Source organism: uncultured Draconibacterium sp., from assembly GCF_913060805.1.
Classification (GTDB): Bacteria; Bacteroidota; Bacteroidia; order Bacteroidales; family Prolixibacteraceae; genus Draconibacterium.
In genome coordinates, this window is the sequence record NZ_CAJXTC010000022.1 from 1 (window position 1) to 57,671 (window position 57,671).

Consider the following 57,671-nt stretch of genomic DNA (forward strand, 5'->3'; position numbering starts at 1 on the left):
TTCTTTTTAATATCTTGGTTTATACTCAAAATTAATCCTTTCCATTCCATCAAAAAATATCTTCGCAAATCTAAGGTTCATGAAGAGAGGGACGATTGTGTCGAAGGCACAATCAGGGTGAGTCCATAAATTTTGAAGTAGATTTTCGCTATTTATTTTATTGGACTTTCAAAAAAAAGCCGGCTAAGAAACTCTTAGCCGGCTTTTCAATATTTAATCGTTGATTATTTTCTTTTTGGTGCTTGCACCCCGCGTTGTTTAGCCATTTCTTCCAAACGCTTCTGGAAGTTCGACTGCTTTTTCGCTGGTTTCTTTTTATTGGCTTGCAGCTGTGCTCTAATCTTTTCGTCGTCAACAAACGAGCGGATCAGGTAAGTCTGGCCAATAGTAATCAAGTTGGCAAGGAAATAGTAGTAACTCAAACCTGATGGATAGCTGTTCAACAGGAAGAAGAACATTAATGGCATAATATACATCATGGTTTTCATTCCCGGCATTCCCTGGCTGGTAGTAGCCGACTGGCTTAGCTTCGTAGAAATGATCGTTGTAATGGTCATTAATATCGTAAATAAGCTCAGGTGGTTACCCATAAAGTTTCCGATCAGCGGAATGGTAAAATCCCAGCTCAGAATCGAATCATAGGTTGATAAATCGTGTGCCCACAAGAAACTCTGCCCTCTTAACTCGATTGATGTTGGGAAGAAAAAGAACATTGCAAACAGGATTGGCATCTGTAATACCATCGGCAAACAACCTCCCATCGGATTCACGCCGGCCTTTCGGTACAGCGCCATTGTTGCCTGTTGTTTTTCCATGGCTTTCTCCTGCCCCGGAAATTTGGCATTTATCTCATCAACCTCAGGCTTTAATGCACGCATTTTGGCCTGCGACATGTATGATTTGTAAGTAAACGGGAACAGTACCACTTTAATCATCAGCGTAAGCAGCAGGATGATGATACCAAAGTTGTCGATAGAACGACGTAACCAGTTAAATACCGGAATAATGACGTAACGGTTAACCGGACGTACAATGGCGTATCCCAGATCAATCTGGCGCTCCATATCAAGACCGTATTGTTTTAGGGTTTGATAGTGGTTAGGGCCAAAATAAAACTGCAAACCAATCTTTTCATTTTGTGTTCCGTTGAAAGGAATGGCAATATCAGCTCTGAAATTTCCTAAATAATTATGGTTGTCTTCGTAATCGTACTTTTCCTGACGTACCATCGCATTCGGGAATGCTTCGTCGCCAATTATAGTAGAGTTAAAGAATAACTGCTTAAAACCGATCCATTTAACGCTTGTTGAAAGGTTTTCTTCGTCCGATTTGTTTTTATCCAGGTTATCAACCTCGTCTTCAAAAAACTTATAGGTCATATAAGTATAGCGGTCTTCACCAAAACGAGAATAGTGTTCCTGACGCGGAACATCGAAAGCCCAGCTAAAATTGAGGTACGATTGATTTCGCGAAATATAGCTGTCCATACCCTGCATGTTCACGTCAAAGTCAACCATAAACGAGTTATAAGCTAAGGTATAAGTGTACGCTATAAATTTACCCGGTGCTACTTCTAAACGGAAAGTTACCGATTCTGCTCCACCCGGATTTTCATTATTAAACTTAATCTTTCCTTCGTCGCCTTTTGGAACTTGTGGTCCGCTGATGCTTACATTTTTAGCACCACCAACTTGCTCAAAGTACAGGTTATCAGTGCTGATACTTCTGTTTTGTGCAAAGAAATTCAGACCAAACAGAGTTTCAGGACCATCAAAAAGAACTAATTGTGTTGAATCGTATCTTTTATAGTCTTTCAGCTCAACCGAGTAAATACGTCCCCCTTTGTTCGAGAAGGTAATTTTTATCTGGTTATTTTCGAGGGTGGTAAACTCTTCGGTACCAACTGATGCGGCACCAAAAACACCAAGTTCCTCTGCTTTTTGTTGCATTATTTGATTTTGAACAGCAGTGTCGGCTTCCATAGCCGCATTTTGCTGTTCTTGCTGTTGCTGCATTTTCTGCAGCTCCAGCGCTTGCTGTGCTTCAACTTGTGCTATGGAATCGCGTCGTTGCTTCGCAGCTTCAACTTCTTCTTTCGATGGCTGGTTGATCAATGAAAATACAACCAGGATCACAAAGATTAAAACGATTCCAATAATCGATTTTTTATCCATTTTCTATTATTCAGGTAATGAGTTCTTAATAAAATCAATAAACAACGGATGGGGATTTAATACCGTACTTCTGTATTCCGGGTGGAATTGAACACCCACAAACCACTTATGTTCAGGAATTTCTACAATCTCCACCAAATCAGTATCCGGGTTGATTCCGGTTGGAACCATTCCTGCATCGATATATTGCTGACGGTATGTTTCGTTAAATTCGTAACGATGACGGTGTCTTTCGTGAACCGTTAATTTATTGTATGCCTTGCTGACGTTTGAGCTCTCGTCGATAATACGACATTCGTAGGCTCCCAAACGCATTGTTCCACCATAATTGGTAATGCCTTTTTGTTGTTCCATAAGGTCGATTACCGGATGTGGAGTTTTTGGATTCATTTCTGATGAGTCTGCATTTTCCAGATTAATTACATTTCGTGCAAACTCGATAACTGCAACCTGCATACCTAAACAAATACCAAGGAAAGTGATGTTGTTTTCGCGGGCATATTGTGCTGCCAGAATTTTTCCTTTCATTCCACGATGACCAAATCCCGGAGCAACGATAATTCCGTTCATGTCTTTCAGTTGCTCATCAATATTCTCAGGGCTCAGTTCTTCTGAGTGAATCCAGTTAATATTTACTTTGCATCTGTTTTCAGCTCCGGCGTGTACCAGCGCTTCAGCAATTGATTTGTAAGCGTCGTGTAATTCCACATATTTTCCAACCAAACCAATTTCAACGGTTTGCGTTGGGTTTTTATGACGTGCAAGGAAATCGTTCCATGCCGAAAGATCAATTTCTTCGTTAATAGTTAAGCCAAGCTTTTTCAATACAGTGATATCCAGCTTTTCTTCCAACATTTTTAACGGAACATCGTAAATTGTTGGCACGTTAACCGATTGAATTACAGATTCTAATCCAACGTTACAGAACAATGCAACTTTTTGGCGAACCGATAATTCAATATCGTGCTCGGTACGAAGTACCAGAATATCGGGTTGAACTCCGGTTTCGAGCAACATTTTTACCGAGTGCTGTGTAGGCTTGGTTTTTAACTCGCCTGTTGCCGACAGGTAAGGAACCAGCGTTAAGTGAATAACCATAGCGCGGCTTCCCAATTCCCATTTCAACTGACGAACTGCCTCAATATAAGGTAACGATTCAATGTCGCCTACCGTACCGCCAATCTCAGTGATCACGATATCGTATTTACCTTTTGATCCGAGAATTTTAATTCTCCGTTTAATTTCGTCGGTAATATGAGGAATAATCTGAACGGTTTTTCCGAGGTAATCACCCCGGCGTTCTTTATCGATAACCGATTGGTAAATTCTTCCGGTTGTTACGTTGTTCGCCTGCGATGTTGCAGTATTTAAGAAACGCTCGTAATGTCCCAGATCGAGGTCGGTTTCGGCTCCGTCTTCGGTAACAAAACACTCTCCGTGTTCATACGGATTTAGCGTTCCGGGATCAACGTTAATATACGGATCCAATTTTTGAATGGTAACATTATAACCACGAGATTGTAGCAACTTGGCTAGCGACGAGGCTAAAATACCTTTTCCCAACGACGAAGTAACTCCACCGGTAACAAATATGTATCTAGTTTCAGGCACGGTAAATTTATTTATAATTCGAAGCCACAAAATTAATCAATTAATACGAACCGTAAACTAATGAACCGGCAATTTAACCGATATAGCAAATAGTTAATAACAATGAGCTTTTAAAAACCCTATCCTGTTTAACAATAATTAAATCGATTTCCTGAGTCTATTTAAAATTAACTGATCAGTAACTCAAAATATCAAAAAACTTTTAGTAGCGCTAAATGGTAATTACTTAGTTTACAAAAGTGAATACATTTGTAAATCATTGTGTAGCACATTTGTAATTTACAAAAATATCAATCACTGCAACTATTCATAAACTCGCATTGTTACAGGCTTTTCGCATATTACACATTTGTATACTTAACGCAAAAAAGGCCATTGGTCAACACCAACGGCCTTTATGCAAATAGAAAAACCTTATATAGCAAGAGTTTTTCTCTAATCGATTTTCATCTATTTAAACTCTTTTTTGAGTTGTTCTACCCAGTCTTCTACCCGTTGTTTTGTTTTACGAGCCTGGTTTTCCTGGTCAATCGGCAATCCGATAAAATTATCGCCTCGTTGAGCACGCGATGCTTCGAAGGTATAACCTTCAACCGAAGTCTGTCCAACGATAGTTGCTCCACACTCTTCAAGTATTTCGGCCAATAAACCAATTGCATCACAGAAATTCTCTGTATATCCTTTCTGGTCGCCTAATCCGAAGATTGCAAACTTCTTCTTTTTAAGGTCCATTTCTTCCAGATCAGGTACAAACTCATCCCAGTAGTTGGGTAATTCGCCGTCGAACCAGGTTGGTGCGCTAAGAATAAAATTGTTGTATTTATTCAACACATCTTTGCTAAGCTCTTCAGCATTAACTGCTTCAATCTCTTTCTCACCAAAAGCAGCAATCACTTTCTCTGCTACCTTTTTCGATTTTTGAGTATTGTAACTGTATATAATTGCGGTTTTACTCATTTTTCCGATTTTTAGTATTCAATTAATTCTTTTGCTGCTGTGTAAATACGCTCTGTATTTGGTAAGATCGCTTTCTCCAAAATACGGTTGAAACCAACCGGCGTAAATGGCGAACCTACACGTTTAATAGGTGCATCAAGGTATTCAAAACCTTTTTCGTTGATAAGCGCGCTTAACTCGCCACCAAAACCACCAAACACTTTGTCTTCGTGAACAACCAATACTTTGTTGGTTTTCTTGATCGAGTTCAAAATGGTTTCTTCATCCAGCGGAATCAGTGAACGCAAATCGATAACTTCAACATTAGCCACACCTTCTTCTGCCAGTTTATTAGCAGCGTCAAGACTTAAGTGAGTTGTGTTTCCATAAGTAATAATGGTAAGATCACTACCCTCACGGCGAACACGAGCTTTTCCGAACGGCACCTCAAAATCATCAGGTACTACAGTTGCAGCTTTCGGATCCTGGTAAAGTGCTTTTGGCTCCATAAACATGGTTAAACCTTCCGAGCGTAATGATGTACGCAACAATCCGGCTGCATCATCAGCAAACGACGGATAAACAATACGTACTCCCGGAATGGCAGCCAGCGAACCTTCAATGTTTTGCGAGTGGTACATTCCACCGCCGATATAACCACCTGACGCCAGGCGAATGGTTACATTTGGCGAAAATTTACCGTTCGATCGCCACAGATCGTGACTGGTATCAACGTACTGTTCCATTGCCGGCCAGAAATAATCGGCAAACTCAGCACCTTCAACAACTACACGAATTTTCTCGTGGTAGCGCGACATTCCGTTAGCCGTTCCAAGGATAAAATCCTCAGCAATCGGACCGTTAAATACACGCTTATCGCCAAACTCGGCCTGCATACCTTTCGATACGTTGAAAATACCGCCTTTATCTTTGTTGGCCATATCCTGCCCCCAGATAAAAGTATCAGGGTTATGACGGAATTCTGCCTTTAAAGTCTCGTTAAGTGCTGTGATAAATTTTGTCTTATCACCTTCTTTCTGGTTATGTAATCCTTCCGGATATTTCTCCGATACAAACGGATCAGAAAATACATGATCGTAAATCGAAGCAGGATCCGGATCCGGAGCAGCCATAGCGGCTTTGTGAGAAGCTTTAATTTCAGCTTTTACTTCAGCATCAATCTTATCCAGCTCTTCTTCAGTGAATCGCTCGTAACGCAATAACAACCTTCTGTATTTTGCCAGCGGATCGTATTCCACTACATAATTTCTTTCCGCATCTGAACGATAAAGCAAATGATCATCAGAGTTGGAGTGCGATCCCATACGTACACAGTTGGCCTGCAGCAATACAGGTTTGCTCTCCTCGATGGCATAACGTTTGGCTTCTGCCATGGCGTTCATCGAATCGAAAACATCTTTACCGTTACAATGAATGATGCGCAGGTTTTTAAATCCTGTGAAGTTATTGGCCACTTTTCGTTGTGCTGTCTGGTCTTTTTTAGGTACCGAAATACCATAACCATTATCCTGAACCACAAAAATTACAGGCAATTCTTCTTTATCGGCACCGGTAATGGCCTCGTAAACGTAACCTTCACTAACCGACGATTCGCCCTGGCTACTGATAGAAACCGCTTTCTCGCCATAGTATTTAATAGCGCGTCCGGTTCCAACAGCGTGCAAAGTGTGGTTTCCGGTTGCCGACGACACACTGTGCATGTTCCACTCAGGTTTTGCCAGGTGATTCGACATGTGGCGACCACCACTCGATGGATCGGTTGCCTTTGAAATACCGTTTAATATGATCTCTTCCGATGTCATTCCGCCCGCAAGAGCAGTCAACATATCGCGATAATACATATATAAATGGTCTTTCTTTTGCTCAAAATTCTGTCCGATAGCCAGCTGAATTCCATCATGACCGGCATAAGGAGCATGGTAAGACCAGCCAATGGCTTGTTTCAGGTAGTTGGGCGCTTTTTCGTCGAGTGCACGGCCAACTTTCATTAACCGGTACCAACTCTCTAAAGTCTCCTTCGGAGTTTTCTTAATTGTATATTGCTTTGGTACTTTTAAATCCTTCATAATAAATTATATTGCGCGGTTTATATCAAATTGTTCCAGATGATCAGCAATGCGACGCAGGAAAGCTCCTCCCAGTGCACCATCGATAATACGGTGATCGTAGGATAACGACAGGTACATTTTGTAACGAATTGCAATTACATCGCCGCTTGGAGTTTCCAGAACGGCTGGTTTTTTCTCGATAATTCCTGTTGCCAGAATAGCAACTTGCGGTTGGTTGATAATTGGTGTTCCGATAATATTTCCGAACGACCCGAAATTGGTTATAGTAAATGTTCCACCCTGAATTTCTGATGGATCAAGTTTATTGTTACGTGCTGCATCAGCCAGTCGGTTCAACTCTTTTGTTAAACCAACCAGGTTACGTTGTTCTGCATTTCTAATTACAGGAACGATCAGGTTTCCATCGGGTTTAGCAACAGCGATTCCCACGTTTACATCTTTTTTCATAACGATCTGATCACCGTTTACAGATGAGTTCACCATTGGAAATTCAGCTAAAGCAGCAGCAACTGCCTCCGTGAAAATTGGCATGAACGTAATTTTGTCGCCATATTTTTTCTGGAAAGCATCTTTGTTTTTGTTTCTCCAGATTACAAGATCGGTAACATCGGCTTCAACCACTGAAGTAACGTGTGGCGAAACTTGTTTCGACATCACCATGTGATCTGCAATCAGTTTACGAACACGATCCATTTCAACAACAGTATCGTTGGCTCCCACTGAAACCGGAGGTGCGGCTTTCTTCTCAACAGCCGGTGCGGCTGGAGCTGCTGGTTTGCTTTCTTTCTGGGCTGCAGAACTGTCTCTGCTTTCCAGGTAGGCCATAATATCTTTCTTCTGAACGCGGCCTCCAACGCCCGATCCTTCAATGCTTTCCAACTCGTCAAACGAAACATTTTCTTCTTTGGCAATGGTTTTTACCAAAGGAGAATAGAAACGGTTTGAAAGTTTTCTACTGTCATCAACCGAAGCATCGGTTGTTTCTGCTTTTGCAGGTGCCTCGTCTGTTTTTGCAGTTTCCTCTTTGCTATCAGTCGCTTCCGGTTCAGTTTCTTCAACCTCACCATCAAGACTTACAACAGCCAGAACTTCGCCAACTGCAACCAGACTATCTTCCTCATAATTAATTTTTGTGATTACGCCATCTACTGGCGACGGGATCTCTGAATCTACTTTGTCAGTAGCAACTTCGAAGAGCATGTCATCCTCTTCAATAGTATCTCCCTCTTTTACGAACCATTTAGTAATGGTGCCTTCCTGGATACTTTCGCCCAGTTTAGGCATAACGATATTAAAACTTGCCATAATAAATACTTTAAATCTATGTTTTGCTATTTGCACTTATAACAACAGAACTAAAATTGAAATGTTCAGATTGCAATTTTAATTTTGTGCAAAAATAGAGTTAAATGTATTTTAACAGCTAAAATCGGGGAAAATCGTACTAAATAGTATTTATCTCAGATAGATTTTATCGAATGACAAAAGTTATATACAGAAGTGTAATGTGACAAATGTATACTACACTTGTAAACCACCAATTAATTCATTGACAGACTGCATATTGTGGCGTTTCAGATAATCTTCGATGCCTTCAACAATCTTCACCGGAATCATCGGATCTTTAAATATTGCCGTACCAACCTGTACAACCGAAGCTCCTGCCAGCATAAACTCTATGGCATCGGCAGCATTCATTATACCACCAATTCCTACAACCGGAATTTTTACGGCATTGGCAACCTGCCAAACCATACGTAATGCAATTGGTTTTATAGCCGGACCTGATAATCCGCCGGTTATTGTAGATAAAAGCGGCGTTCTTTTTTCGGCGTCAATGGCCATTCCCAGGAAAGTGTTTACTAACGACACAGCATCAGCCCCCTGTCCTTCTACGGCCTTGGCTATTTCTGTAATGTCGGTAACATTTGGCGATAGTTTTACTATCATTGTTTTATCGTAAACTTTGCGCACTTCGCGGGTAACCATCTCTGCTCCCGGACAGCTAACACCAAAGGCCATTCCGCCTTCTTTAACGTTAGGGCAAGAGATATTCAACTCAATGGCATTAATTTTATCCAGCTCGTTAACTTTCTCGGTTAAAGCAATGTAATCTTCAACGGTAGATCCGTTTACATTTATAATCAATTGTGTATCATAGTCAACAATATCAGGATAAATGTTTTCAATAAAGTAATCGATGCCTTTATTTTGTAAACCCACCGCATTTAACATGCCCGATGGCGTTTCGGCCATTCGCGGATAGTTATTACCATCGCGGTTTTTAAGCGTTGTTCCTTTCAGAAAATAACCTCCAAGCAAGCCTGGTTCAAAGAATTCAGCTGTTTCGCGTGCAAATCCGCAGGTTCCCGATGCCAGTGTTACCGGATTTTTAAATTCTATATCGTGTAATTTTACTTTTAAATCTACCATTTCAAATCATTAATGTTAAACACCGGACCATCAGTACACACACATTGATTTCCTTTGTTTGTGGGCTCAATGCAGCACAAACACACCCCAAAACCGCAAGCCATAAGGTTCTCGAGCGATACTTCGCAAAATACATTGGCAGCTTTTGCCTCTTTTGCAATGGCTCGCATCATTCCATCCGGGCCACAAGCATATATTTTAGTGTATGAATTTAAGTTATCGGTAAATACCGAATGCTGCGTTACAAATCCCTTTTCACCAAGCGAACCGTCTTCTGATGCATAATGTAAACTCGCATACTTTTTATAGTCATCTACATTTATATGGTCTTCTTTTGAGCGAGCTCCCAATAAAATGTCGACATTTTCTACCGGCAAACCCGATTCTTTGGCTAAGAAAAGCATTGGCGCAACTCCGCTACCACCACCAATCAGCAAGATTTTATCGTCTGCTGACGGATACGTAAACGTTTTTCCCAGTGGATAAACCATACTAAGCTTACTTCCCGCTTTAATCTCCGTTAATTTACGCGATCCTCTCCCCAGTATTTTAACAATCATCGAGATTACATCATTCTCGTAATCCACTTCAAATACTGAGAAAGGCCGGCGAAGAAAGATCTCTTCCGCTTCCTTAATTTCAATATTTACAAATTGTCCTGGTTTTATCTCCGGAAGTTCGGTATCCGACTGTACTTTGATAAGAAAGTTTGTAGCGTTTAGCGCACTATTTTCAATTACGTTGAATTCTTTAACAAACTTTTTTGGCATGTATTCTGATTTTGCCGCAAAGATAATAGAATAATCGTTGAATTTCGCGCTTAGAATTGATACAAAAAGAAAAGACCGTTGAATAACGGCCTTCTATGTAATATTTAAATTAGGTAAAAAATAAGGGTCTTTGTTTATATGTGTACAAATGTATTAATAAAATTTACATTTCCAAAACAATATTTTACTTTTTTACTATTAAATCCATTTCGCAATAACATACTTCTACAAACCAGAAATGGCCACTATTACTAGTGGCCAAGCGACTTCTGGATTTATCAACTTAAATTGGGTTTGTAAATTGAATCTATATTGTTTTAATCATCCTGTCGTATTGTTGTTTACTTTTGTTGTTACAAATATGAAGACAATAATTCACATATGCAAACGTTTTTGAAATTATTTTTGTAAAAAGTTTACTTTTGTTTCTAATCGCATTAAATATTAACGATTTAGGCATGTTACATTTGTAAGCACCAACTATACTAAATTGTGAATTTACATATAAACAAAAGAGGACCGTAATACTACAGCCCTCTTTGTTACTCTGGTTTAATCACCGTTTGGAGATCAAATACCTTTTAGTAAAAACGATTACAATTCTCTACAACATATAATATACAAATGTTTTTATTCTATTTATTATTAAAACCACCGGGTCTAATTCTTTCGATTATCACTGTGGTTATGCAAAACTTCATTGTAGGTAAGTTATATTATATAGTAATATGTTACTACTTGCTTTATACATTACCTGTCTAATTTCCTAGCGTTGTTTATATATATTAAATGTACCATCACGGTATATAATAACCATTTTGTCTATTTCGCTATCTGAAGCCGTCATTGATGCTTTACTATTCTCCTCCGTAATAATGTTCTTCGCCACTGGCTTTTCAGCTAAAGGCTGCTGTTTTCTTACTTCCTCAACTATAGGAAGCTTTTGTTGCGGACTATTATCTGTTGATACTTGTCCACTAAACATGTCTCCCTCACCGGTAAGCAGCCAGCGAGCGTTTAAATCAGGGAATTCCAGTAATAACTTCTCAATGAATGAAGCACCTGGTTTATTCCTGCCATTAAGAATATGTGAGATATTAGATCGTTGCACGTCAAGAACTGCAGCCAGTTCGCCGGCGGAGATTCCTTTTGCATCGATAAAATTTTTAATTCGGTCTTTCATTTTTTAAGGTGTGTTGTGAAGATACATTTGTCATGCGTCCAACAGACTTCGTGTATACTTCAACAACAAATGTAAATATTCTTTTCGAATTTAACAACTACTTTTTACTAAATGTAAATGCCACACAAACTTGAAAACCTCTAACAATACTACATATACAACTTCATATGAATACTATAATACATTAGAATACAATACTTAAAAGTGTATTTATAGCAGAAAAAGACATTATTTGGGCAAACAATGGGGTGTGTCACTAATTGTACTTTACTTAAACATTGCAAACACTTAATATAGAGCTACATAAACCTATTTACAATACTTGTATATTTATACATAGTGAATAATGACCGTAATTTTCTACTTTGTATAATTTTGCTTTATTTATTTAAACACTACCCTCTTTAACTGTTACATATATATAAATTGATGCCCGTTACAATTTAAAAAGTTGAACTTTTATCTGATGCAGCATTTTTACACCTAATACATTTGTGACATATTTCGAATCGTAGGTTGACAACATATGTGTACGATTCATATTGACATGATTCGTTATCCCTTTATACTTTTGTAAATACATATGTGAATTTTACAAGTGTACTTGAAAGTGCTGTTACATTAACATGCCGATTTATGTCGCATTTGTTGAGAAGTATTTTTTCAAACGTTCGCCCGGATAAAATCTAATTTTCTATCCTGATCAATTGAAAAGACTCCTGTCCTTTCATCTTTTATGATTTTATTTAAAATGCTGAAAATATTAACGCGCAATTACACGTAAAAAGAAATCTGTCGAATTCTCAATGGCTTAAAAAATGACATTTTATGACATAAACCACACTATTTCATCTACTTACCGTAAAAATGCATGAATTAGACAATTTTGTCAATTAGAGAAAATAGCGCTGAATTCCGAATTTTGAGCACAATTTGCTTAAAAGGCTAATCTTTGGATGATTGTTTTTTTTGAATTTGCCTACAACGAATTAAAATCAACAGAAAGCAAGAAATCGAAACCAACGTCTTCCAGTTCTTTAAGGTACGAAGCTCTGACTCCTATTTTTACCGGAGCATAAAACCGAAAGAAATTAACATCTCCCAACAACTCGACACCATAAGAAGAAATGTCGACGTTATATTTAGTTGGGACTTCACCGCCATGGTAGCTTCCCTGCAAATTTGCGTAATCAGCAAACAAGGTTGCACTTATCCTGCGTATATAGGTAAGTCCGCCAATGCTTAGATCAGGATTAATAAGTGGCAGCGCATAATTAAGCGATAAAGATTGCAATTGTTCAGTTTCCACTTTTGTCCATCCCCGCGGGAAACGGATCGCATCAGAAAATCCAAAGAGATTTCCGGAACTCTTATCTTGCAAACCTCCATATAAACGAATGCCGTGATTTTTCAAAAGGCCGGGAAGATATATTGTTGCTGCACCCGCTGCCAATTGCCCCATTTCGTATGATTGCCAGGGCGAGTGTCGAAAATTACCTTCCAAAGCAAATCCAAAATTCGGATATATATCCTGGCGACTTCTGCGGAGAATCTGGTAATAGTACAAACGGTATGACAACGATTGATAATTACCGGCGCTAAAATCATCCGGTGTCGACTGCTCTTTTCCGTAATGTGCCAACTGGTAATCCACTTCGGGTTGCAAAAGGCGTGAAAATGCTCCTCGTGATAAATTCAAAGGAATACGCATATTGGCACTTAAAGTCGTTTCATTCCATTTAAAATCCTGAAGCGTGGTATCTCTGTCAACCACTTGTCCATTCTGATCCTGGTATTCCCGAATTAACCAATATTGCGACGCGCGTTTACCTCCTGTTACTTCAAAATCGAATACCGGAAACCAACCTTTATATGTGTACCGTCCATAAAAATGGCCTGTTTTTTCGCTGGTATCCCATTTATAACCCAGAGTTGTAAATGCGGTTCCCAACTTATTTTGCGACATTAAACTAACGCCGGGCAAAAACTCATAATTATCGGGATCGACAAAAACAGGTGCCCAACTATGAAAGTTCAACAAATGTTTTGCTTTACTATAACCCTCTGATGCAAAAAACTTTGTGCTATCGACACGCGTAAAATCTACAACACCGGGTTCTTGCTGTTGCATTGAATTTGCAAGTGGCCAGCTGCCGGGAGTAAGGTCTGCCAACGGCACATTATTTTCAGGATGAATTTCGATAATCCGAAAACCATCTCCGGTGTAGTCGCTAAGTGCAATTGTTCCGTTATTACTAATGGCCGGATAAGCAACATCAAATCGAGGTTCGTATACTTGCTCAATTTCAGAATTGCTTAAGTCGTACTTATAAAGCGCATTTTTACCCGAATAGCTGCTGATAAAATACAAATTGTTGTCAGAAACCTGCAACTGTTTTATCTCTCCCAGTTCAGTGCCCGGGAGAAATGTCTGCTTATTATTTTGCAGATCAACTTTAGCAATTCGTTTACCTTTCTCATCCAGCAACACAACTATTAATTCGTACTGGTTGAGCCAAACCGGTGAAAAGAAAAAATTGTTATTCGCCGTTTGGTAGCGGTATTTCATTTTTCCGCTCGAGATATCATAAACCGTTAAATAATTAGCACTTGAGAAATCGGTTTCAACAACTGCCACCTCTTTTAAATCGGGTGAAAGAACCGGGGCGAAAGCCTTAAATTCTGGCGCAACAGAATACATCTTTTTTGTATCTGCATTGAATATCCGAATTCGCGAAAGCCCACTGTGCGTCCAACGAACATCGGGGACTTTTTCGGCCCACACAATCCATTCTCCTCTGAAATTAACCGACTCCTCAAAAATTAATCCCGGTGTAATCAATTTTGTTTCGGCTCCGGTTTTTGTGTTGATCTTAACAAATGAAGCAACCACATCCAGACCCGTTTTGTAGGCAATCAGTTCATCATTGTTAAGCCAGTTTTTGTACAAATAATTGGTGTACGTTTTATTTTTTTTCGAGAGTTGAGTTGATGGAATTTCCTCAAATTGTGCGTTGGAATTTTTCCACTCAGTTGCTAAACTATCGAATATAGATTCGTAAAGCTGCACTTTGCCCAAACCGGTCTCCAGCTTTAAAGCTTTATTAAAAGGAGTTACCGAAAAAGGTTTGGTCCCTACTCTTTTTAAGGCCTTTTCCCAGATTTCACTTCCGTATCGTTCTCTTGAATTGGCCACCAAATAATACCCCAATTGATAATGATTGGGAACGTAATCTTTGAATGATCCGAGGTAAGCTTTATCGTACGAAAATGTTTTGTTGTCGACCACCTGCGCCTGATGTTCCACCAGGAATGAGGGGAAACGACCGCGCCCGTAATTGCCTAATGCCGTTTCTGTTACCACAGCATCACCTTCGATAAACCACCACGGAAGATAAGCTCCAAATAACAAAGCAGTTCCTTGTTCGCCCAATATAATTTTGATGATTTTGGGTAATTCGGAATTCAATTTATCGATCTGTACCACATGGCGGAATTCGTGTAAAGCTAGCTGTTCCAGCCAGTCTTGCGGATATATTGATTGATGTGGTGTCGTATAAAACTCCGAACGTTTTGGAGCATAAGCCACCAACCCGTTCGATTGCACCGTTTGTGTATGAAGAATAACCGATATTTTTCCCGGTTTGTATTTTAACGAATAGCTCCCGAAATCGTAAACCATCTCCAGTTTTTGAGCCAAAACCTGCGCCTGGTGTTCGTAATAATCGGGATATATCAATTGGAAATTTGTAGTGTTGATTTGCCGCCATTTCAGCGAAGCCGGATCCTGCCCTGTATCGAAATACTGAGCTTGTGCAACAGAGGTTGCTAGTACAAGAAATAGTAGATATAGTTTCTTCATTTTATCGATGGAAATGAATAGCCAAAATACACAAACGATACCATATAAAAACAAAAAGCCCGGAAAAATCCGGGCTCCTAAACTTGAACATGTTTTGTTTTTTATTCTTCTACTTCGTTAACTCCTAAAATCGGGATTGGATTCTCATCTTCTTTCTCTCCGTCAACCGATGCATAAAGTGTTGCAAATGCAGCACTAATCCACATCGATGAAAAGAAAACTCCTACAATACAAACGATCAATCCGGCAATAATAATAAAGAAAGATAAGATAGCCATTCCGAAAATGGTCCAACCGTAACCGCGTGTCATTTGCCAGCTTTTTTCAACTGCTTTCATGGCGTCCAGTTCTTTGTCCATAACCAGGTAAGGAACAAAAGCTAATCTACATGCCACAATAATACCGGGTATTATCAGCATAAAAAATCCGACAGTTACCAATGCCAATACGATTAAATTCGCTAAAATGATATTTAAATATTGCGTTTTAAAGCCTTCGAACATTACTTTCAAATCAACTTCTTCATCTCTCATGGCATTTAAGAACAGCTTCTTTTTGCCGTATTTAATTACTGGTATAAATAAAAAAGCATATGCGAGTGCAAATAATGCGAGAGGTAAAAGCAGTAAGCCGAAGCCATTAATATCATCGCCGTTCCATTCGCCTCTAAATCCATATCCCGGACCATTTAATAGTCCGACAATTATTACGGCTACAAGAAGTGGCAGGAATGATTTTTCAAACATTTTTCTCCAACCGTAACTAAAACTTCCACCTGCCGATGGTCTCAATTCAAAATACTTTAAGCTTTCCATTGTTTTTGTTTTTAATGTTTTTGTTTTCTGTTTTCCGAGTGGCACCTTTCGGCGCCTGAACATTGTTTTTTGTAATTGTTATTCAAATCTACTGTATATCTCAAAAAAATCCTTCCTACTAAAGTTGGATTTAGTAATTTCACTACTTTCGTAGTTAGCGCTGCACGGGCAAAGTGCGTAAAATTGCAATACACTACTTAAGTAGTCTTTATGTGGATTAAAATTTTAGCATACATTATTACATTTGTTATTTCTGCCGGAATTTCGGCTGTGGGAATACTGCTTGCTTACCAGCAATATCAGCAAAACAAGAAGCCAATTTTCACCACTTTACTGTATCAGCAAATATTTCTTTTCTCCTTTCTTTTTTATGGAGTTTGGGGAAATATAAGTCTGCGGATGGTTATTGCCGATTTAAATATTGGCGATGCTTTAAGTGCCAAGTTAGCCGTTTTTATACCCATAATTGGTATTCCGTTTATGGTGGTAAGTTGGTTTATGCTTTTAAAGTTTGCCAATAATTGCAACGGGCGCCGACTAACAAAAACATTCATTTTTTCCTTCTTTCCTACTTTTGTAGTGTTGGCTTTTGCCCTGGTTTTTCTTATTCAGAAAGAACACATTTATGTTCCCGACAACGCAGATCTTTTTGTGGTACGTATTTTAGTGCTGTTGAATCTGGTGGTTTATTTGTTTTTCATGTTACCCTTTTTCAGAAAAACAAAAGATGCCGGCCTACTAAAAGAAAGCGGACTCGACAAAAATCGGGTACTCATTGTTTTTGCGGGCACGGTACTTTATTCCGCCGTAATGTTCTTTTTCAATCGGTTCGGGTATATTTCAACCTGTATTGCTTTAATTATTTTGTTTGCGTGCAATCTGTTTCTTCCGGCAATTATTCGCTTTAAAAATCAAACAACGCCCGAGAATGAGAACATGGATTTTCAATCGTTTTGTAATTTTTACGAAATATCGAAACGGGAAGCAGAGATTATTCAGGAAATTTGCAGCGGAAAATCAAATAAAGCAATTGCCGATAAATTGTTTATCACCTTACAAACGGTAAAAGATCATAATCACCGGATTTACACCAAAACCGGTGTGAAAAGCAGGGTTCAACTGGCTAATCTGGTTCGCGAAAAAACCGGCGAAAACTAGTTTCTTCTCCCCCGGCTATTCATCAAAAAACAGATCCTCTTTTAACTTTTCAATACGTTCGAGCGCATAAATGGCATTTTTTGCACCTTCACCTGATTCTGTTAAATAAATCCGATAGTAGTTCATCGCCAGCGTTTTGTTCGAGTTATATTCCTCGTAGGTAGTTGCAATTTCAAACAGCACTTCTGTTTTGCCTGGATTCAACTCGTAGGATTTCTCCAGGGCTTCTATCGATTCTTTAAACATTCGTTGCTGACCGTACATTTGCCCGAGGTGATGATACATTTCCGACACATAATCCGGCACCGTTGCATCAATGGCAAAAGTCATCAGTTCAATGGCATCGTCGTAATTTTTGAGTTTCCGGTTACACAAACTTTGGTAGTACATCACCAGCGGATCGTTCGGGCTAAGCAATTTTAAGTCGCCAAAAATGTCCAGTGCCTTTTCTTCCTGCTCGGCAAAATAAGTGCTTATCCCATAATTCATCATGGTTTCGAAAGCCGGTTGTTTTTCCTGTTCCAGGTATTTCTCAAACTGCAACATCGCCGGGCCGTAACGTTTGGTTTTATAAAAAAACATCGCCTTTTCAAACAACAAGTCCTTGTCAGCCGGAAACTGCACCAAACCTGAATCGATGGTAGCCATTATTTCATTGGCTTCCTTTTTCCAGTTGTAACAATGTATCAGATTTATGTAAGTTCCATGATCGCGGGGATTGGCCACCAGCACTTTTTCATACAAATCGCGTGCTTTCTCACGCTGAAAAACACGGTATGAACAATAGGCCAACTGTTTGTTCCAATACACATTGGTGGAGTCCTTTTCATAAATTCCGGAGAAAACTTTGAAGGCTGTTTTATAGTCATCCATATTAATGTGAACCCGACCGAGTTTTCCGGCTAATGGCAGGTTATTCGGCTCAACCTGCAGCGCTCTATCGTAAAAAGCAATGGCATCGCGGTTGTTGCCCAAAATGGAAAAACATTCTGCTGTTTCTTCCAGCATTGTAATATTATTGGCTTCGTATTGAAGTCCGTTCATAAAAGCCTCCAATGCCTGTTGGTAATCCTGCAGGTTTTTGTAAACCACTCCCTTTTTATAAAACAATTCAGCCGAAGGATTGGCAGCCAATTCTTTTTCAATCTCTTGTAAAGCTTTATCGTAGCTCTTTTCAATTAAAAGCAAATCTATTTTGCGCTGTGCCAACGTGGTAGTTGCAACACAGAACATTATCAATAGCAGGGTTAATAATTTTAATCGCATAAATATTTATTTATTCAATCGTGTTATCGTTTGCAGAGGTGTTTCAATTCATTAAATTTTATTGAAGAACAAAATTAATTGGCACGGTGTAACTCACATTAACCGGCTCGCCACGCTGATATCCAGGTTTCCATTTAGGTAAGGAATTAACAACCCGCAGTGCCTCTTTATCAATTGAAGGATCAACTCCACGAGCAATTTTTGCATTGGCAATTTTACCACTACCCGTAACTACAAAAGTTACGTACACTTTTCCCTGAATACCATTCTGAATAGCAATTTCCGGATATTTGATCGAGTTAGCAATGTATTTACGCAAGGCAACATCGCCGCCCGGAAATTCCGGCATTTTTTCTACAATAAAAAATACCTGATCTTTTTCCTCCAACTGGATCGTTTCAGGCTCTTTACTTTTTACGAGAAAAACTTCACCAGTACTATCAGTATCAAATTCGTATTTATTTTTGCCATTAAGCATGGCATGTAAATATTCCAGATCTTCCTGGCTACCTTCTAGTTTCGCGCCGTCATCTGCCAGCCGAATGGTGATTTTCCGTTCGTTACTATCCTCAATTTTAGTTACCTGAAGTGCTTCTTTTTGTTCACATGCAAAAATTACAACCAAAGCCAGTAACGAAACAAATCCTAAAATATATTTCAGGTTCGCCAACTTCGATGACCTGATTTTTGAAATCATATGAATCCGCTTTTTAATCAGCGACGAATTGAAATTATTGGCGATATCCAACTGCATACCAACCGCCTGACTTAAAAGCAACTGTTTATACTGGGCAGAACTTATTCCTGAATTCAGAACAGCATGGTCGGCGAGGTATTCGTGATTTTCTCGAATGGCACGTTTTAGCATCCACATAAACGGATTGAACCACTGAAAAACAGTAAGGATTTCAAGAATCAGCACATCGAAAGTATGTCCTTGTTTGATGTGTTCCATTTCGTGGGTTACCATTTTCTCGTACCCCGAATCCTTTTTCATTTTCGGATTGATAAAAATGTAGCCCAAAAACGAAAATGGACTGAAGTCTTTATCAACCATCACAAATCGATAATTATCGACGTGTTGAACTTCATTTTTTGCAATTATCAGCCAAATCTGAACGATCCTAAAAATCATTCGTCCGAGGAAAAACATCAATCCTAATAAATAGATAAGAATGATGATTTTACTTGAACTGATTGATTGTACCATTGCGCCGGAAAGATCCTGTCCGTAAATGGTAACCGCCTCTAAAACATTACGGTATGGTGTTACGGTAACTTCGGCCAGCATGTTTGTTTGCGGTGCGTAAACCCGGAAATGCAGAAACGGTAGAATGACGGAAAACAAAATGGAAAAAAGCAGGAAAAGCCGGTTTAAACGGAAGAATGTTTCTTTCCGTAAAAACAGTACGTAAATAAGCGACAGCAGCGACAGGCTTATTCCCGATTCAATAATAAAATTCACTAAATTATTCATCGGTATCCCGGTTTTCGTTTTCTATATCGCGTTTCACATCCTCCATCAGTTCATCCAGTTCCGATAAACTCATGTTGTCTTCCTTGGCAAAAAACGAAACCATTTCCTGGAACGAGCCACTAAAATAGTTTCGCATAAAATTCTTCATAAACGAACGGGTGTACTCTTTTCGCGAAATCAGCGGAAAATACTCGTGTGTTTTTCCGTAGGCATTGTGACCCACAAAACCTTTCTTTTCCAAAATGCGGATAATCGTAGAAACCGTATTATAAGCGGGTTTCGGAACAGGCATTTCTTCAATAATGTCTTTTACAAATGCTTTTTCAAGTTTCCAGAGTAATTGCATCACCTGCTCTTCGGCTTTGGTAAGTTCCTTCATTATGTTCGTTTGTTTTTGATTTCTGCTAAACTACAAAAACTGTACCTAAAAATTTAGTTAGAAAACTATTCTTTTAGGTACAGTGTGAGAATATTACGATTAGTTTAAAGCAAAATTAATCGGAACTGTGTACTGAACACGAACAGTTTTGCCTCGCTGTTTACCGGGTTTCCACATCGGAAGTGCTTTTACCACACGAAGTGCCTCTTTGTCTAATGAAGGATCTACGCCTCGTTCTATTTTTGCATCACCAATAGAACCATCTTTTTCTACCACAAACGAAACATACACTTTGCCTTGTATACCATTCTTTTGTGCCACTTCAGGATAATTAAGGGCGTTGGCAATATATTTTCTTAAGGCCTCGTCGCCACCCGGAAATTCCGGCATATCTTCTACAATAAAAAACACCGCGTCAGCTCCTTCTCCACTTTTAATATTTTTCTCTTCGGCCGCTCCTTCATTTAAAGCAAACATTATCGGCACCGTGTAACTCACCTTTACAGGAACACCTTTTTGTTTTCCGGGGGTCCAGGTTTTATCAAGTGCATTAATAACCCGTAGCGCCTCTTTATCGAGCGACGGATCAACACCGCGTGCTATTTTCGCATCTTCAATTTTCCCCTCTTCGTTTAATACAAAAGTCACGTACACTTTACCCTGAATTCCATTCTCTTTGGCTGCAACCGGGTATTTTACCAAAGATGCAATATCATTGCGCAAAGCCTCCTCGCCTCCCGGATATTCCGGCATATCTTCAACAATAACAAATACTTGTTCTTTCTTACTGCTGTCCTGTGCGAATACATTCATTGTCAGGATTACACCCAAAATGATTAATACATAATTCCTCATAATTCTTTTTATTAGTGGTTATTTTAAAATTGTTTACTGCAGCTTAAATGTTATTTGTGCATTGTAGTACACTTTTACCGGTTTGCCACGTTGTTTACCGGGTTTAAACCGTGGAAGGCTGTTTATTACCCGCAGTGCTTCCTTGTCTAACGACGGATCAATGGGTCTTAGCACCTGAGCATCACTTACATCCCCCGTTTCATTAACTACAAATTTCACATATACTCTCCCCTGTATCCCGTTTTCCTGGGCAATTACCGGGTAACGAACATTGGAATTGATGTACTGATACAAAGCCCGTATACCACCCGGGAATTCGGGTACTTCTTCTACTACTACAAAAATTTCATCAACTGCCTCTTCTTCTTCATTCGTGCTTTCAATTATAGGCTGCACGTCAATTACAGTCTCATCATCGGCCTCGGTGTCTTCAATCAACAGTTCATCTTCAATTTCAATATCGTCGTCAACGATATTTAGCACCTCAATTACTTTTGGTGGCGGCGGCGGTGGCGGAGGTTTTACTTCCGCTTCCCGGGTAATAGGAATTATTTCCTCCTCAACCTCGAGCGATTGAATTACTCCAAGTGAGTCGGCTTTTGCCGGAGTTGTTGTCCACTCAAAAGCCGCAAGCGTAGTTCCCAGCGCTACTACTAACCCAATTAAAAAGAAGGTGTTTCGCTTTCTTTCCAGGTCGGCCTTTTGTTCTTTTTTTACTTCCATAATCGTCAAAATTTTGTTATTACTTTAAAAATTCACCGTTCATTTTTAGTAAAAACAACATCCTCTTTCTGACTATAGCTTTTCAGTTATCCTTTACATGAGCAAACATATAACTAATAAATTAGTTTTCAAACTAAATATTTAGTTATTTATTTTCACAAAATTGCAATTAGCTGGTTTAATGATCTTTAAAACAACTATATTTTTAGTTTAAAAGTCTGAGATTTGGTTTGAAAAGAGAATTTTACAGAATTGAGAAGGTATCACGATCGTTGAGCAGAGGGAATTTTTGTCGGAAATTGTGTAATTCGGAGTAAGAAATTTCAAAAGTTTTAATCGTTTCTTTCTCCCCCATAAACTCAGCTATACCTTTTGGAGAAATACATGCAGAGTCGCCCAAATAACTTAAACCTGTACCATCGGTTCCAACACGGTTAACGCCAAAACAATACGATTGATTTTCAATGGCACGCGAAATAAGCAGGTTTTTCCAGACATGATGACGAGGCGATGGCCAGTTTGCCATATAAAAGACAACGTCGTAATCTTCCAGGTTTCGGGCAAACGCAGGAAAACGGAGATCGTAACAGATTTGTGGACAGAATTTCCAGCCTTTGTATTCGACGATTAATTTGTCTTTACCGGGTTCGTAGTGTAAATGCTCCTGCCCCATACTGTATAAATGGCGTTTATCGTACGATTCAATTTTACCATCGGAAAATACCCAAAGTGCACGGTTGTATACCTTCCCTTCATCTTCAATAATAAGGCTTCCAACCACTACCGCGTTTTTATCAGCAGCTACTTGCTGCATCCATTTTACTGACGCTCCATTCAATGGTTCCTTTAACTTCTCAGGATGCATCGAAAAGCCGGTTGTAAACATTTCCGGGAGAATGATCACATCTGTTTCTTCAATAGTTTCCAACCAATTGGAATACTTTTCCAGGTTTGCTTTTGGATCTTCCCAGATGATATCGGGTTGTATGATGGTAATTTTTAGGTTTTTCATGTTGTTTCTCGCAGATTACGCAGATAAACGCAGATTAGAATTTATTGATAACAGTAACTCCCAGATTTGCAAAGTTGTTCATGTTGACTAATGCTTCCGGTGCTTCTTCCAGAGAAATGGTTTTGCCTAACATCAATTCCGGATGTACTTTACCGGCTTTTATCATTTCAAAAACAGCATCGTAACGAAAGGCTTGCATCCCGTGGCTTCCAAGGATTTCAATCTCATGCGCAACAACTTTATCCATAGGTACTTTCGGGTGTTTATGATCGGCAGTTGTTAAACCAACCTGCACATGTTTTCCCCGTTTTCTCAAACAGGAAATGGAATTAAAACAGGTTTCCTGGCTGCCCAATGCATCGATGGAAAGATGTGCTCCGCGGCCCGTAACTTTTATAATTTCTGCAGGAACGTTTGGTATTTCTTTTGCGTTGATGAGAACGTTTGCGCCTAACTTTTTGGCCAGTTGCAATTTTGCATCATCAATATCAATTGCAACTACATTTGCTCCTGCACCCGATGCAATATTTATGGCCGACAATCCAACTCCTCCACATCCATGCACGGCCACCCATTGTCCGGCCGTAACTTTCCCCTGGTCGATTACCGCACGAAACGAGGTGATAAACCGGCATCCCAGACTGGCGGCTGTGACAAAATCAATTTCATCGGGCAAATGTACCAGGTTGATATCGGCATATTTTATTTCCACTAACTCGGCAAACGATCCCCAGGCTGTAAATCCCGGTTGAAACTGATTATCACAAACTTGCTGATTACCGGTCTGGCATTCGGGACAGCAGCCACAGCCGCTTACAAACGGAACCGTAACGCGGTCGCCAACGTTAAAGTTTTTGATTTCCGATCCAACTTCGGCTATGGTTCCTGCCAGTTCGTGACCGGGAACATGTGGTAAAACAATATCCGGGTCGTGCCCCATCCACCCATGCCAGTCGCTTCGACAAAGCCCGGTGGCTTCAACTTTTACAATCACACTATCGGGTGAAACAGTTGGATTGGGGACTTCTTTGATTTCAACTTTCCCTTTAAATTCTTCGTAATAAACAGCCTTCATTGAACATACTTTTGTTAAACTCAAATGTAGTTAGAAGTAATTTGAAAAGGAAATATTTGGGAACAAGTTCAGCGCTTAATTACCGAAGTTCTATATGCTTTATTATTTTATTTCAACAAACAATTTTAGTCTGTCATTACTCATTTTTCTGGATTATAAATTTTTGAGGTAACGGTTCCGTCATTCTTAAACTCAAACAGAACAACTATTGACACATCTACTTTTTGCTCGCTTTTAATTCCCGGGCGCCATGTTTTTTCCAACTTATTAATAACCCTCAAAGCTTCTCTGTCAAAGTCAGGACCAATCCCCCTTGCAATTTTAGCATCTGCAATTTTTCCTTCTTTATTCACAACAAAATTCACATATACTTTCCCCTCAGTTCCATTAAAAGATGCTCCTTCAGGATATTTAATAAGGTAAGCGATTTCTTGTACTAATGCTATTTCGCCTCCCGGATATTCCGGCATTTCATCTACGACATCATAAACTTTAGAATCTCTTTCTTGCGCTTTACTTTGAGAGATGCTTACAAAAAATACGATTGTAAGCATCAATAAGAAATTTAATGCTTTTGTTTTCATGGTTGTTGAATTTTGGTACAATATTTAATTACGAAGCAACAGTCAAATAGTTATTTTTAATTTGAAAACTTTGTCGTTTAAATCATCTTCCCTTCTTCGATATAATTAGCTCCCATTAACCGACTTTTATCCGGTGCCTTCAACCGTGTTGACGGCTCTTCCATATTCTCATTAGGTAAGCGATAAATTTCAGTCGCTTCAATACTGAGAAAGCCAAATTCTTCCACCACTTTCCCTTTTATCAGGTAGCAACCACCACCTGAAAAAGGGTAACGCGCGGCAATTTCCGGAAACTGTACCGTGTCGATCCAATGCCCTTTAAAATCGATGAATACACCAAAACTCATGGTTTTACCATCGTTGGTGCGGGTGCGTTTTACATGTACCAAACTTCCTACAATAGCCACATTTTGGTTAATCAAAAAAGGAAGATCACCGGCAGTGGTTAGCGGCAACTGCATAGCTTCCAGCAAATGAAAAGGCGAGCAGGTAACCGGAAATCCCAGCAACTCAATTTCGTCGTAAGCATTTTCCAGCGGATGATAATACAACTCCGGAATTTTAAACTCCTTCACTTCCTGCTTAAACAAAGTGCGCTCGGGTGCCGTTTTTTTCGATTTCGACAGAATAAAATGTGCATTCCACAACAGCTCCTTTTTCGATTTGCGGGTAAAATTAAAGGCGCCAATCCGGATTAAAATACTCAGCTGCTCCAGCGAAATGGGCACACGCTCCAGAAAATCCTGCAGATTGTGGTAATAACCGCCGCGGTAACGTTCTTTCAAAACAGCATTTATCGTATTTGTTTCCAGGCTTTTTAAAAATCCCAGGCCGAGATGAATGACTTTTCCGTCGATTACGGTCTGCATTTCGCTGCGGTTAACACAAGGCGGAAAAATAGTTGCCCCGTGCATGCGTGCCTCGTGCACATACAATTCGGTGCGGTAAAAACCACCGCCGTTGTTTATGGTTGCCACAATGTACTCCAGCGGATAATAGGCCTTTATAAACAGCGCCTGAAAACTCTCTACCGCATACGACGCCGAATGTCCTTTGGAAAAAGCATAGTTGGCAAAACTCTCAATCTGCTCCCACACACGTTTTACCAAATCGAGGACGTAACCGCGTTCGGCACAATTGGAGAAAAATTTATCCTTGATCTTTCCAAACTCGTTGCGCTGCTTAAATTTCCACGACATACCACGCCGCAAAATATCCGATTCGGCCAGTGTAAGACCGGCAAAAAGGTGGGCAACTTTTATCACATCTTCCTGATAAACCATTACACCGTAGGTTTCTTCCAGCAGTTGGTAAAGTTCCGGAGCCTCGGCTTTTGCTGCCACACAACGACTACGATCGCGGTAACGCAGAATGTACTCGCGCATCATTCCACTTTGCGCCACCCCCGGACGAATAATGGAGCTGGCCGCCACCAAACGCAGGTAATCGTCGGCCTCCAGTTTGGTAAGCAACATGCGCATGGCCGGCGACTCCACATAAAAACACCCGATGGTATTTCCGCGTTTTAGCAACTCCTTTATTTGCGGGTCTTCCTTAAAAGTTTTCAGGTCGTGAATATCAATTTCGGCGCCGGCATTTTCGTGTGCCAGTTGAATAGCATCCTGGATTTTACTCAGTCCGCGCTGTCCCAGAATATCGAACTTGGCAAAACCAATGTCTTCGGCTTCGAGCATACTGAAATGAATGGTTGGGAAACCTTTTGGCGGCATGATGGTTGCTGAATACACACTGATAGGCTCTTCGGAAATAAGAATACCGCTGGAGTGTACGCTCAAATGGCTCGGAAAACCATGAATCAGTTTACTGTACTGCAACACCAGCCGACTGATATCATCAAGACTACCAAAATCTTTTACTTTTTGCAATTTCTCAATTTCATGCGCAGGCAAACCAAAAACCTTTCCCAACTCGCGAACCACCGATTTATACTGAAATGTAATATAGGTTCCCACCAGTGCCGTGTGATCCCAACCATGCCGGTCGAAAATGTAGCGGGTAATATGATCGCGGTCACGCGAGGCAAAATCAATGTCAAAATCAGGCGGACTTTGCCGCGAGGGATTGATAAAACGCTCGAAATACAGGTCCAATTCAATGGGATCGACATCGGTAATACGTAGCAAATAAGCCACCATACTGTTGGCGCCACTTCCCCGCCCCACATAGTAACAACCTTCGCGTCGGGCATACTCCACCAGGTCCCAATTGATGAGAAAATACGAGGCAAAATCCATTTGTCGGATCACTGCCAGTTCTTTCTCCATTCGTGCAATTACAGCCTCCGAAGGATTGCTAAAACGATATTTTAATCCTTCATTCGCTAATTTTCTTAGCAACTCAAAATCCTCTTCGGGCGAGTTGGTAAAACACTTTTTGTTTTTGGCCTTTTTGAACGTAAAATGAATGGAGCAATTGTTAATCAGGCGCTGTGTATTCTCAATAATATCCGGGAAATCGCGAAATATTTCCCTAATTTTTTCTTGCGGAAACATAATTTCATCCGGACTGGCTTCTTCGCTTTTGGGCAGACGACTTAACAGCGTATTATTATCCATCGTACGCAAAAGCCGGTGGATATTAAAGTCGCGTTTATTGCGAAAAGTAACTGGCTGCAACACAAGCAGTTTTTCCCGGTAGTTTCTCAGATCGCCAAATATTTTGCTGATCTGCGTTGGTTTTACACCGATAAATTCATTCTTGCGCAACAGTTTTGGATGCACTTTCCCAACCGGATAAATAAAATATACGTCCTCCATTTCCGGAGCTCGTTCCGCAAAATCAGCCTCTTCGTGCAAATGCATCGTCAGGTGCTCGTTCAGCTTCTGAAAACCACTGTTATTTCGTGCAATGCCAATGTATTGTTGCTGTGCGCCATTTCTGAAATCGATGCCCACAACCGGACGCAGGTCTTTTCCTTCGCAACGGCGGATAAAATCGATGGTAGCCGAAGTATTGTTGATATCGGTCAGCACCAGCGAATTGTAGCCTTTTCCGGTCGCTTCATCAATCAACTCGTCGATGGAAAGCGTACCGAATTTGTAGCTGTAGTATGTATGGCAATTTAGTAACATAACCAATGCGTTAATGCAAGAATGCTTAAATCAGTTTCGAGTCACTGGTCATTGGTTCTGAACACTGCGACTGCTCACTTTTTCCTTCATTATTCTTAAATCGTTAATCATCATTCATCACTCAATTTATATCCTCCTGTGTGCCGGAATTACAGGCGGCTGACCGTTAAACGGATTACTCATTTGTCCGATTCCACGGGTTCCCATGGTTGAGGCGCGCTGCACGGCATTTTGCCCAAAACGGTTCCGAATCTTATCCATGCGCTGGTACAGGTTTATCAGTTTGGTATCGTCTTCAAACAGTTTCATCTGGTAGCTTCCGCCCACCAAATGACTAAAACGCACGCCCACCAGCCGCACCAAAACCCGACGCGTGTACAACTGATCAAAAAGCTCCATGGTAGTTTGAATTAGCGTATGATCAAGCGAGGTGTACGGAATTCGCTTTTGGCGGGTGCGGGTATCAAAATCCGAATAACGCACGGTTACCGTAACACACGATGTTAATTTGTTTCCGTTGCGCAGGTAAAAAGCCAGTTTTTCGGCCATGGCCAGCAACAAGTTTTTCAGCGCCTGCACATCAATGGTATCTTTCTCGAAAGTCAGCGACGACGAAATAGATTTCCGCTCGTGATAGGGTTCCACCAGCGAATTATCGATGCCCTGCGCCTTTTTCCACAACACAATGCCATTTTTACCCATCACTTTGTCCATCAACTCGATTGGCATTTCCTGAATGGTTTTCACATAACGGATTCCCATACTCAGCAGCATTTTGTAAGTCTGATCGCCCACCATCGGGATTTTTTTCACCGGCAGCGGCGCCAGAAACTCTTTTTCATGCCCGAATTCAATCTGCTGAAAACCATTGGGTTTTATCTCGCCAGTTGCCACTTTCGACACCGTTTTATTGGTCGATAGTCCGAACGAAATAGGCAAATGCGTTTGATCGATAATTCGCTCGCGCAATTCCTGCGCCCATTTGTAGCAGCCGTAAAACTTATCCATTCCGCTTACATCGATATAAAACTCGTCGATGGATGATTTTTCGTAAAGCGGTGCCTCCTCTTTAATAATATCGGTTATCTCGTCGGAGAATTTGCTGTAAATAGAGCTGTTTCCTTTTACCACAATGGCCTCGGGACAAAGTCGGCGTGCCATTTGCATAGGCATGGCCGAATGTATGCCGTATTGCCGCGCTTCGTAACTGCAGGCCGCCACCACTCCCCGTCCACTGGTACCTCCAACCAACACCGGTTTGCCGATCAACTCACGGTTCATCAGCCTTTCACACGACACAAAAAAGGTGTCCAGATCAATATGTACAATATTTCGATTCAAAATGTCGATATTTTCGTCAATTTTACGACTATAATTTAGTCAATTATTATTACATTTGGTAGGAAAAAAGAGAAAGACAGAAGTTTGAAAAGAGAACTTTTTTGCACCGCGGCTTTAGCCCGGTGATTATGAGACACAATAGAGAAACGGCTTTAGCCTTTAATTTTAAGTTATGTCGTACGTTAAGATTTGGATTCATGCTGTCTGGGCAGTAAAAAACCGGGAGCCTATAATTTCGGAAGAGAATAGAAAGATTCTTTTTGAGCATATCCATAAAAATGCTTTGGAAAAAGAGATCCTAATAGAAGCAGTTGGAGGATATAACAACCATGTACATTGTCTTTTTCGATTGAAGAATGATCAAACCATTGAGAAAGCTATGCAATTAATAAAAGGGGAATCATCCTTCTGGTTTAACAAGAATATAACTAATCACGTAAAGCTAAGCTGGCAAAAAGAATACTTCGCTGTAAGTGTGAGTGAATCACAAATAGAGAGAGTTATAAACTATATTCAGACACAGGAAAGCCACCATAAAAAGAAAACATGGGAAGAAGAATACCAGGAGTTCATTAAGAATTATGGTTTTAACGTTTTTAAAGGCTAAAGCCTGTTTTTATCATCAATTATTATCGCCAAGCTAAAGCATGGCGCAAAACAAAAAAATATGCACTTTGCTCAAAACCTGAAATTCCTAAGAAAACGCCGCAAAAGATCGCAAATGGATCTGGCAACAGAGCTGGGACTGACGCGCACAACCCTTTCCGGCTACGAGAAAAATGTACAGCCACCTTTTCCGGTGCTGATAAAAATGTCGGAGTATTTTAATGTGTCGCTCGACGCATTGATTAAATACCGGCTGGATGTTTTATCGGAACAGCAACTTTCGCAAATAGAAAAAGGATTTGATGTGGATGTTACCGGTCGAAAACTACGACTACTGACAATCTCGGTGGACAAAGAGGGAAAAGAAAACATTGAAATGGTTCCGGTAAAAGCACAGGCCGGCTATACCAACAGCTACGGCGATTTGGATTTTATTGCTTCGTTGCCCAAATTCAAACTACCATTTCTGCCGGAAGACAAAACATACCGTACTTTCCAGATTCAGGGAGATTCGATGTTGCCAATAAAAGAAGGCTCGTGGGTAACGTGTTCGTTTACAGAAGACTGGACCAACGTAAAAGATGGCAAAGCCTGCATTGTTGTAACAAAAGATGAAGGCGTAGTTTTCAAGCTGGTTTACAAACGTTTAGAAGACAAAAACTTCTTACTGGTTTCGTTAAACAGAAATTATTCGCCATATGAAATTCCGGTTTCGCAAGTGGTTGAAATATGGCAATTTGAAACCGTAAACAGTTTTGAGGTAGAAAGCGATTAAAACTTTAAACCTAAAAGGAGATTGGTAGTCCAACTTCAAATAAACCAAAAACTTTTACCATGAAATCTCAAATCTTTCTATTTTCTCTTCTTTTTCTTTTTGCTGTTTCAACGAGCAAAGCACAACCCAAAGCCGAAGACAATTGGATGCAATGGCGCGGTCCGCTGGGTAACGGCGTAGCTGTAAAAGCGAATCCCCCGGTTGATTTCAGCGAAACCAAAAACCTGAAATGGAAAATCGCAATACCGGGTAGAGGAAACGCCACGCCAATTATTTACGAAGACAAGATTGTAATTTTGACTGCTGTTCCAACAGATCCGTCTGTTGATCCGCAAGTATCGCCCAATGTAGACCACGATTTTAAAGTAATTCTGGTAAACAGAAACGATGGCAGTGTTATCTGGGAGAAAACTGTAGCCACCGATCTTCCTCAAGGCAAAATTCATGAATTAAGCAGCTGGGCCTCGAATTCTCCCTGCACCGACGGCGAAATGATTTATGCCTATTTCGGATCTTTTGGCCTGTACGGCCTCGATTTTGACGGGAACGTCATTTGGAAACGCGATTTTGGAACAATGGAAAAACGCATGAACTTTGGTGATGGTGCGTCGCCTTACCTATACAAAGACCGGCTTTTTATACAATGGGACCACGAAGGTGATTCGTACATCTATGCGTTGGACAAAAAAACAGGAGAAGATGTTTGGAAGCTCGAAAGAGATGAGCCAACCTCTTGGTCCACTCCTTTTGTAGTGGAGGCCAACGGAAAAACACAGGTAATTACCAGCGGAACCAACCAAATCATTAGTTATGATTACGAAACCGGCGAAACTATTTGGTCCGGAAAAGGACTAACACAAAATGTAATTCCGGTTCCGGTTTACGAAAATGGTATTGTTTACCTAATGAGTGGATTTAGGGGCTCGTTTTTAAAAGCTGTCGATCTGTCGAAAGCCAGTGGCGATATTACCGATTCTGATGCAATTATTTGGAGTTATGACCAGGATACACCTTATACCCCAACTCCTCTTTTAATGGACGGAAAGCTTTATTTCTTACGTGTAAATAATGGAGTTATGACTTGCCTTGATGCAAAAAACGGCAGCGTACATTATTCTAAAGAAAGACTGGAAGGTATAAGCACTATTTTTTCATCACCTTCGGGAGCCGACGGCAAAATTTATATTGCAGCAAAAGGAATTTGTTTAGTTGTAAAAGCCGGTGAAAATTTTGAAATTCTGGCTTCAAACGAACTGGATGACGATTTTCATGCATCACCAGTATTCGTTGATAACCAACTTTTTTTAAGAGGATTTGAAAATTTGTATTGTTTTGAAGAAGAATAATAAATAATCATCACACAAAAAAATGGCGGAAACTTTACTAGTTCCCGCCATTTTTGTTTGAATGTTTTAATATCTATTGAACCGACTCCAAAACGGCAGCATAACCACCACCGGCAACCATTTCAATTTCTATTACATCTCCTTTTTTTACCACTTTTTCTATCTCCGCTACAGCTTCACCATGAACCGGTGTTTCATCAGTATCTGAATATATTGTCATTTTATATTCTCCTTCCGACAGAAAATCAAGAGCCACTTCCAGTTTTCGGTCTTCACTGTTGGTCATTGCACCAATAAACCAGTCACTTTCGCTGCGGCGAGCCATTGTAATGTATTCTCCAATTTTACCGTTTAAAACATGCGTATCGTCCCAAACTGTTTTTACTTTCTTCAGGAATTCAACACCGGTTTGTCCTCTGTAATTATCAGGATGATCGCAGGCCACCTGGTAAGGACTATCGTAAATAACAAACTGCGCTAACGTGTTTGCACGGCTTCCCATAACATTGGCGGGCGTACCGTTTCTGAATTTATCGGGCATACGGTTTAAAAATCCACCGGGTGTGTAATCCATCGGACCGGCCAGCATTCGCGTAAATGGCAATGTACACAGATGCTCAGGCGTCATACACAACGACCATTTATTGTACTCATTCCCCATCACGCCTTCGCGAGTCATTAAATTCGGATAAGTCCGGCGCCATCCTGTTGGTTTATACGCTCCATGAAAATCAACCATTAACTGGTGTTTTGCCGCAGTGGTAACAATACGGTGATACCAGTTTACCATTTTCTGGTCGCTGCGGTCCATAAAATCAATTTTAATACCGGCAGCTCCCCATTTGTGATACAACGCGCAAGCGGCATCAAAAACCGAGCGATCAACGTCTGTCCAGTACATCCACAGCCAACATTTTACATTTTTGCTTTTTGCATATTTAAAAATGGCTGGCATATCAAGTTGCTCGGCAGGAGTTGTAATATCTGCTTTGGGCTGATTATACATTCCGTACCACTGCCAGTCTATCAGCATATAATCCCAGCCCATTTCCGAGGCCAGATCAATGTATTGCAGAATCACATCCTGCTCCATTTTTACTTCACCGCTCCACCAATGATCCCAGGCACTAATTCCCGGTTTAATCCACGACGGATCTTCAATTTCGCAAGGATCATTCAGGTTCTGAACGATTTCCGACTCCACCAAATCACCGGGAGTTTCACCAAGCATAAGAACACGCCATGGCGTAAAATGCGGAAATTTGAATACCACTTTATTTCCATTTTTAGGTTGTCCGGGCAGCGGTGCTAAATCGGAACGTAAAGCAAATTTTCCCGCTTTTGAATATGGTTTCACAAACATTCCGGCATAATCCGTCAGGTCAGCCTCTGTAAGCGCGGCATAACAATTATCAGCCACTTCAATGGTCATCGGCAGCCCGGTTACCATTTTATCCGTAATATCCGATATTTTCTTTTTCCAGAATTCCGTTTCCTGAGAGCTTACATAGTTTTTATAATCCGCCGACCAGCATGTAAAATCATCAGCAAAATTGAACACAGATAGTTCGTCGGTCATTGTATTCTCTCTGCCAGCAAACTGTTCCGGAAATTCAACACGGTAAGCAACACCATCGTTGTAGGCCCGGAATTCAACATTCACCAGACGTTTTGGGAAACGACTTTCCTGCGTATACAAAACCAGGCTGTTATAATTATTTCGAATTTCGTCGTACCGTTTTAATACCGGTTTCCAGGTTTCATCAACAGTACTTTGCTTTGAATCGAGCACAGTAAATTCTTTTCCAATCGGAGCAGCTTCAACAAACTCGAAAGCGATCGTTGAAAAATCCAATACCTCATTGTTGTTGTAGGCCACTGTGTAACCCAGCTGTTCACCAACGGAAATGGCAACAACTACTTTCCCATCGGGAGATTTTAACTGATATTCACTTGCAGAAAGGCTGAGCACAGAAAAGGTCAGCAGTATTGTACAAAAAACGGCTCGAAACATGTTTTACTTTTTTAGTTATTGTAGGTTGTACAAATATAATATTTGAACCTTACAACTTGCCACATGAAGAGCCGAAAATCAATACCATAAAAAAGCCTGCTTTCGTATTTCTACTAAAACAGGCTCGTACTTTATAACCTTTTCTCTAAAACCAATTATGACACTTTAATTTCAAGAGGCTCTTTTTCAAGCGCTTCTTCCTTTTTCGGAAGTTCGATATTCAGAATTCCATTTTCGAATTTCGCGCTAATCTTTTCAGCATCAACCGATTTTGGCAAACGATATTTCTTTTCGAAATTTTTTGGGCCAAACTCGCGGTGTGCATATTTATAAACCTCGTTGTTTTCTTTTTCTTCTTTCTCAACCTTTACAGTCAATACATTTTTGTGAACATTCAACTGAAGATCTTCCTTCACAAATCCTGGCAACAATACTTCAATTTTAAATTCCTTTTCTGTTTCAAAAACGTTAGTTGCCGGCGATGCAGCACTATTATTTACATAGTTTTCGTGGTAATCGTTCTTCAGGAAATTGTTGAATAATTCATCAACTAAAGTTCTGTTTACGTTGTAACGTGGGTTTTCAAATCTTACTAAATTCATGACTTTTCCTCCTAATATTTTAAATTCTGTTGTTAAAATTTTGTTTTCAAATTCTGCATGCCATAAATCAATTCCTGTTCCAATAAACTTTTCCTCCTGATTTTGTCGTTTTCGCTCCTTAAAACTATGCCATATTGGCCGTTTTGCGGTTTTCTCCCTGCATATATGTCACACCTCGTGGTTTAATGGAGATATAACCAAAAACAATCAAAGCTGAAAATATTGTTACCTTTGGCGCAAAATTTTTCCAGAAATGAGGATCGATATCATAACAGTTTTGCCGGAAATTATTGAAAGTCCGTTCAGTCATTCAATCATTAAACGGGCGCAGGATAAAGGACTGGCAGAAATCCATATTCATAATCTACGCGATTTTTCGGAAGACAAACACCGACGTGTTGACGACTATTCGTTTGGCAAGGGTGCCGGCATGGTAATGGCCATTCAACCCATTGAAAAAGCCATTGAAACCTTAAAAGCCGAACGCGATTATGATGAGATAATTTTCACTACACCCGACGGAGGAGTTTTTGATCAGCAGGAAGCCAATAAACTCTCGTTAAAGAAAAATTTGATCATTCTTTGCGGACATTATAAAGGAATCGATCAGCGAATTCGGGATACATATATTACAAAAGAAATATCGGTTGGCGATTTTGTGCTAACCGGCGGCGAACTTGCTGCGGCGATTATAACCGATGCCGTTGTTCGCCTATTGCCAGGGGTGCTTTCCGACGAAACCTCTGCCCTCACCGATTCGTTCCAGGATCACCTGTTAAGTCCGCCGGTTTATACCCGTCCGGCTGAGTACAAAGGAATGAAAGTGCCCGAAGTTTTGCTTAGCGGTAACGATAAACTGGTTGATGACTGGAAACATGAACAGGCCATTGAAAGAACAAAAACATTGCGTCCCGACTTGTACAAAAAGTATTTAGGAGAAGATTAATTTATGCCAAACACAACACCATTCAACACGATTGAAGTTATTAAAAGAGCCTCGAACCATACTGAAGCTAAAAACATTCTGATAATTGGCGTTTTTCATGGGGAGGAACCTCAGGGAGAATATGTAATCAACAGATATCTTGAAAACGGGATTCTTTCTGACACTAAGAATCATTTGTTTTTTATTCCCTGTTTAAATCACTGGGGAAAAGAGCGCGGCGTTCGTGTAAATCAAAATGGTGTGGATTTAAACCGAAACTACCCAACAAAAAATTGGATCGAAACAGATAAAGACGAAAACTATTCGGGGCAAAACCCTGCTTCGGAAATCGTAACCCAGCAAATGATCGATTTACTGGAAGAAGTAAAACCTGATATAATACTTACGCTTCATGCACCATTAAAATGTGTGAATTATGATGGTCCGGCAAAAGATCTGGCGGAGAAAATCTCTGAATTTTGTGACTATCCTGTAATCGCTGATTTAGGTTACCCTACTCCGGGATCGTTTGGCACTTACTGCGGAGTTGAGCGCAATATTCCAACCATTACATTGGAGTATGACGACAAAGAAGATTACGAAAGCATTTACAATAAAACGGAAAAGATTTTTGACTGGCTGGCCTCTTTTTAGTTAGCAGTCTCAGTAGACAGTTATCAGTTTAGGTTACTTCCAACTTCGAGACTTTAAAACCTCCTGCAGATACCACGATAGGCGCAGTACTCGCACTTTTTATCGTGTTCGGTTTGTGCAAATTCATTGTCTTCTGAAAAGATTTCGGAAACCAAACCGGCCAACTCGCCTTCAAATTCTTCAGCAACTTCGTCAAAGAAAAAGTCTTTGTAATTCATTTTCACTGCCGCGGTAAAATTCTCGGAAAACAAACTGCGCAACGGGTAAATAGCCGCCTGAATTTCTGCTGCATTGGTTTCTGTTGCCAATCCCCACGAATAAATCAAAGCCTGCAAAATCTCCTTTTTGGGCTCTTTTGCGTCTCTTTCAAACAACTCATCAACCGTTTTAAACCGGGTCGTTTTCACATTTCCAGTTTTATAGTCGAGCACCCGGGTTACGCCTTCAGTCCGATCAACCCTGTCGATCATACCTCCAACACATATCTTTTTATCACCGGCATTTATCCAACGTTTGTAGCGCTGCTCCAGGCTAACTACCGTAAAAGGTGCCAGATCCTTATCAATTTTTAAAAGCTGTCGTAAATAGGTTATGGCATTCTCGAAAATCAGCAAAGTTTTGCCTTCCAGCTTTATTTCGCCTTTTAACGGAAGTTTCTTTTTCAAATAGTGTACAGCAATTTGTTTGGTCACCTCGTTCTCCAGCCACACACGGTCTTTCTGGATTTTTTCGATATTTTCTTTTTCTACCACACGACCAACAAACGGTTTGTACAGCTCCTCGAGTGTATCGTGAAAAATATTACCGAAAACAACACCGTCAATTTCTTCTTTCACTTCCTCCGGCTCCGGTAAGCGCACAACATACTGATAGTAAAATTTCAACCTGCAATTCAGGTAAGTATTAATAGCACTTGGCGAAAGCGGGTGATCTTCCGAATTATTGGCCAGCAATTTCGCCACAATTTCTTTCGAACTTTTTATACGAATTTCCTCAACAGGATCATTCGAAAACGAAAAATCGAGGTTCAACATCGAAGGTTTATGCACCGAATCGTATTGCAACTGATAACCATAACGACTTAACTCACCTGTTCCGATGCCTTCTTTCACCACACTATAGGTGGCTGTAATATTTTTTGCGCGCTGAATTAGTCGATAGAAATAATAGGCATACATGGCATCCTGCTCGTCAATTCCCGGCAACCCAAATCCCAAACGGATATTAAAAGGAATAAATGACGGTGCTGTGAATTTTCGCGGCCATTTATTTTCGTTCAATCCTAAAATGATCAGGTTTTCAAAATCAAGACAGCGGGTTTCCAGAATTCCCATTACCTGCATTCCACTCAGCGGTTCGCCTTCAAAAGCTACTGAAACCTGTCCTAAATACTGCGAAAACAGCCTAAAATAAACGGCTTCGCTTATTTCGCGTTGCTGCTCACTAAGTACATCATCAACAACAGCCTTTAGCTTTTCAATGGCTTGATAAATGGAATAGATCAGCTCCAAAAGCATCGCATTGTCAATTTCCGCATCTTTTAAATGACCATAAAATGCAGCAAGCACATTTAAGAAGTACGAACTGTAATCCGCAGTTTTTTCCGGCAGCGTAAATATTTGTTTGTGCAACGGCGAGAAGTCAATTTCGGCAAGTGGCACAGTAATTCGGTTGTAATTTTTTAAATGGTTAATGTACGCTTTACAAGCTTCATTCGCAGTGTCGCCCAATAATTGATGATTCAACACATCAGTTACATACCGATAATAAGCCACAAAATTATCACCTTCTTTTCGTTTGTTTTTCAGCAGCGTTACCAGCAACATTAAAAAGCCGTAAACCACCGAATTTCGCACCGAATATCCCATAGTAACATTTACCTTGTCGATATTCGCCGGCACCGCCCCCATTGCTGAAAACAGTAAACTTTCGTCGGCCAACACAATTGCCGTATTGTCGAACTCTTTTTTGTATGACTTTTTCGTTTCATCCAGAAAATTAGGTACCTGCTGCGCCTGGCCAAAAACCGAAGAAACAGCAACCATCTTCATGTTTTTCCGATGGTTAAATTGCGTAGTATCCAAATCAAAACCGTCAGGCTGCGGAAATTCCAGGAGGTTTGTTCGCAGAAAATGGCCGGCTTCATTTTGCTGATCGTTCAAATATGATTCATCGTAATCCCATAAAAACTCAGCCTTTCCCAAACGTTGTAAGTGCTTAAAAAAACGTTTCTCGCAGGCATTCAAGGCATTCAAACCTACGATATAATATTTTTTGTACGGAAAACTCTTATTTTCATCATCCAGATTTTCTGCCACTTCCCGGTCTTGCATTCCCGGATAAGCCAGTTGTTTTTCAGCCAGCTGCTTTTTAAAATCCTGATAAACGGGATACAACTTATCCCATATCGATATGTATTTTTCCTTGAATCCCTTTTTGTCTACAACGGCCATACTTCCCCAAAACTGCTCCAGCGCTTTTTTCTGCTCGTCGGTGAGGTAGTCAAACACTGATTCAATTTCTTTCAGATCAGAAACATTGGTGAACAGATCTTTGGCATTTACCAGGTAACGATCAATATCGTTAAAATCAGCCAGCAGAATTTCACCCCAAAAGTAGAACTCATCAAAGGTTTCAGTGGTTTTGGTGTGCTTCAGAAACACATCGTAGAGCAACGAAATCAGCTGCAGCTTCTCGCCTTTTTGCATGGACGAATACGACGCCATTAACTCATTTATCGTCGTTGTATTGGGGCCAATTGCCGCACCATCAACCGTTTTCTGCAGATAATGCGTAAAAAATACACCGGCTCTGCGGTTAGGAAAAACCACACACAGATCTTTTAACTCGTTTTGATGTTTTTGATAAATAAATTTAGCGCATTGCGAGAGAAATCGTTCCATACTTCATTTCAAAGTTCAGGGTTTAAAGTTCATAGTTTAGCCTGAATAAACAAGAATTTGATGCAATAAAATTTTCTTAAATTAGAGCTTTCGTAGTAACCTTATAGTATAAATCATTCTTTCACAATATGAAAAAAATTGCACTGTCACTTTTCTCAATCGTTTTAGCCTTCCAAGTCTTTGCACAAGATCGTATAACAGGCCTTACTTTTGCCACACGCAGCGAGGTAATCGCACAAAACGGAATGGCATGTACCAGCCAGCCATTGGCCACACAAGCAGCGCTTGACATACTAAAAGCCGGCGGAAATGCCATTGATGCAGCCATCGCTGCCAACGCTGTTCTGGGGTTAGTAGAACCCACGGGAAATGGCATGGGCGGCGACTTGTTCGCCATAGTTTGGGATGCCAAAACAAAAAAGTTGTATGGCTTAAATGCAAGCGGACGCTCGCCTTACGAGTTGACTCTTGACTATTTTAAAGAAAACGGCTATGAAAAAATTCCGTCGCATGGGCCGCTTCCGGTTTCAGTTCCGGGTTGTGTTGACGGCTGGTTTGAACTCCATAATAAATTTGGCAGCCTGCCAATGAAAGAAGTGTTGTGTCCGGCCATTTCTTATGCTGAAAACGGATTTCCACTAACCGAACTTATTGCATATTACTGGGGACGCAGTGCCTTTTTAAAACAATATCCGGGATTCGAAGAAATATTTATGCCCGATGGCAAAGCGCCTAAAAAAGGTGAAGTTTTTAAAAATCCTTATTTGGCAAACACATTTAAACTGATTGCAGAACAAGGCCGCGATGTTTTTTACGAAGGTGAAATCGCCGAAAAAATTGTAGAATATATACGCGAACAAGGTGGATTTTTAAGCATGAAAGACTTTGAAGACCATCATTCGGAATGGGTGGAGCCAATTTCTACCAACTACCGGGGATACGATGTTTGGGAGCTTCCACCAAACGGGCAAGGAACGGCAGTGTTACAGATGTTGAACATCCTGGAGAATTACGATATTGCAAGCATGGGATTTGGTTCACCAGAGTACATGCATCATTTTATTGAAGCGAAAAAACTGGCCTACGAAGACCGTGCGAAATACTATTCCGACATGGATTTCAATGATCTGCCCATTGAAGAACTGATCTCAAAAGAATACGGAAAAGAACGAGCAGCATTAATAAATGAAAATCGTGCAGCCCGCTCCTATCCTGCCGGAGAACTGGAACAAGGGAACACAATCTATCTGACTACTGCTGATAAAGACGGCAACATGGTTTCGCTAATTCAAAGTAATTACCGCGGCATGGGTTCGGGAATGACTCCTGGAAAACTGGGATTTATTCTGCAAGACCGTGGAGAATTGTTTGCTTTGGAAGAAGGCCACATGAATGTTTACGAACCTCACAAACGCCCGTTTCATACAATTATTCCGGCGTTTATAACAAAAGATGACGAACCATACATCAGTTTTGGATTAATGGGCGGCGCTATGCAACCACAAGGCCATGTTCAAATTGTTTGCAACCTGATCGACTTTGGAATGAACCTGCAGGAAGCGGGTGATGCACCGCGTATAAGCCACGATGGATCGAGCCAGCCAACAGGAGAAAAAATGAATGACGGTGGCCGTGTTTCGTTGGAGAGCGGTTTTGAATACCAAACCATTCGCGAGCTAATGGGCAAAGGACACCGAATTGGATATGCACTTGGCCCGTACGGTGGCTACCAGGCCATTATGTGGGATAAAGAGAATAAAGTGTACTACGGCGCATCTGAATCGAGAAAAGACGGGCAGGCAGCCGGCTATTAAAACAGCACAACACTGATAAGAAGATTGTAGTCGGAAAAACGCTACTTCAACAACTTCATAAAAAGCTAATTAGTGAGTACACTAACTAGCTTTTTATATTTTATGGGAAATATGTATTACATATTTAATTTTCATATAAATTATTTATGAAATTAAAATTCACCACATTAATATTCCTCTAACATTTGTTTTACATTTAACTAACATAGTAACCGAATACCTCTACAACCCTCTACTAGCAGTATGTTTCTGATTTTTAGGGCAAAATATAAATACCTGAACATTCAAAATTAAAGCCTCACTACTTTAGACGTCCTGTATTTTATCATATTTATTATTCAATTAAAATTAGTATTTTTATTAACACTTATAATATATAATACAATATGATGTCATTTCTCAATATATTTCACAATATTGCATCATATTATCAATTTTTCAATCTCAGAGCTTGAATATTGACATTATTCAAAACCAAAAGCTATTAAAACAAGAAATCAATAAACAATTAGTTAATCAACAATTTCTAAAAATTCAGAAAGATCAATTCGAAAACACAGGAAATCCAACAGAAAATCAATTTACTTTTTATAACACAAATAATTCTCTATGAAAAGATTCTTATTCACAATCTTCTTGATGAGCGCGGTTACAATATTTGCAACGGCGCAGAAACGCACCATAAATGGTGTCGTGCGAGAACAATCTACCAATGATTTACTCCCCGGAGTAACAGTACTGGAAAAAGGGACTTCAAATGGAACGGTGACGAATGTCGACGGTGAATTTTCCCTTTCTGTGGAACAAGGGGCAACTCTTGTGGTATCTTACATCGGACTTGAATCGAAAGATGTCGTTGTGGGCACCTCTTCTACTCTTGAAGTTTTCCTTGCTCCATCTTCTGAACAGGTTGATGAAGTAGTGGTAACTGCAATGGGTATTCGTAAAGAAACCAAGGCCCTGGGTTATGCCGTTCAGGCAATTGAAGGCGATGAGCTTGTAAAAGTTAAGCAGCCCAACCTGGTAAACTCGTTAAACGGTAAAATTGCCGGTGTTAACGTTACCAACTCAGGTGGTGGTGCAGGTACATCGTCGCAAATTATTATTCGTGGTAGCACCTCACTTTCGGGTGATAACCAACCACTGTTTATTGTAGACGGAATTCCAATCGACAACAGTACAGTAAGTGCTGACTACGGCGCCGGGTTGAGTGCAACTTCAACCTACAGTGGAAACCGTGGTATGGATATCAACTCGGATGATATTGAGTCGATTTCGGTACTTAAAGGCCCTGCTGCTGCTGCATTATACGGTTTGAAAGCAGCTGCCGGAGCGATTGTAATTACCACTAAAAAAGGTGAAGCCGGAACAATGCAGGTAAATGTTAGCTCGAAATTTAAAGTTGACACCTACAACAAATTGCCTGAACAACAAGCCATGTACGGACAAGGTAACGACGGTGCTTTTGATGATGGAACAACATCATCGTGGGGAGCTCCACTTACCGGAACAGTTTACAACAACCTGGAAGATTTCTTTGAGCCAGCATTCTCATACGATGTAACCGGTAGTATTTCGGGTGGTACTGAAAACGGAAGCTACTTTATGTCGGTTCACCGTTTGGATCAGAACGGTATTGTGCCAACTACTGAATATGCAACCAACTCTATTCGTTTTAACGGCGAGCATAAAAAAGGCTGGTTTACAATCGGAATGAATACCAACTATATTTATTCGCAAACTACCAAAACACTTACCGGTTCGGGATTATACGGCTCGGGAGGAACAGGTGCAATGCTTAGTTTGCTGAGATGGCCACGATCGAACGACATGAGCCATTGGATTGAAGGTGGACAACGTGTTCCGCTTCTGCCAAATGTTGATCCGGAAGACGATGTTGACAACCCTTACTGGACAGCACACAAAAATCCGGTAACCGACGATGTACACCGTTTTATCGGATCGGGGTATGTTACTATGCAACCAACAGAATGGTTGAGCGCCACTTACCGTGCGGGTATCGACCATTACAATACCTTCTCACGCAACCTTGTAACTCCTGGTTCTGCAGTGGCTCCTCCATACGACGAAGGTGCTGTAACCGAGTCGCAAAGAGAGAACAACATCCTTACATCAAACTTAACGGTTTCGGCCAACAAAAAAGTTGATGATTTTGATTTAGGTCTGATGTTGGGACACAACTACGAGCAAACAACTTATTTCAGCCAACGCCAAAGTGCAATTGGTTTGCTTTCTGATTTTATGAGCGTAAACAACGCTGACCGCGAAAATAAATCATTCAGCAACTACCAATCGAAAAAGAGATTGTACAGTGCTTTTGGTGAATTTAGTGCCAGCTACAAAAACACAATATTTATGAGTGTTACCGGCCGTAACGACTGGTCGTCAACACTGGCTGAAGAGAACCGTTCGTTCTTCTACCCTTCTGTTAGCGGTAGTTTTGTTTTCTCTGAATTATTCGGCGAAGACCTGAAAGAAACCTTCTCGTTTGGTAAAATTCGCGCTTCGTGGTCGCAAGTTGGTAAAGATGCTCCTGTGTACCAAACAGCAACTTACATCGAAACAGTTAACACAATCGGTGGAGGTTATAACAACAGCTACACCGGCGGTAACCCATACCTGGCTCCTGAAACTACTGAGTCGACTGAACTTGGTTTAGACCTTCGTTTCTTTAACGGCCGCTTGGGTGCCGACTTTACATACTACGATACCCGAAGTAAAGACCAAATCATTTCGCCAAGGGTAAGTATGGCAACCGGTTATATTTTCCAGTATACCAACTTCGGAACCGTTACCAACAAAGGTTTTGAGTTTACCTTAACCGGAAAACCAATCCAGAACCGCAACTGGAACTGGGAAACAACATTAAACATTTCGCATAACAACGGAACTGTATCTGATCTTCCTGAAGGTGTTCAGTTGCTTTACGTAACCGACGTTCAGGTTGGACCTGCAACACCGGCCTCAATTGGCGACGATATTTTCCTTGGTTTAATTGGTACGCGTTGGGAAAGAACCGACGATGGTGAATTGATCCTGGATTCTGACACCGGACGCCCGATTACTTCAACTGATGCAACAAACGTTGTTGGCGACCGTGAACCAGACATGCTTTTTGGTTGGAACAACAGCATTACACATAAAAACTGGAACCTTTCCTTCTTGGTTGATGTAAGAGTTGGTGGCGATGTTTATAACGCTACTGAATATGCGATGACTTACTCAGGAATGAGCAAAATCACCGAAAACCGTGGTGGGACTCAAACCTTTGAAGGAGTGATGATCAACAGCGAAACAGGTGAATACGAACCGGCAACAAGCACTATCACACTTGATCAGGATTACTACCAAAACTACTACACCCGAGAAGCTGAGCCATTTATTACCAGTGTAAACTGGTTCCGTTTGCGTTCTGCATCGTTGAGCTACACTGTGCCTGCAGAGTTTTGCAATCGCATTGGTTTTGTAAAAGGAATTGATCTTTCGTTAACAGGAACCAACTTGCTTCTGTTCACCAACTACGACGGAATGGATCCTGAAGTTAGTGCCGGTGGTTCTGGTGTATTAGGAGCCGGATCATCAGGTATTGATTATGCCGGAGTACCTGCTACTACAAGTGTTTCATTCGGCTTAAATGTTAAGTTTTAAAAAGGATTAGATATGAAGAAGATAACATTAATAATATTGCTTTTTACAGGAGTATTTTTCACCTCTTGCGAATACGACCTCGACATAAACAACTCTCCCAACGCGCCTCAAGAGGCAGGTCCGGAACAGCGCCTTCCATACGTACTGGCCGAAACGGTTGACTTTTACGGTAGCCACGGAACACGTACTGCAAACCTTACTCAGCAGTTAGGTTACGCTTATCGTCCCGGCTACCGCTATTATATGTTTCAGAACTGGCAGTTTGCCAACAATGCTGACGCATGGGTATGGCAGTGTTGGTACGGTTATGCATGGGTAAACATTGAAGAAATGTTGAAAGATGCCGAAGATATTGAAGCATGGCATTATACCGGTGTTGGAAAAATCCTAAAGGCATTTGGAAACGGCTCGTTGGTTGATGCTTATGGTTATATTGCCTACCAGGATGGTATTGCCGGAAACATTCAGCCCGATTACGACGATGCTGAATACGTTTACAGCCAAATTCTTCCGTTAATCGACGAAGGTATTGCTGATCTTCAAAAAGCACAAGGCGAAAATGCCCCTGACCTATCGGTTGGCGATGTAATGTATAATGGCGATGTTGACAAGTGGATTAAGTTTGCCTACGGTGTAAAAGCCCGTTTTATGAGCCACCTGTCGAAAAAAGCTGAAGGAACCGACCTGTTGGCTTACAATCCTGCAGGAATCCTTTCAAATATCTCACAGTCTTTCAGTTCTAATAACGACGATGCAGAATATATTGGTGAAGATGGCGACATTTCAGCAAGATGGTGTATTCAGCGTCAGAATATTGGCAGCTCGAATAAACCCGGTAAATTATGGAAAGACTACCTGATGAATACTGTTGATACTATTAACGGTGCCGGCGAAAGTTGGAACAGCGGCGTGGTTGACCCACGTACGGAAGTGCTGATCCCAAGAATTCTGGAAGGTGAGAATGCAGGCGAATTCTCGTTTGCTGTTGATTTGGGCGAAACAGATCATGCACCCACCACCGACGATGTAAACTATGTTGGAATGCGTTCTTCGGAAGAGAATCCATTGTTTTACACTGAAAAGAATTCACCTTATTTCTTACTTTCTTATTCTGAGTTGAAATTTATTGAAGCAGAGGTTTATTTCCGCCAGGGAAATACTTCAAGCGCTTTGTCATCATATCAAGATGCTATTCAGGCGAACATGGATAAACTGGGAATTCCGGCTGAAGAAAGTGCTGCATTTATGGCAAGCGAAGCTGTTGCTCAAACCGCATCGGAATTGACATTGAGCCACATTATGATGCAAAAATACATTGCATGTACATACAGTCCTGAAGTTTGGACCGATATGCGTCGTTGCGATTACTGTATCGGTCCTGATGGAACATACGACTATGCAGCCGGTGTTTACAAAGGGTTTGATCGTCCGCCGTTTGTATACGAAACTGCATTTCCACAGGATGACGACTACATTCGTCGTTACCAAATGGCTTATTACGAGCGTTATTACAATGCTTCGAAAGTAGAAGCACTGGGCGTTTTTGAAAATGAATATATGACTACACCAGTTTGGTGGGACATTGAAGAATAGTTATTTTAAGTCTAGAGTTAAGCTGTAACGGCTTGCCCGATTCCATTTCGGGCAGGCCGTTTTTTTTATGCCTAAAAAAAATTCCGGAAAGGTAATAATGATAATTACCGAGGTAAGAAGATATATACCCAAGGGTAGAATGATTTTTACCAAGGTAAGAAGAGCTATACCCAAGGGTAACAAGGTTATTACCAAGGGTAGAAAGCTTTTACCCAAGGGTAGAATAATTATTACCAAGGTTCGAAGCCTCCTAACCAAGGTAAGGATGATAATTACCGAAGTAATATTTAAAATTCCCTACTACTGCTCAATCTCCCTGACCAGATCAAGAATCTTATCGCGCAAGGGTTTGTATTTGAAATACCAGATCACAAGCCCAATTATCACTCCAAAGAGTATTGCCCCGAGAAAAAAGACCTGCGAATCGAGCACCGATTTGCCTTCCCTAATCCAGTCGAAAGTTAATCCCACATCCATTAATAGAAGGCCCGGAATAATCCACACTCCCCTTTTCTGAAATGGCTGGTAACGATAGGTGGCTTTTTTCAGCATTTCGAGTGTGGGCAACGAATAATCAACATACTGGTAGTCCTTATAATATTTACGAAAAGTGAGCGCAATGATCAGAAATCCCAATATAAGCGCAACACCGCCAATTAAATCGTTAATGCTCTGCGAATCGGAGTATTGTCGGGCAGTTTTTACAATAAACACAGGTATAAAAATCCAGTAAAATATCTGAATTGCTTTTACAATTGTGGCATACTGTCTGTCTTCCTTTTTCAGTTTCCCGGTTAATTTACTCAGGTTGGTATCGAATTCGTGTGCGGTCATAATTGTTCTCCTTTCAGCTTTTCTTTTAATTGCGATTTAATACGATGAATCTTCACCTTTACATTGGCCTCGGTAATACCAATAACCTCGGCAATCTCTTTCATCGACAGCCCTTCGAGCATCAACGAGATCAATGCTTTATCGATTACCGACAGCTGATTTAGCTCAAGTTGCATTCGATCAAACAGCTTTTCCTCAGCCAGTTTTTGTTTCAGGTTTTCATCATCCAATATCGAATTCAGGTTTGTTGTGTCGCTGTTTACCATCAGTTTCATGTGTCTGAAAGCCTTTCCGGTAAATGTTAATGACGTATTTACAGCCACCCGGTACACCCAGGTACTCATGGCCGAATCGCCCCTGAAACTGTCGAGACTTTTCCAGATATTTACCAGCACTTCCTGGTACATATCTTTCTGGTCTTCGACGTTAGAATTGTAGTACCTGCAAATGTTGCGGATCCGCTCGCCATTGTCAGATACAATCGTTTTAAATTTCTCTTCTTTCGTCACTTTTCAGTGTTTTTTCCTATTTAGTAAAGCTGAAAAAGGATAGTTACATTTTTTCCTGAAAATATTTAAAAAAGATTCAATGAAATAGATTTTCGAGGTTTCAAATCAGAAAGTTAACGCATTAAAAAAGTTGGGTAATAAATTGGTTAATGAGGGAAATAGTGATTGGGTTAATGAGTAATTGTGGGATGATTAAAGAGGCAGCTTCAATATTTTCGTTCTCTACCACAGAGATACACAAAGAAAGCACAGAGTTTCACAGAGAAAAGATTAACGATTTAGAATTACAATTTACCAATTTTGCAATCTAATTCAATCTTTCTCAATCTTAAAATCAATCTAGTTCTATTTCTCCTTTCCGCCTTTAACAAGCAACCAAACCGTAAACGCCATTTCACCAAAAATACTTGGTACAGCAACCAGAGCAAGAAATATTCCGGCAAATTCGGCATAGTTGGGCAAAAGGAAATGTGCAGCAGTATCAACCATATACATTACACCTGCAGCGGTTAGAAATGCTGCGATCCACTTTGGTTTTTTAATAATATTGGAGAGTAAAATTAAGTGTGCGCCAAAAAAGAATAAACCAATCAGCCAGATAATTTCAAATACATTTACCTGGTACAAAATCTCATCTGCCGAATCCAGATTCAAAATAAGAACCAAAGCAAAAACAGCAACTCCCATTATTGCAGCATGCATTAATCGAAAATATGTACTTAATCGTGTAAGCTTATTTTTCCGGTATAACCCAAAAAGTCCCCACGCAACAACTACATCGAACAGTACGGTGATTAAAAAAGCTAAAATGCCAAACCGCACAGACATATGATTGAGTCTGATCGTTCCGAGCGGATTTTGCTTGATCGACTCAAGCATAACAAAATTGGCAAAAATGGCCGCAAAAAATATGATCAGGTAGCTAATTCCGGTAATGATCGAGAGTTTTCTTTTATCCATATCAATTGTTTGTTCCGCAAACGGAGTTTAAATACGGAATAATAACCACAACCGTCTGTCAAATGTTTACAAGCAGCCATAAAAAAAGGTTCCGTTCGTATCAACAAACGGAACCTTCTATATTTTGTACAGAGAATCTATCTCCTACTTACACAGCGGATCAACCCCAATTGTGCCAACCAACTCTTTTAGATATTGTTTCGATTCAACGTTTTTCAAACGTTCTTTTGCCAGTGCCAAACGGCCATTGATATCCATTTCGGCAACCAACGCAGCATTGTTTTCGTTGTCAATAAAATCCTCCAGATAACCAATCTGCTCCACAAGGAAAGCAATATCCTTTTCTTGCTTCAGTTTCAGGCGGGCTTTATACCAGTCGCTTTTTAGCACCTCTTCCCTGTCGAAAAGTTTACGCAGCTCCGGATCGCTGATATCCTTGCCTTCGTAATGGCCGTAAGCCATAACATGCAGCAGCACTTTCAGCGGCGGAATGGCAGATTCAACACTTCCATCCTCGAAAAATGGTTGAGCAGCGCGCTGCATGGCTTCTGTAATATTATTTATACCATCAACATAATCATCCATGTTTTGCAGTTCCGGCTTCAGCATGCGCTCGTTAAACACTGCCAGCGGCTCATCAAATAAGCGGTTCATACAACGGAACGCAAAGTTTTTGGTTATTCGGTAGCCCAAACGGCTGGCCAGTACTTTTTGTCCTTTGTATTCAAAGTCCTCCAGTTTTTCCAAACAGCCATTTTCAATCAGCTTCTTCGGATCGCGATCTTCAGGAACCAAACGTGCCCAAATTTCAGGAATAAGAATACTGATATCGTGGTCGAAACGGTTTTCCGACCCAATGTATCCGGCAGCCGAACTAAATCCCTGGTATTCTGTCAGAATGTACGACAGCAAGGCATTATTCAAATCGGTAGTTGGCACCAACATGTTAAAAGGCCCTTTGGTAAGCGCACCTTCCAGTCCGGCACCGGTTGTTGATGGAGACTTTCCGGTGATACTTGCCACAAAATCCATGAACAACTCAGGTAACTCCTGATAGTGAATTGGATTGTAAACCGCTAATGGGCGAATTCCGGCTTCTTTGTCGGCAGGATTGTTTCTTCGTCCGGGCAGGACGGCATTTACAGGCCAAACCACTGGATCTTTGTCTTTTATCTTGCGGAACAAACGCACACCAATTTCTCCGAGGTATGAGTCTTGTGTTTCGTCCTTAAATATATTGCACTGCAGGTAACGCGGGTTCTTTGTTGGCTCACCGTCAACAATACGTGGATGCGACGGTGTAACAAAGTAATTATCGCTATCGCCTTCAGCCACTTCCTTAATAAAGTTTTTTACCGGCTTGGTATATTTCTCAAAGCTAATGGCGTCTTCAATCAGTTCAACTGCATTCTCGCGCGTTAACGGCTCGTAATTCGTCAGGAATGTGTTATTGTCCACAATTTCCTTTTCAGCTTCTTTATCGTAGCCTCTGATTACGGCTTCATCAGGGCGTTGGAACAGGTAACTTTCGCAGTTAGCAACCAGTTTTACACTCGGATTATCGTACTCCCTATTCAGATCCTTCAGGCGATTTGACGGAACTGTAATCGTAGCCGAAATATCATCCTCTGTTTGGATTTTCATCGACGGAACAAAATCCGAACGTAGTTTATGCAAATACCAACGTCCTTCTTCGTTAAATCCAATACGCACATAACTTGCAGCAATCGGGTTGTGTTTGTAGCGCAACACATTTCCGGGGCGGCCATTTACAATTTCAACATTGAATAACTCGCGCCATTTCAATCCTTTTTCTTCGTTGCCACGGTAGTGACGTTTTACGAAAAAGGCCAGTGTGCGAACATTGTCTGGCAGGTCTTTCAGGAATTTATTATACTCGTCGCTGTATTGATCCGACGGTGTTAACAATTTTACAGCCGAACCTAAAGTACGTTCTTTACTCAGGAATGAACGTGACGGATCAGCATCGGGACGCACTTCTTTCCATCGGTCAGAATAATCTTTATTAATGATTTCATCCACCATATTCTCCACCAACTCCAGGTTTTCGATGTAGAAAGACCCGAATTTAATGGCGTTTTGCATCGATTTTGAGATCTCTGATTTTCCACCACCGGAAACGGTACTTGGTTTATGGCAGAACATTCCTTCCGGAGCCGTGTCGATAATACGCCACATAGCTTGTGTTGGGTGTTTTACCAACTGAAATTTATGTCCGGTAGGATGAACGTATACTTTGTTTGGCGAAAGTTTCAGGCTGTAATCTTTGTTTTTGTATTTCCAGCTAACCGAACTTTTCTCCACATCAATATCAGCGTTTTCAGGAATGTAAACTACCTCCGGAAATTTCTTATCGATTGCGTAATTTCCTTCCTGCACCTCAATGCGGTTGCCCAGCAACTTTTTCACTTCATCGAAAGAGTACGGCTGGTCGAACTTTTTAGTAAAATTGGTTCCAAAAACGCTGTCGCTCATGTTTCCACGTGGGAAAGCAATGGCGCCACCGGCATGTTCTTCTTCAACCAAACCAAAAAGGTTAGCCGAATAGCTGATTTGAGTTTTTATCTCTTTTTTGGAATAACCGTAATAATTATCGGCAATAATGGTAACCACTACCCCGCGTTCATCGCGACAGGTAAGTTTAAAAGCAGAACCATCATTGTAAAGCTCATTTTCGTCTTTCCAACACATGCCGTCGCGTTTCTGTCGCTCCGATGCATCATCGTAATGTGGCAAGCCAACATCTTTCTTTTTGAGTTGAGTTAAGTGTGGTGCCAGAATAATACATCCGGTGTGGCCGGTCCAGTGCTCCACATCCAATGCGGCATCGTTAACAGCCAGGTTCGGATCGCCGGCATTACCAAAAATGGTTTCCACAAAGTCGAGGTTACTAACCAGACTTCCCGGTGCAAAAAAGCGTACTTCCATACTCTTTTGACTAACAATACCGGGCACTTCAGGACAAACCACAGGGCGCAGCAACAGCGATACCATTACTTTTGCTTTTTCATCCTGTGCCGATGTAAATGGCAATGTCATTAATTCATCGGTTGGTTTTAAGGCTGCGCTCAACAGATGCGCGAAAGTAATTTTCGGCACTTCTTTTTTGTCGGCAGGTACCGGAAGTCCGCCACGTACAATATGGAAAGTTCCTTTTGTTGTTCGCTTATCTTTGGCCGGATTGTTCAGAATACCCTGCTTTAAGCGGTAAGAACTTAACAAATCGCTTTTAAACTCGTTGCCATTTGGTGGCAAACTCAGCTCACGCGCCATTTTTTTCTGGTTCAAAACCAACGTATTATTTGGCAAACGATAAGGCTTTTTGAATTCCAGCTCTTTTAAATAGTCATCGATAAAATGCTGAATTCGCGCATCGGCTGGAGACATGTGCTCGCTAAGCAAGCGCGATTTCTCCTGGAAGCTTTTTACCAGACCTTCGGTTAGTTCCTGAAATTTTGAATTGGCGTATTTTGTGCCCGAATCCGAATCGTCATTAAACGTAGGCTGACCTAAGGAAGCCAACTGCAGGTTAATGTATTGAATCATATCGCGGCGATCTCGTCTCGTCTGTTTTGAGGGAGTGGATTTTTTACTCATAATAATTATATTTCTAGTCCATAAACAAAAATACAGAATTGAAGTTTTACCAATCTCATGAAATTTCTTAATTAACCATAAAACAGCAATTCTTTATTGTTTTGTTAACCCTAAGGGGACTTATGGTATCAAAATGTAAATGATTTAGTCTTTCATCCGATATACGTGACTTTCTCGTCAATGTTACCCATATGATAAGTATCATAAGCGCTTATTAATTGTAAAATAATTTCAGGAATATCTTTGGGCTTTTATTGTATTAAATTAAATAGGTAAAGCCGAATCATTCATAAACATATGATCATCTGAACTATAATTGATTGTTACTAACAACCTGATTCTGTTATGCCGAAACCAAAAAATTATTACAAATGAAACACTTAAAACTAAAGGCTTTGCTGGTCTTAATGGCTGGTCTTTTTATTTCTTCACAAACATTCGCAACCGATGGTTATTTTAGCGTTGGCTATGGTACAGTAAACAAAGGTTTAGCGGGTGCCGGAATTGCATTTTACCAGGGATCGTTGATAAACGGAAACCCTGCTGGAAATGTGTTCCTTGGAACAAAATATCAACTGGGAGTTAACTTTTTTAATCCGAACAGAAAGTACACTGTAACAGGAAATCCATCAGGTATGGAAGGTACATTTGGTTTAATGCCGGGTACAATTGAAAGCGACAGCAAAATGTTTTTGATGCCATCGGCAGGTGCAAACTGGATGGTTAGCGACAACTCAAGTATTTCTGCTGCCCTATTCGGAAACGGCGGAATGAACACTGATTATCCTACTGCAACATTCTACGATCCGATGTCGGAAACTACAGGTGTTAATCTTGCCCAGATGTACGGTAACATTACCTACTCACAGAAATTGGGTGAAAAACACAGTGTTGGTGTAACAGGTGTGTTGGCTTACCAATATTTCGAAGCAAAAGGTTTAACTGCTTTTGGCGCGTTCTCTTCTGATCCAACAGCAATTTCAGGAAACGGAACCGACAGTGGTTTTGGATACGGTTTTAAAATTGGTTACCTGGGACAATTAACAGATAACTTTTCAATTGGTGTTACATACCAGTCGAAAGTTTGGATGAGTGAATTTGATGATTACGCAGGATTGTTTGCCGAGCAGGGTGATTTTGATATCCCATCAAGCTGGACAGCTGGTATTGCCTGGGAAGTTGCCAGCGATTTCACAGTAATGGCCGATGTAAAACAAATAATGTACAACGATGTAAAATCAATTGGCAACCCAATGCTACCTAACCTGATGACTTCGCCTCTTGGAACTGACGAAGGTGCCGGTTTCGGTTGGGATAATATTATGGTTTACAAACTTGGTTTTAACTATGCAGGTGTTGACACTTGGGAATTCCGTGCCGGACTTTCAATTGGCGACAACCCAATTCCTTCATCAGAAGTAATGTTTAACATTCTTGCTCCTGGTGTAATCGAAAACCAAATTGCGCTAGGTTTCTCAAAAGAAGTTGGAAATTCCGGAAATCAATTCCACGTTGCATTTAATTATGCAATGAACAGTAGCGTAGAAGGTGTAAATCCAATGGATCCTCCATCAGGACAAACCATTGAAATTGAAATGAATCAGTTCGAACTGGAACTGGGATTCTCGTTCTAAAATACAATTTAGCATACTCCAAAAAATAAGAAATAGTATAATTTCTGACCCGGGCTTTCGTCCGGGTTTTTTATTGGTTTTTATTTTGAACTCTTCCTCGATTTAACTGTAATTATTATTTTAACCGCTTATATTAATTTGAAAGAATAAAAATGAAACTTATATCGTGGAATGTAAACGGAATACGTGCCGTTGCCAAAAAGAACTTTTTTGAAGATTTTAAACAGTTGGATGCCGACATCCTTTGCTTGCAGGAAACCAAAGCGCAAGATGACCAGGTTACTGAAACACTGGCTCCAATAAACAGTTATCACATTTATTCCAATTCGGCCGAAAAGAAAGGTTACTCGGGAACAGCCATCCTTTCAAAAACAGAACCGGTAAGCGTTTCGCGCGATATGGGAATTGAGGTCCATGATACTGAAGGCCGTGTTTTGTGCCTCGAATACGAAAAGTTTTATTTGGTAAATGTTTATGTACCGAACTCGGGAAGCGAATTAAAACGCCTTGATTACCGTCAGGAATGGGATCGCGCATTTTTCAACTACCTGAAAGAAATGGAAAAAACGAAGCCGGTTGTGGTGTGTGGCGATTTTAATGTAGCCCACCGCCCTATCGATTTGGCACGACCAAAGCCAAACTACAATAAATCGGCCGGATTTATGCAGGAAGAGATTGACGGAATGGACCGCTTTACACAAGGTGGATTGGTTGATACTTTCCGCCATTTTTACCCCGATGCCACCGATAAATACTCCTGGTGGAGCTACCGGGCCGGAGCGCGCGGCAAGAACGTAGGCTGGAGAATCGATTATTTTCTTGTTTCTGAAAGTTTTATTCCACAGGTAGAAAAAGCCTATATTTTAAACGAAGTTATGGGTTCCGACCATTGCCCGGTGGGAATTGATATAGCTAATTAATTAGTAATACATAAAATATTTTCAGCGGGTGAATTAAGTTTTTCCCGCTGTTTTTATATAAAATCGATCTACTTTTGCATTTTAAACAGAATATATTGAGTTTCGATCCACATACAACCAATTTACCCATCGTTGACGTAATCAACGAGGTAAAACATCACCTGCAAAAGGAAAATACATTAATCGTACATGCGCCTCCGGGAGCCGGTAAAAGTACCGTAATCCCACTTGTTCTTCTTGAAGAAAATTGGTTGAATGGGCAAAAGATTATCATGCTGGAGCCGCGTCGTCTTGCAGCTAAAAGTATTGCCACTCGTCTGGCAGAACTTTTGGGGGAACCGGTTGGAAAACGTGTTGGGTATCGCATTCGTTTTGACAATTGTGTAAGTGAATCTACACAACTTGAAGTGGTTACCGAAGGAATCCTGACCCGCATGCTACAAAGCGACAATGCGTTGGAAGGCATCGGAATGGTAATTTTTGATGAGTTTCACGAACGCAGTCTTTTTGCCGATGTGGCTTTGGCTTTGTCGCGCGAAGCACAGCAGATTTTGCGTCCTGATTTGCGAATCATGATTATGTCGGCCACGCTGAATATGCCCCAACTTACGCAGCTCCTTAATGCTCCGTCGGTGGTTAGCGAAGGTCGTCAGTATCCCGTTGAAATTCATTACGAAGGAGACAACGATCTCAAGCTTCTTCCGGAATTAACAAGCCGTGTAATTACAAAAGCGGTTCAAAATCATGATGGCGACATTTTGGTGTTTTTGCCTGGTGAAGCAGAAATCAAAAATACAGAGGCCATTATTCGAAGCAAACACAAAGGAATTGCCATTCATCCGCTTTACGGCCAGCTGTCGCCACAAAAACAGTTTGCTGCTATTATGCCCGGCCGCGAAGGACAGCGTAAAATTATACTTGCTACATCCATTGCCGAAACCAGCTTAACGATTGAAGGCGTTAAAGTTGTGGTTGACTGCGGTTTTAGCCGGACACTTAAATTTAATCCAAACACAGGCTTGTCGCGCCTCGAAACAGTTGAAATAACTTTAGATTCAGCCGATCAAAGAGCCGGACGTGCTGGTCGACTTGGCCCCGGCGCCTGTTACCGCATGTGGACAAAAGCCACACATCATCGTTTAATTAAACACCGCACTCCCGAAATTGAAGAAGCTGATCTCGCGTCACTGGCTCTGGAAATGGCCAAATGGGGTGTCGACGATATCAATAAACTGACCTGGCTAACTCCACCACCAAAAGGACATGTTTTGCAAGCCAACGAACTGCTGGAGCAACTGGATGCCATTGACGATGGAAAAATTACTGAACACGGAAAAGCGATTCATCGTCTCCCTTGTCATCCGCGATTGGCGCACATGTTGCTGTTGGCGCAAAACGAGGATGTTACAGCACTGGCATGCGATATTGCAGCTATTTTGGAAGAACGCGATCCCTTAAACCGCGATGCCGGAATCGATATTAATTTACGCATTGAAGCTTTGCGCCGTTATCGTACCGGAACATTAAAAAACAAGCGATTAAAACATATTGCAAAGATTTCGGGGCAATACCAGAAAATGCTCAATATTGATGAAGACAATTCATCTGTTGATCCATTTGAAACCGGTTTATTGCTGGCCTATGCTTACCCGGAACGTATTGCTCATGCTACTCCGGGCAACAATGCCCAATTTAAACTGGCAAACGGGAATATCGCGGCTGCCGGGCACGAAGACGACCTTGCACATGAAGATTGGCTGTCGATCGCAAGTGTAAATGCCCGGGATGGTGTTGGCCGAATATTTTTGGCATCGCCACTAAATCCTCGCGACCTTGCACCGATGGTTAAAAATGTTGAATCCATCAGTTGGGATACAAAAAGAGGTGGTTTTTCTGCTTTTTCAGAGTTAAGAATTGGCAGCATTATTCTTCAACAAAAACCATTACAGGAGTATAACATCGACCAGAAAATTAAGGCAATTTCAGATGCCATAAAAAAGGAAGGTGCCTGGCTGCTTGATTTTAATGCGGAAGTTGAACAATGGCAAAACCGGATAATCAGTTTGAGACAATGGGATGCAACTAATGACTGGCCTGATGTGAGTACCAGCCACTTGTTGGCAACTAACCATGAATGGCTTTCACCTTATCTTTCCGATGTAAAAAAGCCCGAAGACCTGAAGAAAATCAAACTAAAAGAAGTACTTCAACACTACTTGAATTACGACCTTCAACAATTATTGGATAAGCTGGCACCTGAGCGTTTGCAAGTGCCCAGCGACTCGAACATTAAACTTAAATATGGTTCAGGCGGCGAAGCACCGATTTTGGCTGTGCGTTTGCAGGAAGTATTTGGGATGCTCGACACGCCAACCGTTAATAATGGAAGTGTAAAAGTTTTACTGCACCTTTTATCGCCGGGATTTAAGCCCGTGCAAGTAACCGATGATTTGAACAGCTTTTGGGCCACTACCTATTTCGAGGTAAAAAAGGAATTAAAAGCACGCTATCCGAAACATCACTGGCCTGACAATCCGTTGGAGGCTGAGCCATTGAGAGGAGTTAAACGGAAAAAGAATTAGCCGAAACGAATATTGCTTATCGTTTGCGTCTGTATTTAACCTGTGTGATGGCATTTAGAAATACTTCTGATGAAATCAATTCGAATTCGAATACTTGAGAAAGATCTCCAAACAATGGAATACCTCCTCCCAAAATAACAGGGATTGTGGAAATTATTAGCTCGTCGATTCTGTCTTCTTTTAGATATCGCTGAATTGTAGTTCCTCCGTCAACGTATATATTGGCAAATCCTTTTTCGTTTAATTCTTGAGTAATTTCTGACGGAGTTCCATTTACAATGTCCACCTTGCCAATCAAATTATCAGGAACTGATTTCAAGGTTGAACTAACCACAAATACAGGCACCTGGTAAGGCCACGGAATGTTGAAGCCCAGCACCGTTTCGAAAGTCCCCCGCCCCATAACAATAGCATCAATCTTATCAATAAAAGTATTGTATCCAAGATCTTTATGCTCCGGATTGGGCACACTGTTCAAAAATTCGAGTCCACCATTTTTGTCAGCAATAAAACCGTCTAAACTTGTGGCTATAAATACGTGATTTTTTGTTTTCATATTCCTTTCAAAATAAATGTTGTGGGAAATAATAAATATGAATACTATAATGTTTCTTTCGTCATGCTGAACTTGTTTTAGCATCTATCACTAGATTGATTAAATCAATTAAAAATGATCCTGAAACAAGTTCAGGATGACGTTCTACTATTTATGTAAGAAATCTACAAAACTCAATACTACCATCAATTATGGAAAAATACAAAAGAAAAGAGGCTGCTCCTCTGAGCTAGCCTCTCATCTTACTTTTAGTAGAACCTCCCGAAATCAATTACTGTTTTTCAGTAAAGTTGTAATTTATTGATTCTGAAAAAGTATTTT

General features: G+C 40.7%; 41 protein-coding genes (1 of these 41 running past the window's edge). 12 read left to right on the forward strand and 29 right to left on the reverse strand.

What is annotated here, in order from left to right:
* Positions 1-224 precede the first annotated feature (224 nt).
* From yidC to QZ576_RS14030, 10 genes are all read right to left on the reverse strand, one after another.
* Entirely contained in the window at positions 225-2,174 is a 1,950-nt protein-coding gene (gene yidC / locus QZ576_RS13985) for a membrane protein insertase YidC (protein WP_297098213.1), read from the reverse strand.
* A 6-nt stretch (positions 2,175-2,180) separates the two neighbouring features.
* Complete coding sequence (locus QZ576_RS13990) at positions 2,181-3,785, reverse strand: CTP synthase (protein WP_297098215.1); 1,605 nt, start codon at positions 3,783-3,785, stop codon at positions 2,181-2,183.
* Between the two features lie 450 nt (positions 3,786-4,235).
* Positions 4,236-4,742: a flavodoxin gene (locus QZ576_RS13995; protein ID WP_297098216.1), complete on the reverse strand. Its 507-nt coding sequence runs from the start codon at positions 4,740-4,742 to the stop codon at positions 4,236-4,238.
* 11 nt (positions 4,743-4,753) lie between these two features.
* Positions 4,754-6,808 (reverse strand): thiamine pyrophosphate-dependent enzyme, encoded by a 2,055-nt coding sequence (locus QZ576_RS14000; RefSeq protein WP_297098218.1) that lies wholly within the window; start codon positions 6,806-6,808, stop codon positions 4,754-4,756.
* Between the two features lie 6 nt (positions 6,809-6,814).
* A complete protein-coding gene (locus QZ576_RS14005) occupies positions 6,815-8,116 on the reverse strand; it encodes a dihydrolipoamide acetyltransferase family protein (protein WP_297098222.1) in 1,302 nt (433 codons plus the stop codon).
* Between the two features lie 216 nt (positions 8,117-8,332).
* Complete coding sequence (locus QZ576_RS14010) at positions 8,333-9,244, reverse strand: dihydroorotate dehydrogenase (protein ID WP_297098224.1); 912 nt, start codon at positions 9,242-9,244, stop codon at positions 8,333-8,335.
* Positions 9,238-10,014 (reverse strand): dihydroorotate dehydrogenase electron transfer subunit, encoded by a 777-nt coding sequence (locus QZ576_RS14015; protein ID WP_297098227.1) that lies wholly within the window; start codon positions 10,012-10,014, stop codon positions 9,238-9,240. The genes QZ576_RS14010 and QZ576_RS14015 overlap by 7 nt, the downstream gene beginning before the upstream one ends.
* 766 nt (positions 10,015-10,780) lie before the next feature.
* Positions 10,781-11,197, reverse strand: a complete 417-nt coding sequence (locus tag QZ576_RS14020; protein WP_297098229.1) for a helix-turn-helix transcriptional regulator — start codon at positions 11,195-11,197, stop codon at positions 10,781-10,783.
* 979 nt (positions 11,198-12,176) lie between these two features.
* The gene (locus tag QZ576_RS14025) at positions 12,177-15,059 is read right to left on the reverse strand and encodes a hypothetical protein (protein WP_297098231.1); all 2,883 of its coding nucleotides are present in this window, start codon (positions 15,057-15,059) and stop codon (positions 12,177-12,179) included.
* Between the two features lie 101 nt (positions 15,060-15,160).
* On the reverse strand, positions 15,161-15,874 hold the full coding sequence (locus QZ576_RS14030) for a hypothetical protein (protein ID WP_297098232.1): 714 nt from the start codon (positions 15,872-15,874) through the stop codon (positions 15,161-15,163).
* A 210-nt stretch (positions 15,875-16,084) separates the two neighbouring features.
* On the opposite strand from QZ576_RS14030, the gene QZ576_RS14035 reads away from it, so the two are divergent.
* A complete protein-coding gene (locus QZ576_RS14035; protein ID WP_297098233.1) occupies positions 16,085-17,032 on the forward strand; it encodes a LuxR C-terminal-related transcriptional regulator in 948 nt (315 codons plus the stop codon).
* Positions 17,033-17,047: 15 nt separating this feature from the next.
* Here the strand turns inward: QZ576_RS14035 and QZ576_RS14040 are convergent, their stop codons facing one another.
* The 10 genes from QZ576_RS14040 to dinB all read right to left on the reverse strand — a co-directional run bounded on the left by QZ576_RS14040 (position 17,048) and on the right by dinB (position 28,836).
* Positions 17,048-18,298, reverse strand: coding sequence for a hypothetical protein (locus QZ576_RS14040; protein WP_297098235.1), 1,251 nt, complete (start codon positions 18,296-18,298; stop codon positions 17,048-17,050).
* Between the two features lie 58 nt (positions 18,299-18,356).
* Positions 18,357-19,775 carry a M56 family metallopeptidase gene (locus tag QZ576_RS14045; protein WP_297098238.1) on the reverse strand — a complete coding sequence of 473 codons (1,419 nt, stop codon included), beginning with the start codon at positions 19,773-19,775 and terminating at the stop codon, positions 18,357-18,359.
* On the reverse strand, positions 19,768-20,154 hold the full coding sequence (locus QZ576_RS14050) for a BlaI/MecI/CopY family transcriptional regulator (RefSeq protein WP_297098240.1): 387 nt from the start codon (positions 20,152-20,154) through the stop codon (positions 19,768-19,770). The genes QZ576_RS14045 and QZ576_RS14050 overlap by 8 nt, the downstream gene beginning before the upstream one ends.
* Before the next feature lie 99 nt (positions 20,155-20,253).
* Positions 20,254-21,009: an energy transducer TonB gene (locus tag QZ576_RS14055; protein ID WP_297098242.1), complete on the reverse strand. Its 756-nt coding sequence runs from the start codon at positions 21,007-21,009 to the stop codon at positions 20,254-20,256.
* A 33-nt stretch (positions 21,010-21,042) separates the two neighbouring features.
* On the reverse strand, positions 21,043-21,732 hold the full coding sequence (locus tag QZ576_RS14060; protein WP_297098244.1) for an energy transducer TonB: 690 nt from the start codon (positions 21,730-21,732) through the stop codon (positions 21,043-21,045).
* A 244-nt stretch (positions 21,733-21,976) separates the two neighbouring features.
* Positions 21,977-22,744: an amidohydrolase gene (locus QZ576_RS14065; protein ID WP_297098246.1), complete on the reverse strand. Its 768-nt coding sequence runs from the start codon at positions 22,742-22,744 to the stop codon at positions 21,977-21,979.
* A 34-nt stretch (positions 22,745-22,778) separates the two neighbouring features.
* A complete protein-coding gene (locus QZ576_RS14070) occupies positions 22,779-23,819 on the reverse strand; it encodes a zinc-dependent alcohol dehydrogenase family protein (RefSeq protein WP_297098248.1) in 1,041 nt (346 codons plus the stop codon).
* A gap of 140 nt (positions 23,820-23,959) precedes the next feature.
* On the reverse strand, positions 23,960-24,403 hold the full coding sequence (locus tag QZ576_RS14075) for an energy transducer TonB (protein WP_297098250.1): 444 nt from the start codon (positions 24,401-24,403) through the stop codon (positions 23,960-23,962).
* A 77-nt stretch (positions 24,404-24,480) separates the two neighbouring features.
* Entirely contained in the window at positions 24,481-27,495 is a 3,015-nt protein-coding gene (locus tag QZ576_RS14080) for a DNA polymerase III subunit alpha (RefSeq protein ID WP_297098252.1), read from the reverse strand.
* A gap of 126 nt (positions 27,496-27,621) precedes the next feature.
* Positions 27,622-28,836: a DNA polymerase IV gene (dinB, locus tag QZ576_RS14085; RefSeq protein ID WP_297098254.1), complete on the reverse strand. Its 1,215-nt coding sequence runs from the start codon at positions 28,834-28,836 to the stop codon at positions 27,622-27,624.
* A gap of 172 nt (positions 28,837-29,008) precedes the next feature.
* On the opposite strand from dinB, the gene tnpA reads away from it, so the two are divergent.
* The 3 genes from tnpA to QZ576_RS14100 are packed head-to-tail and all read left to right on the forward strand — an operon-like array spanning position 29,009 to position 31,563.
* Complete coding sequence (gene tnpA, locus QZ576_RS14090) at positions 29,009-29,443, forward strand: IS200/IS605 family transposase (protein WP_297098256.1); 435 nt, start codon at positions 29,009-29,011, stop codon at positions 29,441-29,443.
* Between the two features lie 60 nt (positions 29,444-29,503).
* Positions 29,504-30,217 carry an XRE family transcriptional regulator gene (locus QZ576_RS14095; protein WP_297098258.1) on the forward strand — a complete coding sequence of 238 codons (714 nt, stop codon included), beginning with the start codon at positions 29,504-29,506 and terminating at the stop codon, positions 30,215-30,217.
* A 59-nt stretch (positions 30,218-30,276) separates the two neighbouring features.
* Positions 30,277-31,563, forward strand: a complete 1,287-nt coding sequence (locus QZ576_RS14100) for a PQQ-binding-like beta-propeller repeat protein (RefSeq protein WP_297098260.1) — start codon at positions 30,277-30,279, stop codon at positions 31,561-31,563.
* 73 nt (positions 31,564-31,636) lie between these two features.
* Here the strand turns inward: QZ576_RS14100 and QZ576_RS14105 are convergent, their stop codons facing one another.
* Both QZ576_RS14105 and QZ576_RS14110 read right to left on the reverse strand, forming a co-directional pair.
* Positions 31,637-33,577, reverse strand: coding sequence for a glycoside hydrolase family 97 protein (locus QZ576_RS14105; protein WP_297098262.1), 1,941 nt, complete (start codon positions 33,575-33,577; stop codon positions 31,637-31,639).
* A 155-nt stretch (positions 33,578-33,732) separates the two neighbouring features.
* Positions 33,733-34,179, reverse strand: coding sequence for an Hsp20/alpha crystallin family protein (locus QZ576_RS14110; protein ID WP_297098264.1), 447 nt, complete (start codon positions 34,177-34,179; stop codon positions 33,733-33,735).
* 253 nt (positions 34,180-34,432) lie between these two features.
* Between QZ576_RS14110 and trmD the strand changes: the two genes are divergently transcribed.
* Both trmD and QZ576_RS14120 read left to right on the forward strand, forming a co-directional pair.
* Entirely contained in the window at positions 34,433-35,125 is a 693-nt protein-coding gene (gene trmD, locus QZ576_RS14115; RefSeq protein ID WP_297098266.1) for a tRNA (guanosine(37)-N1)-methyltransferase TrmD, read from the forward strand.
* A gap of 3 nt (positions 35,126-35,128) precedes the next feature.
* Positions 35,129-35,758 (forward strand): M14 family zinc carboxypeptidase, encoded by a 630-nt coding sequence (locus QZ576_RS14120; RefSeq protein WP_297098268.1) that lies wholly within the window; start codon positions 35,129-35,131, stop codon positions 35,756-35,758.
* A 53-nt stretch (positions 35,759-35,811) separates the two neighbouring features.
* Here QZ576_RS14120 and QZ576_RS14125 read toward each other — a convergent pair whose 3' ends face one another.
* The gene (locus QZ576_RS14125; RefSeq protein ID WP_297098269.1) at positions 35,812-38,661 is read right to left on the reverse strand and encodes a PD-(D/E)XK nuclease family protein; all 2,850 of its coding nucleotides are present in this window, start codon (positions 38,659-38,661) and stop codon (positions 35,812-35,814) included.
* Between the two features lie 128 nt (positions 38,662-38,789).
* Between QZ576_RS14125 and ggt the strand changes: the two genes are divergently transcribed.
* From ggt to QZ576_RS14140, 3 genes are all read left to right on the forward strand, one after another.
* Positions 38,790-40,475, forward strand: coding sequence for a gamma-glutamyltransferase (gene ggt / locus QZ576_RS14130; protein WP_297098271.1), 1,686 nt, complete (start codon positions 38,790-38,792; stop codon positions 40,473-40,475).
* 609 nt (positions 40,476-41,084) lie between these two features.
* On the forward strand, positions 41,085-44,144 hold the full coding sequence (locus QZ576_RS14135; RefSeq protein WP_297098273.1) for a SusC/RagA family TonB-linked outer membrane protein: 3,060 nt from the start codon (positions 41,085-41,087) through the stop codon (positions 44,142-44,144).
* A 12-nt stretch (positions 44,145-44,156) separates the two neighbouring features.
* Positions 44,157-45,737 (forward strand): SusD/RagB family nutrient-binding outer membrane lipoprotein, encoded by a 1,581-nt coding sequence (locus tag QZ576_RS14140; protein WP_297098275.1) that lies wholly within the window; start codon positions 44,157-44,159, stop codon positions 45,735-45,737.
* Positions 45,738-46,037: 300 nt separating this feature from the next.
* On the opposite strand, the gene QZ576_RS14145 is transcribed toward QZ576_RS14140, so the two are convergent.
* The 4 genes from QZ576_RS14145 to QZ576_RS14160 all read right to left on the reverse strand — a co-directional run bounded on the left by QZ576_RS14145 (position 46,038) and on the right by QZ576_RS14160 (position 51,658).
* A complete protein-coding gene (locus QZ576_RS14145) occupies positions 46,038-46,571 on the reverse strand; it encodes a hypothetical protein (protein WP_297098277.1) in 534 nt (177 codons plus the stop codon).
* Positions 46,568-47,080 (reverse strand): RNA polymerase sigma factor, encoded by a 513-nt coding sequence (locus QZ576_RS14150; RefSeq protein WP_297098280.1) that lies wholly within the window; start codon positions 47,078-47,080, stop codon positions 46,568-46,570. Before QZ576_RS14150 ends, QZ576_RS14145 begins: the two co-directional genes overlap by 4 nt.
* 345 nt (positions 47,081-47,425) lie before the next feature.
* Positions 47,426-48,040 carry a DUF4386 domain-containing protein gene (locus QZ576_RS14155; RefSeq protein WP_297098282.1) on the reverse strand — a complete coding sequence of 205 codons (615 nt, stop codon included), beginning with the start codon at positions 48,038-48,040 and terminating at the stop codon, positions 47,426-47,428.
* 144 nt (positions 48,041-48,184) lie between these two features.
* Entirely contained in the window at positions 48,185-51,658 is a 3,474-nt protein-coding gene (locus QZ576_RS14160; RefSeq protein ID WP_297098283.1) for a hypothetical protein, read from the reverse strand.
* 371 nt (positions 51,659-52,029) lie between these two features.
* Here QZ576_RS14160 and QZ576_RS14165 point away from each other — a divergent pair, with 371 nt between their 5' ends.
* The 3 genes from QZ576_RS14165 to hrpB all read left to right on the forward strand — a co-directional run bounded on the left by QZ576_RS14165 (position 52,030) and on the right by hrpB (position 56,794).
* A complete protein-coding gene (locus tag QZ576_RS14165; RefSeq protein ID WP_297098286.1) occupies positions 52,030-53,292 on the forward strand; it encodes an OmpP1/FadL family transporter in 1,263 nt (420 codons plus the stop codon).
* 152 nt (positions 53,293-53,444) lie between these two features.
* The gene (locus tag QZ576_RS14170; protein ID WP_297098289.1) at positions 53,445-54,212 is read left to right on the forward strand and encodes an exodeoxyribonuclease III; all 768 of its coding nucleotides are present in this window, start codon (positions 53,445-53,447) and stop codon (positions 54,210-54,212) included.
* A gap of 95 nt (positions 54,213-54,307) precedes the next feature.
* Entirely contained in the window at positions 54,308-56,794 is a 2,487-nt protein-coding gene (gene hrpB / locus QZ576_RS14175) for an ATP-dependent helicase HrpB (RefSeq protein WP_297098290.1), read from the forward strand.
* A 16-nt stretch (positions 56,795-56,810) separates the two neighbouring features.
* Here hrpB and QZ576_RS14180 read toward each other — a convergent pair whose 3' ends face one another.
* Both QZ576_RS14180 and QZ576_RS14185 read right to left on the reverse strand, forming a co-directional pair.
* A complete protein-coding gene (locus QZ576_RS14180; RefSeq protein WP_297098292.1) occupies positions 56,811-57,350 on the reverse strand; it encodes a dihydrofolate reductase family protein in 540 nt (179 codons plus the stop codon).
* Between the two features lie 319 nt (positions 57,351-57,669).
* Positions 57,670-57,671 carry a 2-nt sliver of a T9SS type A sorting domain-containing protein gene (locus tag QZ576_RS14185; protein WP_297098295.1) on the reverse strand. Its footprint extends 4,720 nt past the window's final position, so only 2 of the gene's 4,722 nt are visible here; its start codon lies off the right edge, out of view; its stop codon straddles the right edge of the window (only 2 of its three bases are visible, at positions 57,670-57,671).

Excerpts from the sequence above, each read along its gene's own strand:
- QZ576_RS14110 (WP_297098264.1), bottom strand. The coding sequence starts at position 34,179 with ATGAATTTAGTAAGATTTGAAAACCCACGTTACAACGTAAACAGAACT.
- QZ576_RS14135 (WP_297098273.1), top strand. The coding sequence starts at position 41,085 with ATGAAAAGATTCTTATTCACAATCTTCTTGATGAGCGCGGTTACAATA.
- QZ576_RS14010 (WP_297098224.1), bottom strand. The coding sequence starts at position 9,244 with ATGGTAGATTTAAAAGTAAAATTACACGATATAGAATTTAAAAATCCG.
- QZ576_RS14120 (WP_297098268.1), top strand. The coding sequence starts at position 35,129 with ATGCCAAACACAACACCATTCAACACGATTGAAGTTATTAAAAGAGCC.
- yidC (WP_297098213.1), bottom strand. The coding sequence starts at position 2,174 with ATGGATAAAAAATCGATTATTGGAATCGTTTTAATCTTTGTGATCCTG.
- tnpA (WP_297098256.1), top strand. The coding sequence starts at position 29,009 with ATGTCGTACGTTAAGATTTGGATTCATGCTGTCTGGGCAGTAAAAAAC.
- QZ576_RS14060 (WP_297098244.1), bottom strand. The coding sequence starts at position 21,732 with ATGGAAGTAAAAAAAGAACAAAAGGCCGACCTGGAAAGAAAGCGAAAC.
- QZ576_RS14145 (WP_297098277.1), bottom strand. The coding sequence starts at position 46,571 with ATGACCGCACACGAATTCGATACCAACCTGAGTAAATTAACCGGGAAA.
- trmD (WP_297098266.1), top strand. The coding sequence starts at position 34,433 with ATGAGGATCGATATCATAACAGTTTTGCCGGAAATTATTGAAAGTCCG.
- QZ576_RS14000 (WP_297098218.1), bottom strand. The coding sequence starts at position 6,808 with ATGAAGGATTTAAAAGTACCAAAGCAATATACAATTAAGAAAACTCCG.
- QZ576_RS14065 (WP_297098246.1), bottom strand. The coding sequence starts at position 22,744 with ATGAAAAACCTAAAAATTACCATCATACAACCCGATATCATCTGGGAA.
- QZ576_RS14170 (WP_297098289.1), top strand. The coding sequence starts at position 53,445 with ATGAAACTTATATCGTGGAATGTAAACGGAATACGTGCCGTTGCCAAA.
- QZ576_RS14095 (WP_297098258.1), top strand. The coding sequence starts at position 29,504 with ATGCACTTTGCTCAAAACCTGAAATTCCTAAGAAAACGCCGCAAAAGA.
- QZ576_RS14100 (WP_297098260.1), top strand. The coding sequence starts at position 30,277 with ATGAAATCTCAAATCTTTCTATTTTCTCTTCTTTTTCTTTTTGCTGTT.
- QZ576_RS14165 (WP_297098286.1), top strand. The coding sequence starts at position 52,030 with ATGAAACACTTAAAACTAAAGGCTTTGCTGGTCTTAATGGCTGGTCTT.
- QZ576_RS14155 (WP_297098282.1), bottom strand. The coding sequence starts at position 48,040 with ATGGATAAAAGAAAACTCTCGATCATTACCGGAATTAGCTACCTGATC.
- QZ576_RS14125 (WP_297098269.1), bottom strand. The coding sequence starts at position 38,661 with ATGGAACGATTTCTCTCGCAATGCGCTAAATTTATTTATCAAAAACAT.
- QZ576_RS14035 (WP_297098233.1), top strand. The coding sequence starts at position 16,085 with ATGTGGATTAAAATTTTAGCATACATTATTACATTTGTTATTTCTGCC.
- QZ576_RS14070 (WP_297098248.1), bottom strand. The coding sequence starts at position 23,819 with ATGAAGGCTGTTTATTACGAAGAATTTAAAGGGAAAGTTGAAATCAAA.
- QZ576_RS14005 (WP_297098222.1), bottom strand. The coding sequence starts at position 8,116 with ATGGCAAGTTTTAATATCGTTATGCCTAAACTGGGCGAAAGTATCCAG.
- QZ576_RS14105 (WP_297098262.1), bottom strand. The coding sequence starts at position 33,577 with ATGTTTCGAGCCGTTTTTTGTACAATACTGCTGACCTTTTCTGTGCTC.
- QZ576_RS14045 (WP_297098238.1), bottom strand. The coding sequence starts at position 19,775 with ATGAATAATTTAGTGAATTTTATTATTGAATCGGGAATAAGCCTGTCG.
- QZ576_RS13995 (WP_297098216.1), bottom strand. The coding sequence starts at position 4,742 with ATGAGTAAAACCGCAATTATATACAGTTACAATACTCAAAAATCGAAA.
- QZ576_RS14040 (WP_297098235.1), bottom strand. The coding sequence starts at position 18,298 with ATGCGATTAAAATTATTAACCCTGCTATTGATAATGTTCTGTGTTGCA.
- QZ576_RS14050 (WP_297098240.1), bottom strand. The coding sequence starts at position 20,154 with ATGAAGGAACTTACCAAAGCCGAAGAGCAGGTGATGCAATTACTCTGG.
- QZ576_RS14180 (WP_297098292.1), bottom strand. The coding sequence starts at position 57,350 with ATGAAAACAAAAAATCACGTATTTATAGCCACAAGTTTAGACGGTTTT.
- QZ576_RS14140 (WP_297098275.1), top strand. The coding sequence starts at position 44,157 with ATGAAGAAGATAACATTAATAATATTGCTTTTTACAGGAGTATTTTTC.
- QZ576_RS14030 (WP_297098232.1), bottom strand. The coding sequence starts at position 15,874 with ATGGAAAGCTTAAAGTATTTTGAATTGAGACCATCGGCAGGTGGAAGT.
- QZ576_RS14055 (WP_297098242.1), bottom strand. The coding sequence starts at position 21,009 with ATGAGGAATTATGTATTAATCATTTTGGGTGTAATCCTGACAATGAAT.
- QZ576_RS14025 (WP_297098231.1), bottom strand. The coding sequence starts at position 15,059 with ATGAAGAAACTATATCTACTATTTCTTGTACTAGCAACCTCTGTTGCA.
- QZ576_RS14015 (WP_297098227.1), bottom strand. The coding sequence starts at position 10,014 with ATGCCAAAAAAGTTTGTTAAAGAATTCAACGTAATTGAAAATAGTGCG.
- QZ576_RS14160 (WP_297098283.1), bottom strand. The coding sequence starts at position 51,658 with ATGAGTAAAAAATCCACTCCCTCAAAACAGACGAGACGAGATCGCCGC.
- QZ576_RS14020 (WP_297098229.1), bottom strand. The coding sequence starts at position 11,197 with ATGAAAGACCGAATTAAAAATTTTATCGATGCAAAAGGAATCTCCGCC.
- QZ576_RS14075 (WP_297098250.1), bottom strand. The coding sequence starts at position 24,403 with ATGAAAACAAAAGCATTAAATTTCTTATTGATGCTTACAATCGTATTT.
- ggt (WP_297098271.1), top strand. The coding sequence starts at position 38,790 with ATGAAAAAAATTGCACTGTCACTTTTCTCAATCGTTTTAGCCTTCCAA.
- QZ576_RS14080 (WP_297098252.1), bottom strand. The coding sequence starts at position 27,495 with ATGTTACTAAATTGCCATACATACTACAGCTACAAATTCGGTACGCTT.